This window comes from Paraglaciecola arctica BSs20135 (assembly GCF_000314995.1).
GTDB lineage: Bacteria > Pseudomonadota > Gammaproteobacteria > Enterobacterales > Alteromonadaceae > Paraglaciecola > Paraglaciecola arctica.
This window is the reverse complement of record NZ_BAEO01000065.1, coordinates 173015-230685: the sequence shown is the minus strand read 5'-3', so window position 1 is coordinate 230685 and position 57671 is coordinate 173015. Positions and strand designations below refer to the sequence as shown.

At 40.5% G+C, this 57671-nt stretch carries 44 protein-coding genes and 1 tRNA gene (2 of these 45 running past the window's edge); 21 read left to right on the top strand and 24 right to left on the bottom strand.

The genetic code is table 11. The features are described 5' to 3' along the window. Positions 1–743 carry the final stretch of a glutathionylspermidine synthase family protein gene (locus tag GARC_RS23510; RefSeq protein WP_007625288.1) on the top strand. Its footprint begins 1117 nt before the window's first position, so only the last 743 of its 1860 coding nucleotides appear in the window; its start codon lies off the left edge, out of view; it ends in the stop codon at positions 741–743. A gap of 16 nt (positions 744–759) precedes the next feature. On the opposite strand, the gene GARC_RS23505 is transcribed toward GARC_RS23510, so the two are convergent. From GARC_RS23505 to trxA, 7 genes are all read right to left on the bottom strand, one after another. Further along, complete coding sequence (locus tag GARC_RS23505) at positions 760–2364, bottom strand: GGDEF domain-containing protein (RefSeq protein WP_007625287.1); 1605 nt, start codon at positions 2362–2364, stop codon at positions 760–762. 749 nt (positions 2365–3113) lie between these two features. Further along, a tRNA-Thr gene (locus GARC_RS23500) sits at positions 3114–3189 on the bottom strand. Positions 3190–3330: 141 nt separating this feature from the next. Then, the gene (locus tag GARC_RS23495) at positions 3331–4470 is read right to left on the bottom strand and encodes a 5-(carboxyamino)imidazole ribonucleotide synthase (protein ID WP_039990389.1); all 1140 of its coding nucleotides are present in this window, start codon (positions 4468–4470) and stop codon (positions 3331–3333) included. Between the two features lie 25 nt (positions 4471–4495). Next, a complete protein-coding gene (purE, locus tag GARC_RS23490; protein ID WP_007625285.1) occupies positions 4496–4990 on the bottom strand; it encodes a 5-(carboxyamino)imidazole ribonucleotide mutase in 495 nt (164 codons plus the stop codon). A gap of 118 nt (positions 4991–5108) precedes the next feature. Next, positions 5109–6401: an amidohydrolase gene (locus GARC_RS23485; RefSeq protein ID WP_007625283.1), complete on the bottom strand. Its 1293-nt coding sequence runs from the start codon at positions 6399–6401 to the stop codon at positions 5109–5111. Positions 6402–6558: 157 nt separating this feature from the next. After that, positions 6559–7824, bottom strand: a complete 1266-nt coding sequence (rho, locus tag GARC_RS23480; protein ID WP_007625281.1) for a transcription termination factor Rho — start codon at positions 7822–7824, stop codon at positions 6559–6561. Positions 7825–8172: 348 nt separating this feature from the next. Then, entirely contained in the window at positions 8173–8499 is a 327-nt protein-coding gene (trxA, locus tag GARC_RS23470; protein ID WP_007625278.1) for a thioredoxin TrxA, read from the bottom strand. Positions 8500–8600: 101 nt separating this feature from the next. On the opposite strand from trxA, the gene rhlB reads away from it, so the two are divergent. Together rhlB and GARC_RS23460 are read left to right on the top strand one after the other, a co-directional pair. Then, a complete protein-coding gene (rhlB, locus tag GARC_RS23465) occupies positions 8601–9863 on the top strand; it encodes an ATP-dependent RNA helicase RhlB (RefSeq protein WP_007625276.1) in 1263 nt (420 codons plus the stop codon). Beyond that, positions 9860–11377 (top strand): Ppx/GppA phosphatase family protein, encoded by a 1518-nt coding sequence (locus GARC_RS23460; protein ID WP_007625273.1) that lies wholly within the window; start codon positions 9860–9862, stop codon positions 11375–11377. Before rhlB ends, GARC_RS23460 begins: the two co-directional genes overlap by 4 nt. An 88-nt stretch (positions 11378–11465) precedes the next feature. Here GARC_RS23460 and hemB read toward each other — a convergent pair whose 3' ends face one another. From hemB to tatA, 6 genes are all read right to left on the bottom strand, one after another. Then, a complete protein-coding gene (gene hemB, locus GARC_RS23455) occupies positions 11466–12464 on the bottom strand; it encodes a porphobilinogen synthase (protein ID WP_007625272.1) in 999 nt (332 codons plus the stop codon). A gap of 8 nt (positions 12465–12472) precedes the next feature. Continuing rightward, on the bottom strand, positions 12473–14368 hold the full coding sequence (locus GARC_RS23450) for a sensor domain-containing diguanylate cyclase (RefSeq protein WP_007625271.1): 1896 nt from the start codon (positions 14366–14368) through the stop codon (positions 12473–12475). Further along, entirely contained in the window at positions 14358–15170 is an 813-nt protein-coding gene (locus GARC_RS23445) for a TatD family hydrolase (RefSeq protein WP_007625270.1), read from the bottom strand. Before GARC_RS23445 ends, GARC_RS23450 begins: the two co-directional genes overlap by 11 nt. A gap of 128 nt (positions 15171–15298) precedes the next feature. Further along, positions 15299–16042: a twin-arginine translocase subunit TatC gene (tatC, locus tag GARC_RS23440; protein WP_039990431.1), complete on the bottom strand. Its 744-nt coding sequence runs from the start codon at positions 16040–16042 to the stop codon at positions 15299–15301. 5 nt (positions 16043–16047) lie between these two features. After that, positions 16048–16347 (bottom strand): Sec-independent protein translocase protein TatB, encoded by a 300-nt coding sequence (gene tatB, locus GARC_RS23435; RefSeq protein ID WP_007625267.1) that lies wholly within the window; start codon positions 16345–16347, stop codon positions 16048–16050. Then, on the bottom strand, positions 16347–16616 hold the full coding sequence (tatA, locus tag GARC_RS23430) for a twin-arginine translocase TatA/TatE family subunit (RefSeq protein WP_007625257.1): 270 nt from the start codon (positions 16614–16616) through the stop codon (positions 16347–16349). Before tatA ends, tatB begins: the two co-directional genes overlap by 1 nt. Before the next feature lie 369 nt (positions 16617–16985). Between tatA and GARC_RS23425 the strand changes: the two genes are divergently transcribed. Next, on the top strand, positions 16986–17810 hold the full coding sequence (locus GARC_RS23425) for a hypothetical protein (protein WP_039990430.1): 825 nt from the start codon (positions 16986–16988) through the stop codon (positions 17808–17810). Between the two features lie 13 nt (positions 17811–17823). On the opposite strand, the gene ubiB is transcribed toward GARC_RS23425, so the two are convergent. From ubiB to GARC_RS23395, 5 genes are all read right to left on the bottom strand, one after another. Beyond that, positions 17824–19449 (bottom strand): ubiquinone biosynthesis regulatory protein kinase UbiB, encoded by a 1626-nt coding sequence (gene ubiB, locus GARC_RS23420; protein WP_039990386.1) that lies wholly within the window; start codon positions 19447–19449, stop codon positions 17824–17826. A gap of 1 nt (position 19450) precedes the next feature. Further along, positions 19451–20107, bottom strand: coding sequence for a ubiquinone biosynthesis accessory factor UbiJ (locus GARC_RS23415; RefSeq protein ID WP_007625252.1), 657 nt, complete (start codon positions 20105–20107; stop codon positions 19451–19453). Position 20108: 1 nt separating this feature from the next. Then, the gene (gene ubiE, locus GARC_RS23410) at positions 20109–20888 is read right to left on the bottom strand and encodes a bifunctional demethylmenaquinone methyltransferase/2-methoxy-6-polyprenyl-1,4-benzoquinol methylase UbiE (RefSeq protein WP_007625249.1); all 780 of its coding nucleotides are present in this window, start codon (positions 20886–20888) and stop codon (positions 20109–20111) included. A 175-nt stretch (positions 20889–21063) separates the two neighbouring features. Then, the gene (locus GARC_RS23405; protein ID WP_007625247.1) at positions 21064–21942 is read right to left on the bottom strand and encodes a sugar phosphate isomerase/epimerase family protein; all 879 of its coding nucleotides are present in this window, start codon (positions 21940–21942) and stop codon (positions 21064–21066) included. Between the two features lie 468 nt (positions 21943–22410). Then, complete coding sequence (locus GARC_RS23395; RefSeq protein ID WP_007625242.1) at positions 22411–23100, bottom strand: DNA-3-methyladenine glycosylase I; 690 nt, start codon at positions 23098–23100, stop codon at positions 22411–22413. A gap of 258 nt (positions 23101–23358) precedes the next feature. Here GARC_RS23395 and GARC_RS23390 point away from each other — a divergent pair, with 258 nt between their 5' ends. Next, positions 23359–25710 carry a TonB-dependent receptor gene (locus tag GARC_RS23390; RefSeq protein ID WP_007625240.1) on the top strand — a complete coding sequence of 784 codons (2352 nt, stop codon included), beginning with the start codon at positions 23359–23361 and terminating at the stop codon, positions 25708–25710. A gap of 63 nt (positions 25711–25773) precedes the next feature. Here the strand turns inward: GARC_RS23390 and prlC are convergent, their stop codons facing one another. After that, complete coding sequence (prlC, locus tag GARC_RS23385) at positions 25774–27810, bottom strand: oligopeptidase A (protein ID WP_007625238.1); 2037 nt, start codon at positions 27808–27810, stop codon at positions 25774–25776. A gap of 263 nt (positions 27811–28073) precedes the next feature. On the opposite strand from prlC, the gene gorA reads away from it, so the two are divergent. After that, positions 28074–29423, top strand: coding sequence for a glutathione-disulfide reductase (gene gorA / locus GARC_RS23380; RefSeq protein WP_007625236.1), 1350 nt, complete (start codon positions 28074–28076; stop codon positions 29421–29423). A 95-nt stretch (positions 29424–29518) separates the two neighbouring features. Here the strand turns inward: gorA and GARC_RS23375 are convergent, their stop codons facing one another. The 3 genes from GARC_RS23375 to GARC_RS23365 form a co-directional block, all read right to left on the bottom strand. Beyond that, positions 29519–30919: a sugar porter family MFS transporter gene (locus GARC_RS23375; RefSeq protein ID WP_007625234.1), complete on the bottom strand. Its 1401-nt coding sequence runs from the start codon at positions 30917–30919 to the stop codon at positions 29519–29521. Positions 30920–31000: 81 nt separating this feature from the next. Beyond that, complete coding sequence (locus GARC_RS23370; protein WP_007625232.1) at positions 31001–32050, bottom strand: FecR family protein; 1050 nt, start codon at positions 32048–32050, stop codon at positions 31001–31003. After that, positions 32047–32565, bottom strand: a complete 519-nt coding sequence (locus GARC_RS23365) for an RNA polymerase sigma factor (protein WP_007625226.1) — start codon at positions 32563–32565, stop codon at positions 32047–32049. The genes GARC_RS23370 and GARC_RS23365 overlap by 4 nt, the downstream gene beginning before the upstream one ends. Positions 32566–32938: 373 nt before the next feature. Between GARC_RS23365 and GARC_RS23360 the strand changes: the two genes are divergently transcribed. The 12 genes from GARC_RS23360 (at position 32939) to GARC_RS23305 (ending at position 51107) form a co-directional block, all read left to right on the top strand. Next, a complete protein-coding gene (locus GARC_RS23360; protein ID WP_007625222.1) occupies positions 32939–35962 on the top strand; it encodes a TonB-dependent receptor in 3024 nt (1007 codons plus the stop codon). A 349-nt stretch (positions 35963–36311) separates the two neighbouring features. Further along, the gene (locus tag GARC_RS23355; RefSeq protein WP_007625220.1) at positions 36312–39410 is read left to right on the top strand and encodes a TonB-dependent receptor; all 3099 of its coding nucleotides are present in this window, start codon (positions 36312–36314) and stop codon (positions 39408–39410) included. A gap of 179 nt (positions 39411–39589) precedes the next feature. Continuing rightward, the gene (locus GARC_RS23350; protein ID WP_007625218.1) at positions 39590–40321 is read left to right on the top strand and encodes a SapC family protein; all 732 of its coding nucleotides are present in this window, start codon (positions 39590–39592) and stop codon (positions 40319–40321) included. Positions 40322–40348: 27 nt separating this feature from the next. Further along, positions 40349–41380 (top strand): cupin-like domain-containing protein, encoded by a 1032-nt coding sequence (locus GARC_RS23345; protein ID WP_007625216.1) that lies wholly within the window; start codon positions 40349–40351, stop codon positions 41378–41380. 22 nt (positions 41381–41402) lie between these two features. Continuing rightward, entirely contained in the window at positions 41403–42890 is a 1488-nt protein-coding gene (locus GARC_RS23340) for a tryptophan halogenase family protein (RefSeq protein ID WP_007625214.1), read from the top strand. A gap of 3 nt (positions 42891–42893) precedes the next feature. After that, positions 42894–44441, top strand: coding sequence for a tryptophan halogenase family protein (locus tag GARC_RS23335; RefSeq protein ID WP_007625212.1), 1548 nt, complete (start codon positions 42894–42896; stop codon positions 44439–44441). Between the two features lie 21 nt (positions 44442–44462). Beyond that, positions 44463–45794: a GntT/GntP/DsdX family permease gene (locus GARC_RS23330; protein WP_226989299.1), complete on the top strand. Its 1332-nt coding sequence runs from the start codon at positions 44463–44465 to the stop codon at positions 45792–45794. Positions 45795–45916: 122 nt separating this feature from the next. Then, positions 45917–47485, top strand: a complete 1569-nt coding sequence (locus GARC_RS27500) for a DUF418 domain-containing protein (RefSeq protein WP_226989297.1) — start codon at positions 45917–45919, stop codon at positions 47483–47485. Between the two features lie 210 nt (positions 47486–47695). Continuing rightward, a complete protein-coding gene (locus GARC_RS23320) occupies positions 47696–48388 on the top strand; it encodes a pirin family protein (protein ID WP_007625206.1) in 693 nt (230 codons plus the stop codon). Positions 48389–48510: 122 nt separating this feature from the next. Next, positions 48511–49284 (top strand): hypothetical protein, encoded by a 774-nt coding sequence (locus GARC_RS26120; protein ID WP_007625203.1) that lies wholly within the window; start codon positions 48511–48513, stop codon positions 49282–49284. Positions 49285–49520: 236 nt separating this feature from the next. Beyond that, positions 49521–50312: a substrate-binding periplasmic protein gene (locus tag GARC_RS23310; RefSeq protein WP_007625195.1), complete on the top strand. Its 792-nt coding sequence runs from the start codon at positions 49521–49523 to the stop codon at positions 50310–50312. A 48-nt stretch (positions 50313–50360) separates the two neighbouring features. Continuing rightward, positions 50361–51107, top strand: coding sequence for a substrate-binding periplasmic protein (locus GARC_RS23305; RefSeq protein ID WP_007625194.1), 747 nt, complete (start codon positions 50361–50363; stop codon positions 51105–51107). A gap of 41 nt (positions 51108–51148) precedes the next feature. Here GARC_RS23305 and GARC_RS23300 read toward each other — a convergent pair whose 3' ends face one another. Further along, positions 51149–51823, bottom strand: a complete 675-nt coding sequence (locus GARC_RS23300) for a nitroreductase family protein (RefSeq protein WP_007625193.1) — start codon at positions 51821–51823, stop codon at positions 51149–51151. Between the two features lie 63 nt (positions 51824–51886). Next, positions 51887–53491, bottom strand: coding sequence for an ABC-F family ATPase (locus GARC_RS23295; protein ID WP_007625192.1), 1605 nt, complete (start codon positions 53489–53491; stop codon positions 51887–51889). Positions 53492–53687: 196 nt separating this feature from the next. On the opposite strand from GARC_RS23295, the gene GARC_RS23290 reads away from it, so the two are divergent. The 3 genes from GARC_RS23290 to GARC_RS23280 form a co-directional block, all read left to right on the top strand. Beyond that, on the top strand, positions 53688–55865 hold the full coding sequence (locus GARC_RS23290) for an acylase (protein ID WP_007625191.1): 2178 nt from the start codon (positions 53688–53690) through the stop codon (positions 55863–55865). Positions 55866–56030: 165 nt separating this feature from the next. Further along, the gene (locus GARC_RS23285; protein WP_007625190.1) at positions 56031–56408 is read left to right on the top strand and encodes a BlaI/MecI/CopY family transcriptional regulator; all 378 of its coding nucleotides are present in this window, start codon (positions 56031–56033) and stop codon (positions 56406–56408) included. A 2-nt stretch (positions 56409–56410) separates the two neighbouring features. Further along, positions 56411–57671 carry the 5' portion of a M56 family metallopeptidase gene (locus tag GARC_RS23280; RefSeq protein ID WP_007625189.1) on the top strand. The gene runs 434 nt beyond the window's last position, so the window shows 1261 of its 1695 coding nt (coding positions 1–1261); it begins with the start codon at positions 56411–56413; its stop codon lies beyond the right edge, outside the window.

Here is a 57671-nt window from a genome sequence, read left to right as displayed (position 1 = left end):
AATTGGTCAAAGCATGGAAAAGTTGTGAAATTGACTCTGTTATCCATGTTCTACAGGATGATGACCCTGAAGAAACCTACCACGCACTATTTATGAAAGACGCAATTGAAGCTGCAGGGTACGAATGTGTGCTTGTTAAGGGGCTTGCGTCTTTACGCAGTACTGAAAATGGGCTTGTTGAAGATAGTTACGGTAATACCATTAAATGGGTCTGGAAAACCTGGGCTTGGGAAACCGCTTTAGATGAATTACGTTTTGATGGCAAAACCCAGCAAAAAAACCTGACTGGCAGTATTCCAACCTTATCTGAGGTACTTCTAAATGATGACATTATGGTTTTTGAACCTTTGTGGACCTTGATCCCAAGTAATAAGGCAATCTTGCCTATTCTTTGGACTTTATTCCCCAATCACCCCAATTTATTAAACGCTAGTTTTGAGCTTACACCTGAGCTGATTGAATCAGGGCATGTGGTGAAGCCTATTGTAGGTAGGTGTGGTGCCAATATTCAGCTTATCGACCATAACCAAAATACCTTAGCCCATAAACCTGGGGAATTCGAAGATCGAGCGCAAATTTACCAGCAATTATTTCCTTTACCCCTAATTGATAACCTTTATGTTCAAATCTGCACATTTACTGCAAAAGGAAATTATGCTGGTAGTGGAACACGGGTTGATCCAACCATGATTATTGGTAAAGACAGCGATTGTTTAGCTTTGCAAATAGGTTATGAACAGTAGAATAGCGAATTCTAAGTTAGGAATTCGCATAATTCTTTTGTTGATTTTGCACCTGTTTATTTGATCTCTTAATCTGATACATAGATTCATCAGCCTGACTTAACATATGGTCGACGCCTTTGGGCGGTTCGTCATAAATGACATGACCTACGCTGGCGCTCACTTCTATTTTTGTCTGTTTATCAATATACAGATTAACGGCTTGTAACCTTTCTCGCACCCTTATAGCTAAATTTTCGGCTTCGCTACGTTGGTGAAAAATGCTTAAAGTGACAAATTCATCACCCCCAATTCGTCCTATGCTATCGATAGAATGTAACTGGTGGCGGATAATATCAGCAACTACTTTGAGGACTTTGTCACCCGCATCATGCCCCCATTTATCATTTATTTGTTTGAAGTCATTTAAATCTATGTACAACAAACAGATAAAGCCCCCATTTGTTTTTTGTTCACTTAACACTTCATTGGTTTTTTTATTCCAGCCGCGTCGATTTAACACGTTACAAAGCTCATCGGTATTCGCTTGTGATTCTGCTAACATTTTATCTGCTTTAATATTTTTAATTCTCGCGGACACAGCTATAGCCAAAATAAAGGCTTCAAAGGCAAACGCTATGATGAGGGCGTAACGTTGTAGAAAAGGGTTAACGTCATTTAATACAATTCGAAATATCATAGCCACTACCATTAAAGCTAAGCTTAGGAATACTAATGTAGCACCTTGGACATTTCGATAAGCTTGTATCGATACTAGGATTAAAATGCCCAACATCAGTAATAAGGTCATTCTAGCCATTGTGTTTCCTATCAAGCCTGATAGGTTGTTATGGTCTAGGAATAGCATCAAAACAGACATCAATAATACGCCACTTGCACCCAATTCCAGCCCATAACGAGTTATCTTGGGCCATGCTGATTGTAACTCCGTTAAACGAACAATAAATACCGTGGCAGTGAAAACGGTCAAACCGGCAAATAGTAGGTAAAATTGATGACTCAATAAGAAGTTTTGTTGTGGTAAGAAGATATTTAATTGCCCTTCTTGCAGCAAAAAGAAGGTGGCGGCACAGAATACATACAGACTGTAAAATTGAAATCTAGTATCCCCAACGACTTGACCCATAAAATAGACGTATAGGATCAGAGTTAAGCACAACCCGTAAAAGACCCCCATAATAATATTATTGAACAAACTGTAATCGAGGAAGGCAGCAACTGGCTTCCAAACAAAATTTTGTTTGAAGTTATGATGAGTTAAAAATATAAAGTCGACTGAAAACGTACCTGTCGGCAGTAAAAATGAAGGGCTACTAGCGGCTAAAGGAATGAGCTTAACTTGTTGAGCTTCCCAAGACACATCCATTATTTCGTCTTTACCAAAAGTAAAAACGGCTTGCTCATCTAAGCGACAACTTAGGCGCAAACGACTTTTTCCTGCAGGAATGGATAATAACGCCCCCTTTTCTTTAACAAGGTTCTCAACCCGAGGGCTAGCTGAGCGAGCTTGTTCAGTGTTTATCAGTTGAATTTGGCAATATTCATTATTAGGAATGATTTCTTGTGCGTATGAAAATAAACTGAAAAACAACGGGAATAGCAGTGAAAATAATTTGGTCATTATTGCCTTACGCATAAACTAAAAAGTATAAAAATTACTCCGATCACTGACCTTAAACTTCAAAACAAGTATATCGAGCCAATATTATAAAGTATTCCTTTAATATTGAATAACGCTTGTTGGTAAATAGGCTTATAAAAGTAAACAGGCGATTGCTCAAGCTAGTCCTAGTAGCTGCAACGGCCGACAAGCGACCGCCATGGATGGCGGAAGGTAGAACAATGCAGGAGCAATTGTCGAGAAGTCGAGATTGAATGCATATCATCAAGGATGTGTATTTGATTACTAAAAAAGTATAAACAGATGATCCAGATTAGTAACCGATTAAAGCTACTGTTTGAAAAGAAAGAATGGTGCCGACTACCGGAGTCGAACTGCTATGAAGCTTAGCTACTGATTACGATGTCGTTTGAAAATATTAGAAAGAAGAATGGTGCCGACTACCGGAGTCGAACTGCTATGAGACTTAGCTACTGATTACAATTTCAGCTTGGATAAAACTAAGAAAGAATGGTGCCGACTACCGGAGTCGAACTGCTATGAGGCTTAGCTACTGATTACAAGTCAGTTTGAAAATTCTGAAAGAAAAGTGGTGCCGACTACCGGAATCGAACTGCTATGAGACTTAGCTACTGATTACAAGTCAGTTTGGAAATTCTGAAAGAAAAGTGGTGCCGACTACCGGAGTCGAACTGCTATGAGGCTTAGCTACTGATTACAATTTGCGTTTGGACAAAACTAGGAAAGAATGGTGCCGACTACCGGAGTCGAACTGGTGACCTACTGATTACAAGTCAGTTGCTCTACCAACTGAGCTAAGTCGGCACACAGGGTAAATCTTTCTGGGTGACGCTACTTTTGGGTTGTTGGTAAACTGCTTAGTAGCAGCTAATCCCTAAAGCGAGCGCCATTGTATTCATAATTTAAATGTTGTCAATCAAATAACAATATTTTCTAAACGAACGCTTAAAGTTTAATCAATCTGGCGGCTTCGTCTTTCAACATAGGGAAATTTTCAACAGGTAGGTATTCGGCTAAAGCCTGCATTGTTTTACCTAATTCTGAATAATTATCTGCACATAAATTAAAGTGGCCCATCTTGCGCTTTTTCCGTGGGGTTTTACCATACCAGTGTAAATGGCAACCAGGAATGCTGAGCATATCGCGGGAGAAGGCTTTGCAACCTATGATGTTGATCATGGCAGTAGGTGATGTGACTTTAGTTGAACCTAAAGGCAACCCTCTTACCGCTCTAAGATGATTTTCAAATTGACAAGTATCTGCGCCTTGCATGGTCCAGTGTCCTGAATTATGCACCCGTGGCGCTATTTCATTAACCAGTAATTGTTGTCCAATTTGGAAAAACTCAACTGACAATACACCTACATAATCTAGTGATTCTGCTAGTTTATTAAAGATGGTTTTTGCTTGTTGGTTAAGAGCTTCGTCAACTTGTGGTGCAGGAGCAATAGATACATGTAATTGACCTTGGTAGTGTAAGTTTTCGGCAAGAGGGTAATAAGCAATATCACCATTGCTACTGCGCACTGCAACCAATGAAAGCTCGCGATCAAAATTGAGCATCTTCTCTACCACTAAAGGGATCTTGTGCAAGTCTAATTGCGACAATTTTTCCTTTAACTCAGGCAATTGGCTTTTGTTTTGTAAACGCCATTGTCCGTAGCCGTCGTAACCATCTCTGCTGGCTTTAATAATCAACTTTTCGCCAAGTTTTTCAACTGCTGCATCTAGTTGTTCTACTTCGGTAATAATTTCAAACGGGCAGTTGTCTATAGCCAGTTTTTCAAGCAATTTTTTCTCACGAACTCTATCGGCACCGGTCAGAATGGCCTCGACACTAGGTTTAAGTTTGCCACTTCCATGGACTAACTCGAGCAGATCTTCAGGAATATGTTCAAACTCAACAGTGATCGTATCGACTTCTTCTATCAGTCTATTGAGGGAGTTGTTGATAACCTGCTTAGTAACGGGATCGACAATTTTGTTATCTGCCACATCTACTGCCTGAACACTTATTCCAAGTGGGTAGCCAGCTAAAGCCATCATTCTAGCCAATTGGCCAGATCCAAGAACTAATATGCTCATTTATACGATCTCACGTTAGCTTTTATCATAGAGAGGGAAGGATTAGTTCATCTTGCGCCAGTACAGTGGCAGTTTGCTCGGCTCGAAAATCTTTAATGGCTTGCTGTACATCTGGGTTTTGCAGGCCGATGACTTGAGCGGCGAGCAACCCCGCATTTGCTGCACCTGCTTCGCCAATCGCTAAAGTGCCTACTGCAACTCCTTTGGGCATTTGCACTATAGAAAGTAGTGAATCAATACCGTTCAGTTGGCTTGAGCGAACTGGTACACCAAACACTGGTAAATGAGTATGTGCAGCTATCATACCTGGTAAATGCGCCGCACCACCTGCACCACCAATAATGACTTGGTAACCCTGACTAGCAGCTTGTTCGGAGAAGTCTGTGAGTAGATTTGGTGTACGATGAGCAGAGATAACTTTGGCCGTATAACTTACGCCAAGCTTCTCTAACATGAGTGCTGCGTTTTGCATGGTAGGCCAATCAGACTTTGAGCCCATTACTATCACCACATTTGGCATATCTTTCTCTCTTAAATCACATTTTATGATTTAGGGGAAACCAATCCCCCTAAAATTTTGGACGCGTATTGTAGCCTATCGTAATCAGCATAGAAACCACCTGTATCAGTGGTTTAATTTAATGCAATTTCATGTAATCCAAGGTTAAGTCTGTGAGCAGTTTTACACCGGTTTTCATGCCTGAATCGTCAACATAAAACTCTGGAGTATGGTGAGCTGGGGCTTGGTCTGCTGGGACATCCAAAGGTTTACCACCCACCCACAGGTATAGTCCAGGTACTTTTTCTTGGAAAAACGAAAAGTCTTCGGCGCCCGTTACCGGTTTGCTATAAATGACATTGTCGCGGCCGGCACTTCTAATCAGTGTAGGTACCATTTTTTCAGTGAGTGCAGGATCGTTGTAGGTGATGGGATAGTAATAATCTAAAGGTAAAGTCACTTCAACTTCAGCGCGCATACTGTCAGCAATACCTTTAACTTTTCTTGGCAGTGCTTCATACATGTGTTCACGTGCCGCTTTGGTTAAGGTGCGAATGGTGCCGACTAATTCAACTTCATTAGGTATAATATTCGAGCGGTTACCACCATGAATGGAGCCAATTGTTACCACGGCTGCTTCATCAATGAGTTTAATTTCTCGGCTTACAATAGTTTGCAAACTCATAATGATTTGTGCTGCTGTGGTGATAGGATCAACACTCAACCAAGGGTAAGCACCATGGGCTTGTTTGCCTTTTATCACTATTTTAAAAGGATCAACCGCAGCCATAGCGCCACCTTCTTTGTAACGTAATTTGCCCACGTCTATCTCAGCACTGATATGTAAACCAAAGATCACGTCTACATTAGGGTTTTGGAGTACACCTTCTTCAACCATCAACTGGGCGCCTCCTTTTTCACCTCTAGGCGCGCCTTCTTCTGCGGGTTGAAAAATAAACTTCACTTTGCCCCGTAGTTGGCTTTTTATATTTACTAAAATTTCAGCAGCACCCATCAGCATAGCAACATGAGTATCATGTCCACAGGCGTGCATCACTGGCACATCGTTACCTTCAAGCTCGCCACGTTGAAGCGATTTCCAAGGTAAATTGCCTTGTTCAAGCACTGGTAGCCCATCCATATCTGCTCGAAGTGCAATGACTGGCCCTGGTTTGCCACTATCGAGTATTGCTACTACACCTGTTATTGCTACTCCAGTTTGTACTTCTAAACCAAGGCTTTTAAGGTGTTTAGCTATATATTTTGCGGTTTCGAATTCTCGGTTGGATAGTTCAGGGTTTTGGTGTAAATGATGACGCCACTTAATAACTTGCGGTTCGATATCCTTAACCATTTGCTCGACGTTCGGGGCTGCGAATATTCTAGGCGTGAAAGTTAAGAGTAACAATACGGCGGGTATTAGCTGTTTCATTGATGATCGACTCTAAGTGAACGAATGTCTAATATGTTAAAAGCCCATCAGCTTGTCAAATGTTAAGGAAGGAGCAGACTATGGATAAGCCCTAAAAAGCATAAAAAAAATCCGCTTGCAGTTTCCTGAAGCGGATTTTTAACGGTATACAAAAATATTAGCTTCTTTGTTTGCGCATAGCAGTAAAGAATTCATTGTTGGTTTTAGTCATAGACAACTTACCGATAAGAAATTCCATCGCATCTATCTCAGACATTTCATGGACTATTTTGCGCAATATCCACATTTTTTGTAATTCGTCTGGTGTCGTTAACAACTCTTCACGACGGGTACCAGAACGATTGTAATCAATGGCTGGGAATACACGTTTCTCAGCAATTTTACGGTTCAGGTGTAATTCCATATTACCTGTACCTTTAAATTCTTCATAAATAACTTCATCCATTTTAGAGCCAGTATCAATCAATGCTGTGGCAATAATGGTTAAGCTGCCGCCTTCTTCGATGTTACGTGCGGCACCAAAGAAACGTTTAGGTTTGTGCAATGCGTTGGCATCAACACCACCAGTTAATACTTTACCTGATGAAGGTATCACTGTGTTGTAAGCTCGTGCTAAACGGGTAATAGAGTCGAGCAAAATAACTACGTCTTTTTTGTGTTCGACTAAACGTTTGGCTTTTTCGATAACCATTTCCGCTACTTGTACGTGGCGGCTGGCTGGTTCATCAAAAGTAGAGGCTATTACTTCACCGCGTACCAAGCGCTGCATTTCTGTTACTTCTTCTGGGCGCTCATCAATCAACAACACCATTAATAAACATTCTGGATGATTAGCGGCAATCGATTGGGCGATGTTTTGTAAAAGTAATGTTTTACCTGCTTTGGGCGGTGCGACTATCAAACCACGTTGACCGCGGCCAATTGGAGCCGCTAAATCTAAAACTCGAGCAGTGATATCTTCGCTACTACCATTACCACGTTCCATAATTAAACGTTCGTTGGCATGCAGGGGAGTTAAGTTTTCGAATAAGATTTTATTACGTGCATTTTCAGGGCGGTCATAATTGACCTCGCTGATTTTTAATAATGCGAAGTAACGTTCGGTATCTTTTGGTGGGCGTATTTTCCCAGCAATAGTATCGCCAGTGCGCAGGTTGAAGCGTCTGATCTGACTAGGCGAAACATAAATGTCGTCTGGCCCTGCTAAGTATGAAGAGTCGTTGGAACGCAAGAATCCAAAACCATCTTGAAGAATTTCCAGTACGCCATTACCAAAAATGTCTTCACCGCTTTTAGCGTGAGATTTAAGGATAGAAAAAATAATGTCTTGTTTACGAGCGCGAGCCATGTTTTCTAGCTTCATTTCTTCGGCTAGGCTAACCAGTTCGCTGATCGGTTTGTTCTTGAGTTCCGTTAGGTTCATAATTGGTGGGTCTTTATGCTAGAAGCTTGTCTTTAAAGCCAGTTTGATTGAGTGATTCAAAGGTTTTTACTTATTTATCTCTGATTTGAGCGAAGTATAGGGGTGTTCAGGTGTGAACAACATAAAAGTTAGCACCAAATAATTGCTGCGTCCAGTGAATTGTCTGCTTGTTAGTTGATTTAACGCCACTATAAATCCCTTGTTTAAAATATCGGTCAATTGTAAAAAAACTTAATAACAATTTATTTACAATAAGAATGGGGGCTGCGGGCATGTTGTTGGTATTTTTATCTAAAAAAAAGCTCAGCAACTGCTGAGCTTTTTTATTTCATTTTGTAATAACAAAGACTAGATGTTTTCGTTCAAAAACTCTAAAAGTTGCGCTTTTGACAATGCGCCTACTTTAGTTGCCGCTACATTACCGCCTTTAAATAACAATAATGTAGGGATACCTCTTATGCCATACTTAGGTGGCGTTTCGTTATTTTCATCGACATTCAGCTTGCCAACTGTTACTTTGCCGTCGAATTCGTCAGCCACTTCATGCAGTATTGGTGCGATCATTTTACATGGACCACACCATTCTGCCCAAAAATCAACTAACACAGGACCAGCAGCATTGATAACATCGGCCTCGAAACTATCATCAGATAACTGGATAATTTTGTCGCTCATTCTTTTCTCCGTAATTTTTTCTCTGGCTGAGATGACTCAGCGCGGTTATGATTGTTATATAGAAACTGGTTTTTAATGCAAGCAATGATAAGCTATAAGCTATGCCAACTACACATTTAACTGATACAAAATTTTCAGACTTACCCATTAATCCAAAGGTTGTAGAGGCGCTAACTGCGGCTAATTTCAGCCTTTGTACACCCATTCAAGCTTTGAGTTTACCGCCCTTACTTGAAGGCCATGATCTTGCCGGTCAAGCGCAAACAGGAACAGGTAAAACCATCGCATTTTTGGTTGCCACTTTCCATTATTTGTTGACTAACCCTCAAGACTCAAAACGTCAGCCTAGGGCAATCATCATGGCACCTACCCGTGAGTTAGCGGTGCAAATCTTTAATGATGCAGAACTACTTAGCCAACACACAGGTTTGACCCTTGGTTTGATTTATGGGGGCGAGGGATATCAAAGTCAACGGGAGAAGTTGCAAGGTGGAGTAGATATTATTATCGGCACCACTGGTCGTATTATCGATTACTACAAACAAAATATCTTTTCATTAGCCGCTATTCAGGTTGCGGTATTAGATGAAGCTGACCGTATGTTTGATTTAGGCTTTATCAAAGACATACGTTATTTGTTTAATAGAATGCCAAAACCCACCGAGCGCCTAAGTATGCTGTTTTCTGCTACTTTGTCTTATCGCGTTCAGGAGTTGGCATATGATCACATGGACAATCCTACTCATGTACAGATTGAGCCAGAAAGAAAAACGGCAGAACGCGTAAAAGAAGAACTGTTTTATCCATCAGATGAAGATAAACCATACCTACTTCTTACTTTGATGGAAGAAGAATGGCCAGATAAAGCCATAGTTTTTGCAAACACTAAACACGGTTGTGAAAGAATTTCTGATTGGTTAGAAGCTGATAACCACAGAGTCGGTTTGTTAAGTGGCGATGTACCTCAAAATAAGCGCCTAAAAATACTAGAAAACTTCACCAGTGGAGTACTTGATGTTTTAGTGGCAACAGATGTTGCAGCTCGTGGTTTACATATTCCTATGGTAAGTCATGTCTTTAACTACGACTTACCTGATGATGCAGAGGATTATGTGCATCGTATTGGTAGAACAGGTCGTGCTGGAGAAAGCGGAAGTTCAATTAGTTTTGCTTGTGAGAAATACGCACTGAACTTACCGGCGATTGAGGAATATGTTCAACACTCAATTCCCGTTACTGAATATAACCCAAATGATTTGATGCGTGATGTCACCCCACCTAAACCTCGTTTTAAAAAGCGCATGCAAAGTGGTAAAAGTCACCAAAAACGTCCTTCAGGTCCACGTCCAAATCGAAATAGATGAATAACAATACCGAAATCATTGCACCCTTTTCTCAACCCGAGCAATTGTATGCCGCTGTAGATTTAGGCTCCAACAGCTTTCATATGGTGATTGTGCGGGTTGTGGCTGGTAGTGTGCATATTATTGGTAAGGTGAAACAAAAAGTGCGTCTTGCCGCTGGGCTAGATAAAAACATGGTGCTCGATCAACCCAGCCTGGAAAGAGGTTGGAGCTGCTTAGAAACTTTCGCCGAACGCTTGCAGGATATCCCCCTTTCAAATATCAAAATTGTTGGCACTGCCACTCTACGCTTGGCAGCCAACGCTGACGTATTCATCAAAAAAGCTGAAAAAATTCTCAAGCACAAATTAAATGTAATTGATGGTGAAGAAGAAGCCAGACAAATTTACTTAGGCGTGGCCTATACCTCGGCAAATCAGGGCAATTCTTTGGTGATCGATATTGGAGGGGCAAGTACAGAAGTCATAGTCGGAAATGACATGACCCCTATCCATTTAGTCAGCATGAACATGGGTTGTGTTACCTTCAAAGAGCGATTTTTCGCCGATGGTAATATAACCAAACGGAATTTTGATCGTGCCATTAAAGAAGCTAAATCCTTATTAGAGTCTGTTATAGATGATTTTATCAGTTTTGACTGGCAGCAATGTTTAGGCGCATCAGGTACGCCGCAAGCCATTACTGAAATTTTGATGACACAAGGTATCAGTGACTCTATCCGCAAAGACTATCTGTATAATCTAAAACAGCAATGTATTGATTGTGTGACAATCGACCAGTTGCAAATAGATGGATTGACGGAATCTAGACGGGCAATTTTCCCTAGTGGATTGGCCATATTGATTGCCCTGTTTGAGCAATTAAATATTCAGGAAATGCAGATATCAGGTGGTGCACTTCGCGAAGGACTTATTTATGGCATGTTAGATAACATGCAACAAAATGACCGCAGGTTACAAACACTTGAGCAATGTATTGAACGTTTCCATATGGAGTACGAACACGCTAATCGGGTTAAAGGCATTGCCCTTGGTCTGTTTAAACAAGTGCAAAACCAAATTGTCTTAGGCAAGGTGGACTGCGAAGCGATATTGATAGCTGCGGCCATGTTGCATGAAATTGGGCTGCACATTGAATACAAATTACACCATCAACATGGCGCATACATACTTAGCCACTTGCCTTTAGTGGGGTATACTCAACAGCAACAAGCTGGCATTAAAACCTTAGTGCAATGTCACAGACAAGAAATAGTGCTTGGATTGTTTGACTCATTCCACCCAGAAGTGCGTCAAGCGCTTCTGGTATTAATCAGAGTATTACGTATATCTTGCTTACTCTCCATCCGTCGCAAAGACAATTTGCTAGCTGATTTTAGTTTAGTTATATCAGATGAAAAGTGGACGCTCACTTTCCCTAAAGGTTGGCTAAAATCACACCCTTTGATAGATGCTGAGCTCGCTAACGAAAAGTGGCAACAGCATAGAGTGGGCTGGGTATTGGAGTGTTTTTAAATTTCTTATCGGATTAATCTATACCAAGCAAGCATCCAAATAATTAAAGCAATTAAAACTTTATTGTCTATTTGTTAAACGAAGTTCCTTAGCTTTGTCTCAAAAGTATTGCAGCCTGTTTAGCAAAATAAGTCAAAATACCATCTGCCCCAGCACGTTTAAATGCCATTAATGATTCGAGAATGACTTCATCTTCATTTAGCCAACCATTGGCAAACGCGGCTTTGTGCATGGCATATTCACCGCTGACTTGATAAGCAAAAGTGGGCACTTTGAATTCGTGTTTGCAGCGTCTGACTATATCTAGGTAGGGCATGCCGGGTTTGACCATGACCATGTCTGCACCCTCTTGTAAATCCAATGCGATTTCGCGCATCGCTTCGTCTGAGTTGGCTGGATCCATTTGGTAGGTCTTTTTATTGCCGCCCTTAATGTTACCCGCTGAACCGACCGCATCTCTAAAAGGTCCGTAGTAACTGGAAGCATATTTAGCCGAATAAGCCATGATACAGGTATTGATAAAGCCATTGCTTTCCAGTGCTTGGCGCAGTGCTCCGACGCGACCATCCATCATGTCCGATGGTGCGACAATGTCAGCTCCAGCTTCTGCGTGAGACAGGGCTTGTTTAACTAAAACCTCAATAGTTTCATCGTTTAACACATAACCCTGTTCATCAATCAGACCATCTTGGCCATGAGAGGTAAAAGGGTCTAGGGCGACGTCTGTAATAACGGCAATGTCAGGTACTGCTTGTTTGATAGCGCGCACCGCTTTTTGCGCCAAACCATCGGGGTTAAATGCTTCGCTGGCACACAATGACTTGGCTTGCATCGGTGTCACAGGAAAAAGTGCTATGGCAGGAATACCCAGTTCTACAAGTTCATGTGCTTCTTTGACTAACAGATCAATCGATAATCGATCTACACCCGGCATCGAAGGTATCGCTTCTTTTTGATTGACGCCCTCTAATACAAACATGGGATAGATTAAGTCACTACTAGTGAGTTGGTTTTCGGCTACTAACCTACGGGTAAAATCTTGTTTACGTAATCTGCGCATACGATTATTGGGGAATTGTTCTATCATGATTTATCCTACTGTTGAATGGCGTCTAAATAACTGCCTTGCACATTATTTCGACCTGCATTTTTGGCTGCATAAAGTTGTCTATCTGCCAAGGCTAGAATAATGTCTTCTGCTTGGTTTAAATCAGCTATTGCGGTACCTATACCGGCACTAATAGTAATATTTACCGATACATTTTCGGCTTGTATGGTAGTTTTTTCTATTTCATTTCTAAGCTGTTCTACTAGGGTCAAAGCACCTTCTAAATTAGTACTAGGTAGAATTAGAGCGAATTCCTCACCTCCGTAACGACAGACATCATCACTGGGCCTTTTTAACGCCTTTTCCAGAGTGTGGGCTACTGCTCTAATACATTCATCGCCCACTAAATGGCCATACTGGTCATTCACGTTTTTGAAATGATCAATATCCATCATTACTACAGACAATTGGGTTTGTTCACGTCGACTTCTGCGTACTTCGGCTTGATATTTTTTATCAAAATAACTGCGATTACGGATCCCTGTCAATGCATCTAAGGTGTTTTTTTGTTGTAGCTCGCGGTTAGTTTCTGATAACTCACGAAGAGCAATTTCTAGCTCTAAGGTTCGTTCTTGTACTTTGTATTCGAGATCTTCGGTGGCATTTTCTTGTAATGCCAACATATCTTTTTGTGCATGTTGAACTTGGCGTTCTTGGTTCAGCAGCTCTGCTTGCGTGTCCAGCAATGTTTGACGTTGTTGATCGTGGCTAATAGCCAAAATAAGGGCTAGCAGCACCGTTTCTATTGCTGCCCCTATCATTAATAGGTAGTAAGAAGGCATGTTAAAATTAACGATGTTGAGTGCATCCAAGCTTAAGACAAAGCCACTGACGATCAGTATTGCCCACGCCAATGTATAATATCCCGCTATAGCTAAACCTTTTACCCACAACCAAATTGCTACGGCTAAAAGAAGTACTCCACTGGCGCAGAACATCAGTAAAAAAACTTTGATAAAAACCTGTAGTGAAATAAACAAACTAATAACTAAGCCTAATAGAAAAGCAAAAGCTGACATTTTAAGAATTTTGCTAAGCCTTGTACTGTAGGCTCTGACATTGAGCAACAGATCACAAAATATAATCGATAAGCACACAGTTAAGTTGGCAAAAATTCCTATTGCATGTTGCTGAAACCAAGGAGAGTTAGACCAAATGTAGCGATAACCAATACCTTGTAGCGTTGACAAGGTTAACGCCAAAAAAATAACATAACCGGCATACACCAAAAAAGTAGGGGATCGGGTAGTAATGAAAAATAGTAGGTTACTTAACCCCATTGCCAGCATCAGTCCCAAAAATCCACCCATGATCAAGCCATTTTTGCTGGCAAATCCTAAGTAGTCTTGTTGCTGCCAGATATTTAACGGTAAACGCATCATGCCTTTAGAGTAAGCGTTGAGATATACTTCTACAGGTTGCACATTTGTAGGCAGCGGGAATAGAAAATTCTCATGGTCAACAGCACGTTGTGCGAAAATCAGAGAATCGCCTACCATGTACTCGGCCAGTACTTTGTTATCTTGCACAAACCAAAGGTTAATGCTGTCCAGCAAGGCATAGTCAATTTCTAATAGCCAGCTTTGTGATGGGTCGAGGTTATTTAGGGTAAATTTAAACCAATGTAATTCATTGGACATGTCGAGTGAAGTTAAGTCCTGGTTTTGCTGCTGCCAAACATTGTCGGAGATGCTCAGAATATTAGAAATCGAATATTGTTTTTTTGTATCAACTAAGTGTTCAATGTCCTGCACCACTGTATGGTTTGGACGCATAGGGCTGAAAAAACTTGTTGCCGCTATAATAACTGCAGCGCAAAAAATACTGATGATTAACAACAGCCAGTTTTTATTTAGTTTCACATTAAGTGGATTATTTGGCATGACTAACGTTGCTGCTTGAAATATTAAACAATGCCTGTGTATTAGCTTGGCTCGCTAGCTGTAACGTTTTGATATCAGTTGCCATTAAATTCGCAACTTCGGTTGCCACAAAAGGTAGATAAGCCGGTTCGTTATTGCCATTGTCTACTTTACGGTTGTTGGCCAGACCCTTGGGGCGTAAGTAAGGTGCGTCGGTTTCTAATAAAATACGATTTAATGGTAGCGATTTAACAGCTTCCCGAAGGGAGTGACCACGTTTAAGATCACATACCCAACCGGTTATCCCAATATACAGATCCAAATCTAAATAACGATTCATCTGTTCAGTATTTCCAGTGAAACAATGAACTACGCCTCCTTTTAATTCTTTTCGATATTTTGACAGTAATTCAATCTGTGCATCAAAAGCATCTCGCTCATGCAAAAAAACTGGTAAACCTAATTCACAGGCTAACTTTAGTTGTTGCTCAAAGGCAAAGAGTTGTTCTTTGGGGGTGGAAAAGTTTCGATTAAAATCCAAACCACATTCGCCAATTGCCGCAACACGATCAGACTTGGCTAAGATTTTTAATTCATTGATTGTTTGCACGTTAAATTGACTAGCATCGTGGGGATGGACACCAACGGTAGCCGATAAGTGGTTGGGGTATTTTTCTGCTAACTGAATCGCCTTCTGGCTCTTGTCTAAACTAGTACCGGTAATAATAATATGGCTAACATCTGCGGCCAACGCGCGTTCAAATACTGGCTCAAATAACAAACGTTTGTCAGTAAAGTTAACCCCAATATCACACCAGGACATTCATCTACCTCATTCGCTTAGTACAACAAAGGGGGACTCGATTGTGAGCGTTTGATTTTTTGACTTGGTTACAGGCGAGTGTGAATTTAGGCACATCAAAATCGCCACAATAGATTTTGTAATATAGATCAAGAGTTTTCCTGCTGCTCTTGATCTGCTTTTTTACGAGAATAAAAACTGCCTACAACTATACCAAACTCATATAAAATCCACATAGGTATGGCAAGCAAAGTCTGAGAGATGATATCCGGAGGCGTAAGCAACATGCCCACCACAAAAACCCCCACAATGACATATGGACGCTTTGCTCTTAGTGCATCTGGGGTGGTGATGCCTGTCCAGCACATCAAAACTACTGCCACTGGAATTTCAAAGGCCAAACCAAATGCGAAAAATATCTTAAGCACAAAATTAAGGTAACTACTGATATCGGTATTGATCACCACGCCTTCGGGCGCCACGCTGGAAAAGAACGCAAAAGCTAAAGGGAAAACCACATAGTAGGCAAACGCCATGCCTAAGTAAAACAACAGAGTACTGGAAAATAATAAGGGAGCGACCATGCGTTTTTCGTTTTTATATAACCCAGGTGCCACAAACCCCCAAATTTGGTAAAGCACCACAGGGATAGCAATAAAAAACGACAACACCATAGTTAGTTTAAAAGGTGCAAAGAAAGGAGACGCCACGTCTGTGGCAATCATTTGTGCGTTTTCAGGCAGAGTATCTAGTAAGGGCGTTGCTAACCAGTGATATAAATCCTGGGCGAAATAAACCAAGCATAAAAATACCACAAACACACTGACAACAGCCTTTAATACACGGCCTCTGAGCTCAATTAAATGAGCAATTAAGCTATTTGGTTCAGCTATCACAATTACTCTTTAGAATAAGGTTTTTGAACGGATTTGGCTGCATCGCGAAGTTCATCAACAGACTTTTGCAATTCAGGAGAAAGATTTTCTAAGTTTTGTTGTTCGGCTTTTTTCAAATTCTCATGCAATTCATGAATTTTGAATTGCTGCTCGACTTCCTGTCGAAAGCCGTTGGCCATGCCTTTAATACTGCGCACTGTTTTCATGGTTGAGCGAATAGCGCCGGGTAACCTTTCTGGTCCCAACACCACTAAACCTACTACAGCAATAATTAACAGTTCGAAAAAGCCGATATCAAACATTAATTATGCTCTTTTTGTTCGCTCTTAGTTTTCTGAGCTGTATTTTCTGCATTTCCTACATCATTAGTCGATTTGTCTTCAACTTTCTCTTCAGCAACAAAATCAGCATCCTTTCCTTTATCATCTTTATCATCATCGCTCATGGCTTTCTTAAAACCTTTCATCGCTGAACCTAAATCACCACCTAAACTGCGTAGTTTTTTAGTGCCAAAAAGCAATACTACGATAACCAAAATAATCACTAACTGCATGGGACTAATGCCAAACATAAAATACTCCTAGAGACTGTAAGATTTTCATTATACTTAGCTTATTTAAAAGGTCACTGGATTTGATTGGCTAATCTAGATTGTTTGACATTAAATACCAATTCTTATTAACAAATTGCACGCTGTGATTGAGTAATTGTTTGGATCAATAGGTATGAACCACTAATTGAGTTAATCTTAAACCTGTTAACGCCCATTGCTTGCCTATCAACATTAAGGATAAGTGTGAAAAGAGTTTTTTTATTATTCGTTGCCGGCATAACACTTATGTCAAGACTCAACGCACAAGAGACTGAACAAGTAGCCCAACTAAAGGCGGAACAAACGGCTGAACAAAAGACTGAACAAGAATACCAATGGTTAGATACCATGCACCAGAATATAGCCTCTTCAGTTAACTCGAGCGCGTTATGGTTTGATGATTTCTTTGCACTAAAAGATTTTGATAATCGAGAAGAAGCTTATGGTGAAGCGCGAATTCGTTTGGGCTGGGAACCAAGAAGTCGTCAATTAAATGAATTTGAAACACGCATTAAAATTAGTGTTAAATTACCAAACTTAAAAAATCGCGCTGATCTGGTTTTATCTGATTATGACGACGATAGACCAAACAATGATATCCAAGCATCTGGTAATAATGAATCCGTAGATAAAAATCGTTTTAGTTTAGCGATACGCTGGCGTAGTAGTCCTGATAGTGGATTATCTCACCGTTTAGGTTTGGGTCGTCGATTGCAGGCCTTTGTCAAAAGCCGTTATCGCAATTCGCATTTGTTGTCTGAAAAAACCAACTTACGTTGGGAAACATCAGCATATCTTTATAGTAATGACGGCTTAGGTGCCAATTTCTCATGGCAGTTAGATTACAACGCTAGTACCCATTCAATATTTAGATGGAATAATAATTATTATTTCAGGGACCGCACTAATGATTGGTTATGGCAACATAGCTGGCAAAAGTTGACTCAATTTAATGAAAAAAATGCCTTGATAGCAGGGATTTATATTGAGGGGTTAAGTCGACCTAATTATCATTTAGATGAGTATTTGATCAGTTTAAGATGGCGTAAAAACACCCTGCGTAAGTGGTTGTTTTATGAGATAGAGCCTTTTGTTTTGTGGAGACGTGATGAGCAATTTTCGGCCTCTTATGGTATCGCGTTAAGACTTGAGGGGTATTTTGGTGACATATAGACTTGTTGCTGGTCTATTTTATGCGCCACGCTCCAATCCAACTGATAATACCTAGAGTTATGCAACCAACACTCGGCCACCAGTGTGTTTGGTATATCGGTAATATTACAGCTGCAATACAAAAAGTTGCGCCAATTATGAGTAACTGTGAACTGTGATGTTGTTGTCTTAGTTGCTGCTGCTGCAATTCAAATTGGATTTTTTGTTGTTCGGGCAACTTTTTGACTTGTTTTAAAGTGTCATAAACCAAGTCAGGTATTTCAGGTAATTTCTCAGACCAATAAGGTATGTTGGTCGAAATCTTTTGATACATGGCTTTAAGCCCAATTTGTTCTTTCATCCAATTCTCTAAAAATGGTTTGGCGGTTTTCCACAAATCAAGTTGTGGGTATAACTGACGACCTAAGCCTTCAATGTAAAGTAGCGTTTTTTGTAGTAATACCAATTGTGGTTGTATCACCATATTAAAACGTCTGGCGGTATTAAACAGTTGCAGCAACACGTTACTAAATTCAATTTCGGCTAAAGGCTTTTGGAAAATGGGTTCGCAAACTTTGCGAATGGATGCTTCAAAATCATCGATGTCGGTATCCGATGGCACCCAACCCGAGTCCACATGTAGTTGAGCCACTTTACGATAATTACGATTAAAGAAGGCAATAAAGTTTTCGGCCAAATAACGTTTGTCTTCGCTATTTAGCGTGCCGACTATGCCAAAATCAATGGTGATATATTGTGGATCGTTTGGGTTTGCAGTTGATACAAAGATGTTGCCAGGATGCATATCCGCATGGAAAAAACTATCGCGAAACACCTGAGTGAAAAATACTTCTACACCGCGCTCTGCCAATCTTTTCATATTGGTATTACGGGCTACTAGCTGTTCTACATCAGCTATAGGTGTGCCGTAAATTCGCTCCATTACCATCACGTTTTTATGGCTATACTCACTATAGATAGTGGGCACATACAGCGCCGTTGAGCTTTCAAAATTACGTTTAAATTGAATGCCATTTTCAGCTTCGTGGGTTAAATCTAATTCATCAATAATAGTGCGTTCATATTCTTTGACTACTTCAACTGGGCGTAAACGTTTGCCATCGGGTAATAATTTTTGTAGGGCATTGGCGGCGGTGCGCATCAGTTCAATATCAGATTCGATGGTATGTTTAATATTCGGACGAATGACTTTAACAATGACATCTTGATTGCCGTTTTTTAACTTTGCGGCATGCACTTGAGCAATGGACGCTGAGGCTAATGGTTTAGTTTCAAATTCACTAAATACCTCACTGAGGTCTGTTAAACCTAAGGCTTGGCGAATAATTTGTTTGGCCAACTCAGAGTCAAATGGTTCGACTTGATCTTGCAAAATTGATAGTTCAGTTGCCACATCTGGTGGTAGCAAATCTTTGCGGGTAGACAACATTTGTCCAAATTTGATAAATACAGGACCTAATGTTTGTAAAGCTAACCTGATGCGTGTGCCTTGGGATTTATCGGGGTGTTTGTTACGCAGCCAAAAAAATCCAAATCGGCCTAATTTTGCATACCAAGGTAGCCACTTACTGGGAATAAGTTCATCTAGTCCGTGTTGCAACATCACCTTGTTAATTTGGTAAAAGCGTAGAATTCTCACGTTAGTTATTTGATCCCGTATCGACTTTCTTTTTTTGCTCGATTAACGCGACTCTGGCAGATAAACGTTCTGTAGCGCCACGTAGCTCACTTACACCTCGGCTAAATTCAAACATTTCACTAGGTTTGACTGCAATTGAGTCACTTTGGGTTAAACGTTCCCCAAGCTCTATCGCACCTTGTTCTATTTGTGTTTTAGCCGTATCGAACAAGGCTCTCATGCTGCTGAACGTTTGATGAGCCACGACATCGCCAGTGTATCCAGATAGCTGTTCTTCCCAGTCAATATCCAAATCTTTTAGCAATGCACTAAAAGTTTGTGCCACATAAATATCACCGATCAGATTGAGTTGTTTTTGTTGAATAAGTTGGGTGAGCTGGCTGCTATCTCTGAGTTTTGGTAATGTTTCCAAATTTAACTCGATCAAACAATCTACTGATAAAGAAGTTGGCTCTAAATCCTGGTCTGAAGTGATAACAGTGCGTACATCGATTTGCTCTGAAAACGTAAATAATAACGGCCAAGGCAATTCCTTAATGGATACCTGTAGAGATTTTCCAGACAATTTTTTCAAACCTTGTTGGCTATCATCATCGAGCTTAAGCAATTGGTTCATCGCCAGCTCGATCCCCGAGGTTACTAATTGGGCAAAGGGCATACTAAAATTTAAAGCCTCTGTGAAGAGCGACTATACCGCCGGTTAAATTTTTAAAAGTGGTTTGTTCAAACCCGGCTGTTTCCATCATAGCTTTGAGTACTTCTTGCTCAGGGTGCATACGAATAGACTCGGCCAAATATTGATAGCTGGCTGCGTCATTAGCCACAAGCTGGCCAATTTTAGGCAACAAATGGAATGAATACATATCGTAAGCTTTGTTCAACATCTCGTTGCTAGGTTTAGAAAATTCTAATACTAACAAACGGCCACCAGGTTTTAATACGCGGTACATAGACGCTAAAGCTTTGTCTTTATCAGTTACGTTGCGAAGTCCGAACGCAATAGTAATAATGTCAAAACTGTTATCAGGAAAAGGCAATGCTTCGGCATTAGCTTGCACATATTCCACATTGCCAACTATGCCTTTATCACGTAATTTATCGCGGCCTACTTTTAGCATGGCATCATTGATATCAGCCAACACCACCTGACCTGACTCACCTACAATACGGGAGAACTTAGCGGTTAAATCACCTGTGCCTCCGGCTAAATCCAATACTTTGTGCCCAGCGCGTACCCCACTGCAATCTATGGTGTAACGTTTCCATAAACGATGCACACCCAAAGACATTAAGTCATTCATAATGTCGTACTTTGCGGCCACCGACTGAAACACTTCTTTAACCATATTCACTTTTTGGCTGGACTCTACCTGTTTAAAGCCAAAGTGTGTGGTTTGTTCATGTTGTGTAGTGGTTTCTGGTGTTTCAGGCGCGCTCATGAGTGTTCCTTGGATAGCAATTGCCATTAGTTTACCCAATTAAGGCGTGGGCCAACAGTGATGTTTGTAGCTTTTTGAATGTAGTGGTTTGGTTAACAAGGGAATTGAGAGGAAATTAATAGAATAACCTCAGCCGAAAATATTGTAATCGACTGAGGAGAGGAGGTTCTAAAAGTTAAAGTGTGCTAATTATTTTATCCAAACCTAGTTTGGATTTTTTCACCGCTTGCATCGAAGATAGCCCATCTGGATATTCTTCTTGTTCTAAGACTAACCAACGCGTACCTCCTACTTTAGCTTGGGTTTTAATCAACCTTGCCCAGTCGTATTGGTCTTCTCCTAGAATAGGGCTTGCACCTTGAGGAGTTCTATTTTTACCATGATAGTTACGTATTTTTAGGTGAGTAGTTAATGTGCGTCCAGCGTAACGTTCAACGAATTCAACGGCATCTTTGTCAGCATAGTTTACCCAACCTACATCTAGCTGAAGTAATACATTTTGTGGGGTGTTTTTGGCAATGTAATCCCAATAAGTCAATTCCTGATATGCGTCAAATTCTTTGTCGTGATTATGGTAACCAATCAACATGTTTTTTTTGGCAAGTTTGTTTGATAATTCAGTTAACTCTGTGGTTAAACTCGCCACGCCATCAGCACTCCAAGCTCGACTATCCATAGGAATAATAACTAAATCAATGCCTAGTATTTTTAAGAAGTTGAGTGTCGGTTCTAATTTGTCGCCTCTCAGGCTATCAAAACCAACGTGGGCTCCACTGGCTTTTAAACCCAAAGAGGTTAAATACTCTTTTAAACCTTCTGGGTTATTTGAAAATTCACCAAAATTGCCAGCAAACTCTACGCCTTGAAATCCCATATCTGCGATCTGTTGTAAGGTGCCTTTAAAATCTTTTTCAAGTACATCTTTGACTGACCATAATTGAACACTCACAGGCGGGACTTTAATTTTTTCCGCTTGGTTGCTTTGTGAACCAGAACAAGCCGTTAGTCCAATTAAAGTCAGAGCTAAGTAGCAAGAAAGTATAATTTTATTCATGTTTTCACCTTTGGTTAACGTAATTATATGTTGAGCATTTGTTTGATTAAAAATTAATGTGACATTTCTGTTTTGTTGTTTTTGCCTTTGAGCGTGCCCAAAAATACAACTGCATCCCGTATCTACGCTTGGTCAGCATGTAGTTCATTACAGGCATTCCTGAGGCGGGTCTTTGAATAGTTTTTAGTGCAGACTTATTGAAAACTTGGAGTTTTTTACCTTGTTCTCTTAGGGTAATGTTTGTATCAGTTTCAGCTTTAAACAAGCCACATAACACTCTGCCGTCGCGCATTGTTAAATTTCTGTAAATATAACTATAACAAGATGGTAACTAAAAACTCACATATTGAGTAGTTAGTATTCAGTTGCCAATGCAACAAATTCGGCGTTGTTTAGGTGGTGATATATTTCAAATTTTAGCCAATAGAGAAATTACACCACGGCTGATTCAAATAACCAGAACTCGGGTTAAATATAATTATCTCCCACACTTTTAGAGATGATCATACTTAATTCTTGTAATGAGCGACCGCTCTGTTGTTGTAGTTCGTTAAAGCTTTGTTGAATGGCTGTGAGACTACGCTTTGACTGAGCTGAGCCAGAAATAATATTACGTTTGGTAAAATAACCCACTACATCATTGGTAAGTAAAAAGGTATCTTTGCCCATTGCTCGCAAACCATAAGGGCCAGTGTTACCACCGAGTCGTGCACCATGCTTTTTTAGGTAAGCCCAAAGGCCGATAATATCTTCACTTGGCCAATCAGCTACAAATTTAGCAAAACTGCCGTGCTCGCGAGCCACAGCATCAATCATTATGGCGTTGTCACGGATTGTCTTAACCTTAGTGTAATTACGGATAATACTAGGGTCTGCCGCTTTTTGTTCGAGCATTTCATCAGGTATTAATAGTATTTTTTCGATATTAAAATCAAAAAACATCCTTTCAAAATCAGGCCATTTGTTTCTAACTACGCGCCAAACAAAACCCGATTGGAATACTTTTTTACTGAATTCGGCTAAAAATCTATCATCACCAATTTGACTCAGTTTGTGGTTAGTCAAAGGTTTGTCAATTATGGTCAACAAGGCTTGCGGGCCTCCTTTTCGCTCGCAAGCTCTTTGGTAAATATGTTTAAAGGTTTCTAAGTTTTCCATTTTGATAGGTTATACCTTGATACTAAAATCGAACTTTGCTGGTTCCTCGATGCCAATTTGATTAATTCCAATAGTATTGTAGTGGTATCAATATGGCTAAATCGAGCGTCCGGTTCTGTTTATGAATGTGGAGAGAAAGAGTTGATTATATCAGAAACGTTTATGCAAAATCCTTAACTGTGTTTAGTTAGTACTCCTGTGCAATAAAACTAGCCGTTATTAGGTCTTTAAGCACAGTTAATTATTTAAAGGAAAAACATGTCCATTTTGCAGCACAGTCTTATTATCAGCGCGAGTTTACTCATGGCAAACAATGTTGTCGCCCAAGAGCAAGACAATAGTGTAGAGCGCATTGTTGTGACGGGGTCGGCGCAATCGGCAGTTATTATGTCGCCTAAAAACACTTTGGTTGATGGGCCATTTGGTAATAATAAAGTGGTGACAGACATTGCCCGTTCACTTACTTCAATTTCTAGCGATATGCTTGAGCAGTTATCCATTGATGACTTGCAGGATGTGCTTACCTTAGTGCCAAACACCTACGCAGCTAGCGGATTTGGCAATCCCAGTTTACCAACTATCCGTGGTCAATTGGGTGAAGTCTTCCAACAGGGATTGCGTCGTCAAGGTGGTAACAATGGTTTTGGTATTCCACTGTCGTTTAACAGTATCGGACAAATTGATGTGGTAAAAGGCGCACCATCGGTATTGCTAGGAACCTCTCAGCGTAATGGTGGCTTTGTTAATTTAAACAATAAGGTAGCCACATTAACCGGAACAGACATAAAATTTCAAGCCAGTGCCGGTAGCTGGGAACATTATCGCGCACAGCTCGATTTAAACACTGAGATTGAAAAGGGCAAAAGTGGTATTAGAATTAGCGCAGAATATATCGATAACGATAGTTATTATGATTTTAGCGGATATCACAGCGAAGACTTGTATGTCGCTTATCGCTTATTACCGGATGATAAATCTAGCTGGGATATCAGTTTTGAGTATTATGATGTTGATTTTACCGATAACGCAGGTATCAATCGCCCAACACAAAATCTAATTGATCATGGCTTATATATTACCGGTCAAGGTGTGCAACCAAACGGTTCACTCGTGCCTGGAGCGTTTGCGGTGGTGTCACCTACCTCTGAAGTGCCAATTCCTCGTAGTACAGTGCTGACAGATCCGGACAATATTAATAATGCGCAGACCTATTTAGTACACAGCACTTACCAGCGTCAACTTAGTGGGGTGCATAACTTAACCAATCGTAGTTATTTTCAATATTTAGCCCGAGAAGAAATCGCGCAAAACAGTTTTGTGGAAATTATTGATGGTGCTAAAACTGCGCAAAATAGAGTTGAAATCAATTCTATTTGGAACCCCAAACAACAAACAACTTGGGGCGTGGACATTCGCTATAACGATGTTGTTGGTTATAGTCAATTTACCACTGAAGCTGATCTGCCAATTGATTTACTTGGATCCATTGAACAGCGCCGTATCCCATTAACCGATGATCAAAAAAAGCGTTTAGTAGAATTACGCCCAGATGTTTACGTATCACCAGGGGCTAATTATGATTTAGATGGTGATGGTATAAATGATTTTTCGTTGTCTGATACTACCGATTCAACCACTTGGCAAACTGGCTTATTTGTTGATCAAGAAAGCGATTGGAGTGAGCGTTTTAGTACTAATCTGGGCGCCCGAGCTGATTATTATGATGTTAGCGCCCGAGACGCTCTAGCGCCCCAAGGCCAAATTGCGGCGCAGGATAATTTTAATACTTGGTTGTATTCTGGCTCAGCTAGCGCTCGTTTTAAACTTAGCAGCGAACTTGTGACCTATGGCACTTATACATACAGCGAAGCCACTTCTAACAGCATGGCTGGCGGTACTGTATTAGGTGCAGGTAACAAAATTAACCCTCTTAATTTTGCTATTGAAAACGAGTTATCGGAAATTGGGATCAAGTACGCGCCGGCCAATACACCCTGGTACGCAGATGCGTCGATATTTGAACAAACCCGCAGTTTGCGCAACCGAAATGGCAGTAATTCGGGGATAGTCGCAAAAGGTCTTGAAGCGCAGATATTTTATCAGGAGCAAGATGTATGGGCGAGTTTAGGTTACAGCTACTTAGATGCACGTTACGACGGTTCGGCTAGTTTTCAAGACTCTCAACAAGTGGCGGACACCTTCGATAACTCGCGGCCTGATATTATTCAAGGAACGGGGATTGGCGCACCAAATTTTGCGGGTTTCGCTGCTTCGGATCAACCAGTACAAGGTATCCCGCAACAAACCGTTTCTGTTAATTTAGGTTGGCAAATTATGGATAATTGGGATGTTTCAACTTCAGCGATATATAGCAAAAGTTACCCTCTGGATTATTTAGCCACGGTTTTAATTCGTGACCAAGTCACCTTTAATTTGAACACTAGGTTGGTTTTATCTGAGCAATCAAGTTTGCGTTTAGAAGTGCGCAATCTAACAGATGAAAAGAATTGGAGACCCTTGTTTGAGGGGGGCTACTTCGGTTCGACCTTGGTTTTCCCTGAATTACCAAGAAATGTACAACTAACCTATACCCACAGTTTTGGGGTATAGGCTAAATAAATTAACAAACTAACTAGAGCTTGATAATAGAAGTTAAGTTTTCTATTGGCAAGATTAAGCTGTAATGCCTGAATGACGCAATAATGCGTCAACTTCAGGTTCACGGCCTCTAAAGGCCACAAACAATTGCATAGGGTCTTTGCTGCCGCCCATTTCTAAGATGTTAGTCAAAAAGTCATGTCCAGTTTGTCGATTAAAAATACCTTCTTCTTCAAAACGGCTAAAGGCGTCAGATGACAACACCTCTGCCCATTTGTAACTGTAATAGCCTGCTGCATAACCACCGGCAAAAATATGTCCAAAGCTATTTTGAAAACGGTTAAAACTAGGAGGGATAAGCACCGCAACTTCCTCACGAACTTGATCTAACCATTGCTGTACATTGGTTTGCCCAGTCACAAAATGTTCATGTAAGCTAAAATCAAACAAGCTGAACTCTAACTGCCTGAGCATCTGCATAGCGGATTGGAAGTTTCGTGCGGCTAACATATTGTCGAGCAATACTTTAGGAAGCGGCTCGCCTGTTTCAAAGTGCCCAGAAATAAAACTTAAGGCTTCTGGTTGCCAGCACCAGTTTTCTAAAAACTGACTAGGTAATTCTACTGCATCCCATGGCACACCATTGATACCTGATACACCTCCGACGTTTATTTTAGTCAGCATGTGGTGAATGCCGTGACCAAATTCATGGAATAAAGTAACTACTTCATCATGTGTAAATAGCGCAGGTTTGTCGCCAACTGGGCCATTGAAATTACAGGTTAAATAAGCAACGGGATATTGCTGCGAACCGTCTAGTTTTTCGCGACGCACTTGGCATTCGTCCATCCAAGCACCACCACGTTTTTTCTCACGGGCAAATAAATCAAAATAGAAACTGCCACGTAATTCGCCAGTATCATCGTGAATATCATAAAAACGCACATCTTTATGCCAAGTGTCTATGTTGTCACGAGCAGTAATAGTTAAGTTGTATAAACGTGATATCACCTCAAACAAACCTTTCACAACAGTGTTTTCGGGGAAGTAGGGGCGTAATTGTTCATCGGAAATTTTATAGGTTTGTTCTTTTAACTTTTCGCTGTAATAAGCATAATCCCAAGCCTGCAACTTATCTGTTTGATAATGTTCTTTGGCATAAGCGGTGAGGGTTTGAATATCTTGTTGTGCTTGTGGTTTAGAGCGTTTGGCTAAATCTTGCAAAAATCCATTCACTTGTTCACTTGAATTGGCCATTTTACTTGCCAATGAATATTCAGAAAAATGTTTGAAACCCAGCAGTTGCGCTAATTCCTGACGTAAACTTAAAGTTTCGTTGATGATCTCGGTGTTATCCCATTTACCTGCATTGGGCCCTTGATCGGATGCCCTAGACGTATACGCACGATACATTTCTTCACGTAACTCAGCACTATCTGCATGGGTCATAATGGGTAAATAACTAGGAATGTCTAAGGTAAATAACCAGCCTTTTAAATTTTTACTTTCGGCAAGTTGTTTGGCTGCACCTAGAGCTGATTCTGGTAATCCCGCCAACTCACTTTCATCAGTAATTTGTTTTTGCCAGCCCAAAGTAGCATCCATCACATTATTGCTAAAGGTTGAACCTAAGTCAGACAAGCGGCTTTGTATCTCTGCATAACGAGCTTTTTTAGTAGCATCTAAAGCCACACCCGATAGTTTAAAATCACGGATAGCATGAGTAATGACTTTTTGCTGCGCTTCTGACAAGTCTGCATATTCATCGCTAGCTTCAATTTGGCAATAAGCCTTGTACAAGTCAGCATTTTGACCTACCCAAGTGCCATATTCTGATAAAGCAGGCAAACAAGCGTCATGTGCTTCGCGCAATTCATCATTACTTACTACGGAATTCATGTGGGAAATCGGTGACCATTTGCGGCTAAGAACATCGTCTATTTCTTCAATAGGTGCCACTAGATCAACCCAACTGAAACGACCTAAACTCAGTACTTCGGTAATTTTAGTTTTGCAGGCTTTAATCGCTTTTTCTATAGCAGGCTGAATATGTTCTGGTTTTATGGCGGAAAATTCTGGTAGGCCGGATAAATCATTAAGTGGGTTGCTCATAAAGTACTCTTGTCTTCTCAGTTACTTAAAGAAATTGGGTTGGTTTGACTAGATCTCAATAGCTGACCGGTAGTTCCCATAGATAATTTTGTCCGTGGTGTAATTAAACTGTGCCAAAGAGGTTCTTTTACGTACTTAAGGCTCATAAAAGATCAACAGCGCCGAAGTATCGATTTGCTAGATTGCATCAATTGATTAATTCCGGTGTTATTTTTGTAAGATAGATACTATCTTCAACTAAATATTTTTAACTAGGTAGGCTCATGGCAGATTTTGATTATATATGTATTGGTGGTGGCAGTGGCGGTATTGCATCGGCGAATCGCGCGGCTAAACACGGTAAAAAAGTAGCATTGGTAGAAGCAAATGCCATTGGCGGAACATGTGTGAATGTGGGCTGTGTGCCGAAAAAAGTGATGTGGTTTGGCGCACATGTTGCTGAAGCGATTAACTTGTATGCACCCGATTACGGTTTTGATGTCACAGTGAATAACTTTAACTGGCAAACCCTAGTGGATAGCCGCGAAGCTTACATCAAGCGTATTCACGGCAGTTACGGTAGTGGTTTTGAAAAAAATGGTGTAACACTTATCAATGGGTTTGCCACTTTTGTGAATAAAAACACCATAGAAGTAAACGGCAAACAGTACACTGCTGAACATATATTGATTGCCACAGGTGGTCGTCCTACTCAGCCTAAAATTCCAGGTGCTGAATTGGGTATCGATTCAAATGGCTTCTTCGACCTAACAGAGCAACCTAAACGCGCTGTTGTAGTTGGCGCAGGTTATATTGCTGTAGAGCTTGCTGGTGTCATGCACGCATTAGGTACAAAAACTGACTTAGTGGTACGTAAACATGCGCCACTGCGTACTTTTGACACTATGTTATCTGAGACCTTGGTAGAGCTTATGGCTCAAGACGGTCCTACATTACATACCCACGCCACACCTACTCAGGTGATAAAAAATTCTGATGGCTCTTTAACTATTGAATTTGAAAACGGCGAGTCAATCGAGACCGATTGTGTGGTTTGGGCAATAGGCCGTGAACCAGCCAACGATAAAATAGGCTTGGAGAATACTGGCGTGGAGCTAAACGAACGAGGCTACATTAAAGTTGATAAATTCCAAAATACTAACGTCGATGGCATATATGCAGTAGGTGATAACATTGGTTATGTTGAACTTACTCCTGTAGCCGTAAAATCGGGGCGTTTGTTATCTGAGCGTTTATTTAATGGCCAAACCAACGCTCATATGGATTACACCCTAATTCCAACAGTCGTTTTTAGTCATCCACCTATTGGCACAATCGGCTTGAGTGAAGCAGAAGCCAAAGAGGAATATGGAGAAGACAATATTACTGTGTATAACTCAGGTTTTGCAGCTATGTACACGGCTGTCACTAAACATCGCCAAATGACCCGTATGAAGTTAATTTGTGCAGGCGAAAACCAAAAAGTAGTCGGTTTGCACGGAATAGGTGCAGGAATGGATGAAATACTCCAAGGTTTTGGCGTAGCCATGAAAATGGGCGCAACTAAGGCTGATTTTGATTCTTGTGTGGCGATCCATCCAACCAGTGGCGAAGAGTTCGTTACCCTCAATTAACGATAGAACTTTCTGCCGTAATAGCTTAAATATGAGTTAATACCAAAGAACCTGAAAATATCCCTAGCGGTATTTTCAGGTTTTCTAGGTTTTACTTAACCTTGCATGCTTTCTAAGGTTTTACCCTTTGTCTCTTTGACCATTTTAATTACGAAGATCACTGACAAAAATGCGCAAACTGCATAAAACCCATAAGCACTCGCCAAACCAATAGTGGTTAACATAATTGGGAATGTCATGGTGATTGCAAAATTAGCTATCCACTGGGCAAACCCAGCCACAGCTAACCCTGAGCCGCGGATTTGATTAGGGAACATTTCACCCAGCAAGACCCACATAACTGGTCCCCATGATAGGTTAAAGAAAAACACATAAGCATTGGCTGCAACTAAGGCGAGCGTTCCATTTTCGCCTAACACTAAATTGCCATTTTCTGCCACGTCGGCATTGGCGAATACCCAAACAAGTGTGAGTAAAGTAATACTCATGCCAATTGAACCGATGATCAAAAATGGTCGTCTTCCCAGCTTATCGATAAGACTAATAGTTATCACGCAGGCAATAATACTGACTGCGCCAACAATTACATTAATCATCAGTGAATCTGATTCAGAGAAACCTACGGCTTGCCATAATACCGCGCCATAATAAAACACCACATTAATGCCAACTAATTGTTGAAACATGGCTAAGCCAATCCCCACCCAAACAATGGTTCTGACTTTCCCACCTGTTGCTAAATCTGATAGTTTTGGTTGGTGATTTTCTGTTGCAATTGATTGTTCAATTTCGCCCAATGTGAGCTTAGCTTGGTTAGCTCCATATAGTTTTGTGAGTGTGGCTAAGGCTTTTTCGCGTTTACCTTTGATCACTAAAAAACGAGGGCTTTCTGGAATGGCAAGCAAAGACAAAAAGAATATGGCTGCTGGCAATAGTTCTATCCAAAACATCCAGCGCCATGTTTGATAACCAAGCCAAAAAGGTTCTGTAGACCCGCCAGCTGTTTTGGCGAGCAAATAGTTGCTGATAAAGGCACAAAATAACCCGAATATTATGGCTATTTGTTGAATGGTGGCCAGCCTGCCTCGCATTCTTGCGGGAGCAATTTCGCTAATGTAAGCCGGAGCCATTACAGACGCAGCGCCAACAGCAAGGCCACCAATGATACGATAGAAAATAAACTCCGCTGAGCTTAGCGCGATCCCTGAGCCCCAAGCGCTTAAAACAAAGAATATGGCAGCAATAATAAGTAACCCCTTTCGGCCCAACCAATCTGCTAATGTGCCAGCCGCAAATGCACCCACAGCACAGCCCAACAGCATACTGGCGACATTAAAGCCTTGGCCAATGGATTCAGATTTAAATGCCATGGTCAGTCCATCAACCGTGCCGTTTATGACGCCACTATCAAAGCCAAATAAAAATCCGCCAATGGTAGCGACAGTGCTAATGATAATAATAAAAAGTAGATTTTCTTTTTGAGAATGGTTGTTCATCTTTGAGTTTCACTTTTTTAAGGTTGCCAAAAATCCACTGACATCGACACAATGCAGTGGCTATTTGTATGAAATTTGGGATTAGTTAGACTGTGGTTTTTTATTGAGTCTGATTTTGTTATCACTCAATTTCTCGAAAATAACATCAAAGTTACTTTCCAATGCGGCTAAAAAACCACTAATATCAGACGTCTTGAAAAGCCCTGCAATTTGCAGGTGTTTAATCTCTTCATCTCCAAAATCAAATTGATAGTTGGTGTAGCGGGCGACTTCTTGCATTGCTTCAAACAGGCTTTCTCCTCTAAAAACCAGATTGCCTTGTTGCCAAGCCAAGTCAGACGCTAGTTTTACCTCGTCACTACCGATAATGTTGGTATTGCTCGCTTTAAGCTGAGCTTTTTGCCCTTTGCTTACAGCAAAAGATTTGGGAGGTAAATATACATTTTTTAATTTCAAGGGTGCTACGTTTTGACTATTGATGTCAGTAACTAAAACCTTGCCATCAGTCACAATCAATTCCACTTCATCTGCTGCAAGTTCAACATTAAAAGCAGTACCAACGGCTTGGATGATATTTGAGCCAGCATAAACACTTAAAGGTTTTTGTTTGTTGTGGGCAACCACCACATGCATTTCACCTCGTATTAACTCGAATACACGTTGCTTATCTGTATAAGTCACTTTAACTAAACTATTTGTATTCAATTTTATTTGCGTTTTATCCTGCAAGGATATGGTGGATTGTTCTCCAATTTTAGTTTCGTATTCGTTATTAAACTGGACTATTTGTGTTGCGTTTGACCCTAAAAAAAGGTCTGCGTTGAACCATAAACCCAATGAAATAAGCGATGCGAAAATGAAACTCGCAGCCCAAGCTAAAACAGGTGCTTTTTTACTGGATACATTTTGAAGTTTGCGAGGAAACAACTCACTAAGCTGAGAGAGAGATTCCATTTTGTCCCATAACTCTACCAACTGCATAAAGGTTTCAGTATTCGTAGGTGAATCTTGTAGCCAAGTTTTAAGCTCTCTTAGCTCTTGGTTTGATAACCCTCTGTCTAGCCGAGTGATCCATACACTCGCTTCATCGATAGGGTCTTTATTGATGTTAATCCCAACCACCTTACTCATCTTTTTGCCTCTTGAGCATTTACTGCAGATACGCTTGCCGACTCGGACTGACGAATTCCAACATTTGATTGATTGATGCCCAACATGTGGCTGGCGCATCGTTTAAACCCCACGGCTATATGTTTTTCCACCGTGCTCTCACTTAAGTTCATCTCTTTGGCTATTTCTTTTTGAGTATAACCATAGACTTTTTTTAATACAAAAACCCGCCTACACTGCACCGGCAATTGACGAACTGCCTCGCAAAAATGGGCAAATTCTTCTTTACTCGCTGCGGTTTCAAACACCTCATCGTGAATGGCAGCTTCGATATCAAAATCACATTCAGTTTCCACACCATCGGCTAATCGCGTCTCGGCCTTTTTTAAATGGTCAAACGCCAAATTCCGTGCCGTTTTCATTAAAAAAGACTTGTGTTGTTCAACTGGCTCACGTTTATCCATTTGACAAATTCGCACGTAAGTTTCTTGAACTATATCTTCAATCTCTTTAGGCGGTACTATGCGTGATACCATCCGTAACATACTATCCCTAGCAGCCAAAAATACTGGATGCCAAGATGTATTTGTTGTTATCTTTTTTTGCATTTTTAGGTGCTAACTCTTATCGACATTTGGTAGCCTCGAGATGTAAGACGATTACCAATCAAAATTCCGCTAGTTAAATGTTGATTGACTGCAAACAGTGTTTTGATCTTAGTGCCATTCATGGAAATTAAGTGTAACTTTTTTGTTAATACATGTTAACGTTTTAGGACTCTATGTATCCTGTTTGCACATGAAAATACGACTATAACGTATTGTTTGATTTATGAAATTTAAGAAGATACTGCAAATTTTTATAAAAAAACTTAGACCCAAAAAAGGCGTTTTCTGGATAGTTCTATGTTTGTTTAGTGAATTATTATGGGCGCTTCCTAAGCAAAACCTGCAGAATTTTAATATTGACTCCGGCTCTGCCGACGTTTCGTTAATTGAATTTGCCAAACAAGCCAACTTCACCATCATCTTTCCTTATGAAAAAGTGCAATCCCGTCGTTCAAATTCTTTAAAAGGTAGTTTTACCATTGAACAAGGTATTGCTAAGTTACTTGAAGGTACAGGACTGGTTGCTTCTTTTGAAACAGATGGTGTGGTGACTATCAAGCGTATTTCTATTCGCGATACAGTGATTGAAGATAAATCATTATTTCAAGAACTAGTGGACTTGTTTGCAGGCAAAGGGGATGACCTTGTCATTTTTCCTGAAGAACCACTACTTATGGAACTTATCGAAGTGCGTGGGATCCGAAGCAGCATGGATTGGGCCTTAGATATCAAACAAGAATCAATAGGCGTGTCAGAATCTATCCAGTCGGAAGAAATTGGTAAGTTTCCAGATCTCAATTTGGCCGAGTCTTTGCAAAGAATAACGGGTGTTTCAATTGATCGTTCCGAGGGAGAAGGGCAATTTGTCACTGTGCGAGGCTTAGGTCCACAATTTAATACTGTATTGAGTAATGGACGCAGATTGGCGACGGATAACCAAGGGCGTGAATTTAGTTTTGATACTATAGCTTCAGAATTAGTGACATCAGTGAGTGTCGATAAAACTTTTTCTGCGTCACAACCTTCCGGAGGAATTGGTGCCATCATTAACATCAAGACGGCAAGGCCAATGGCAACACGAGAATTTAAAGTCGCCGGCAGTGTACAAGCAACCTTTGATACAAACAGTCAAAAAACCGCTCCCCAGGGCACTGTGTTTTTTAGTAACAGTAATGACAAATTGGGATGGCTGGTGTCACTATCACACCAAATTCGAGATGCTCGTGTTAATGAAGTGCAAACAGATGGTTGGTTATTAAATACCGACGTTCCTGTGGAGCAAATTACTAGTACAGCGGATAATATTTTTGTACCCAGAAACTATGATCAAAGAGTACGCTTTGATCAACGAACTCGAAGTGGTGGTACATTGGTTTTGCAATACAAAGTAACACCAGATTTAGAAATCAGCCTAGACTATTTGCAGTCAAATTTTAATGTAAAAACTAATTCCACATCTCTAGGTCACTGGTTTACATCGAGTAATTTGGAAGATGTCGTCACCGATGATAATGGTACTGCAATTGAGTTTTCACAAAATGTTGGTCACGCTACTGATTTCCATGCCCGCACGTTTGATAGGCCTTCTAGTTTAAGTGCTCTAGGATTGAACAGTAGTTTGCACGTTTCTCCAAAAGTGTTAATGGAATTTGATGTCTCTACTTCTAAAGCCAGTACCAAGGATAGAATAGGCGCGGGTAACGCTTTGACCTTAATTGGTTACCTAAATCGATCTTCATTTTCCATTTCAGAAGATAATATCCTGCCTCTGATATCCAACTTTGAGTCTGCTGATCCAACTATAATCGATGCGTCAGGAGAAGCCGCAGGAGTGTCAAATTATTTAGACCCGGTTAACGGTAAAGCACATGTAATGTTACGTCGCGGTTGGAACATTGAAGACAAATTTGACCAGTTAAAAACCGATGTTACCCTTTTTGAGGGGCTTAATTCTAACGTAGATATTAAATTAGGATTGATGTATTCGAAACAATCAAAACGTAACGAACGTTGGGATAATGAAAAAAATGCGGTGCATTGTTCTTTTTGTGGTTATTTCCCAGAGCCTGACCTTCCAGATAGTTTTCAAACAATATTTGATGTCGGCAATGACTTTCTAGGAAGTGTAAGTGGAAGTGAAAATTTGCCAAAACTTTGGTTAAGACATGATGGTGAAACTTTATTTAGTTTTCTTGAATCAGTTAGCGATGTGAATTTCGATGCCGTAATACGAAATAACTCTTTCACAGTGGATGAAAAAGTCACCTCGGCCTATATTCAAGGGCATCAGCGAGCAGAATGGCAGGATATTGAATTTTCTACAATTTATGGTGTTCGTTATGAAAATACTGACATTGTGGTTACTGGTTTTGAATCAGATTTATTAGCCCTTACTATCCTTGATCAAACAGAATTAGGACAACTTAACTCCCCGGGGCGCATTATTTCACGTTCGGCCACTTACAATAATTGGTTACCCAGTTTATCGATAAAAGCCCAATGGCAAGACAATATAGTGGCCAGATTTGGTCTGTCGCGCTCGCTAACACGGCCAACTATGAGTCAGTTATCACCAAGTCTAGTATTAACTACTACTCGTCAAGGTGGAGATTTACGAGCTAGCTCAGGGAACCCAGAACTAAAGCCATTTGAATCTACCAACTTCGATTTAACCCTTGAATGGTACTACCAACCATTAAGCTACATATCAGCAAGTTATTTCAAAAAGAAAGTCAGCAATTTCATCGTTAGTACAGTGACAAAAATGACCATAAATGATGTTACTGATCCAAGTACAGGGACCGATTCTCGTGCTCCAGATAGTGAAGATACACTCGCAGAATTTGATTTAACTACACCTACCAATGGCCAAACGGCAACAGTAAGTGGCTTTGAGTTTGCGATACAGCATGACTTTGAAAGTGGTTGGGGCGTAGTGGCAAACATGACTTTGGTAGACAGTAACGCCAAACTCAATCCAACTGATATTTCACAAAAATTTGCTTTAACGGGGTTAAGTAACTCACAAAACTTGATCCTTTATTACGAGAAAGGTCCAAGCCAAATTAGGTTGGCTTGGAATCATCGTGATGGATTTTTGCAATCTTTGGTGCAAATACAAGGGCCAGAACCTACTTACGTGCGTAGTTATCAACAACTTGATTTAAGTGCTAGTTATGCACTTAATGACAATTTTTCAATGTTTATTGAGGGAGTCAATATTACTGAGGAAAATGTACTTAAGCATGGTCGTTTTAGTAACCAATTACTTTTGGCACAGCAACCAGGTGCCCGTTATTCTGTTGGTTTACGGGGTAGTTTTTAATATCGACTACAATTGAATGATATAAGCCTTTAAATTAATGGTCATAATTTACTCATAAAACAAGCTACACGCCTTGTCTAAAATTGCTAACTCTCAGATCTAAATCTCTAATTCATAACTCACTCAGTGGTCACTTATTTATACGGATAGATAGTGGTTTTAGCGCAGATACCAGGCTAAAAAATAATTATTTATCGCAAAATCTCCAAATCAACTAGCGGAAAATTGATTCTAGATCGTCTGGAAAGTTGCTCCATGTAAAAAAAATGTAAATAAAGTTGGCGGCAATTTAACAATGATTAGGTGTTATTGCCTGCCTTACTAACAAAGCACACACAGGCACATAAATATGATTAATAAAGCACAAAAAACATTTCATAAATCAATACTCGCCAAAAGCATAGGTTTGATGTTGGGTACGGTCGTTCTTACTCCAGCTATAGCACAAGAAGTTGATAACACTGAAGTTATCCAAGTGAGTGGCGTACGAGGCAGTTTGTCTCAGTCAATGGATATTAAACGTCAATCTTCAGGTGTTGTTGACGCTATTTCTGCGGTAGATATGGGCAAATTCCCCGATACTAACCTCGCAGAATCTTTGCAGCGTATTACCGGTGTTTCTATTAACCGTGTAAATGGTGAAGGGTCTGAAGTCACAGTTCGTGGATTTGGCGGTAACTTTAACTTAGTGACCTTAAACGGTCGTCAAATGCCAGCCGCTAACGTAGGCAGTATCACTGGTAACCCACAAGATAAAGGTGCAGCAGGTACGAGTCGCTCATTCGATTTTTCCAATCTTGCATCAGAAGGTGTTAGTGGAATCGAAGTATATAAAACAGGCCAGGCGGGGATCAGTTCTGGTGGCCTTGGTGCAACAATTAATATCAATACTCTTAAACCTTTAGCCGCAGGGAAAAATATTGGATCTGTTGGTGTTAAAGCGGTTAAAGATGAAAGTGGTGATGGTATTACGCCGGAGCTAAGTGGTGTAGCTAATTGGGTAAATGATGATGCAACTTTTGGTGTGTCATTGTTTGGTTCATTCCAAGAACGTGACTCTGGTAGTCGCCACATGAGTACTGAAGTCTATGAATTGCGTACATATAATGGTGCGGCGGATTTAGACTCTCTTACCATCCCCGGTGCAACAGTGGTAAATGAACCTACTATTGGTCAAATTGTATCTATACCTAGTAATATTGGTCTAGGTACTAACCAAGATAATCGTGAACGTACTAATGCTATGTTAACGGTGCAATTTGCACCTATGGAAAATTTAACATTAACCGCTGATGCTACTTACGCAAAAAATGAAAAAAACTCAACATCACTTATTGATGGTATTTGGTTTGCAAGGCAGTTCAGTTCGGTTGAATTTGATGGCAACCCGGTTGTGTCTACACCAGTTAAATTTTCTGAGACAGGTGGCGCAAATAACCAAGTAATAGGTAAAGATTTCTTTTTTCAAAACTTAGCACTAGCAACCAAGGATGAACTCAAATCTTTTGGTTTTAATGCTGAGTATGACGTGACAGATAACTTACGCTTAAATTTTGATGTTGCTACATCAGAAGCAACTAGTGGTGGTGCAGGCCCAGATGGACTGAACGTTATTCGCTTTAATATGGCAGGTGCTACAGCGGGTTGGCAAACGGTCGATTTTACTCAAGCAATACCTGCAGCAAGCATTTTAGTTGAAGATAGTATTAAAGGTGGTAACGGCAACGGGATTTTTGACAAGGCTGATGTTGGTTCTCAGGTAACACAAACAGATAAGTCGAATCAAAAAACCAACGTAGACCAAATTCGTTTTGAAGGTCAATGGATAGGTGATGAAATTACCGTTGATTTTGGTGTGGGGTATCTTTCAACAGAAATGAGACAAACACGTCAAGCCTCGACAGACGCCTTGGGTGATTGGGGCGTAACCGCACCTGGTGATATTCCAGAGGGTTTGTTTGATATAAGCTGTACCGCTTGTGCATTTGAAGATCATGATCTATCAGGTGTTGAAGGTGCTGATGCTAATTCACCAGGTGGTACCACAATACCCTTAGGCAGTGTTTCATTTGGGGGCGATCCTCTTGCTCTTCTAAATGCTGTGGGTCCCACGTATGGCGTATCCTTAGCTGATCGCTCTATCAATACTGATGATGATAATACAGTTGAAGAAGAAATTATTTCTGTCTATGTTCAAGCGTCTATGGATTATGAAATTGGTGATATGCCTTTAAACGTTGTTGCGGGTTTGCGTTATGAGCAAACGGATGTGACCTCATCGTCGAATCAATTTTTGCCTACACAAATAATTTGGGAAGCAGATAACGACTTTTTACCCGTATTAGGTACAACGATAGAAACTATCCGGGACACAAACGACTACTCTAACTTTTTACCCAATCTTGATTTAACTCTTGATGTGAATGATGACATTAAGGCTCGTGCTTCTTTCAGTAAAACATTGGCTCGACCTTCTTATGAGCAATTGTTCCAATCGACTTCAATTTCACCTCCGCCACGTATAACTTCATTAGGTGGTGTGGCAACAGGTACATCAGGTAACGCACAATTAGCGCCACTTGAGTCCACTAACATCGACTTGTCTGCTGAGTATTACTACAGCGACTCTAGTATGATTTCTATAGGTTATTATAGAAAAGACGTGAAAAATTTTGTGGGTATAGCGCAGTCTGAAAAATCATTGTTTGGCTTGTTAGATGCTACTTCAGGTGCTGCTGGTACAACTTCAGGTGATGCCATTGCAGCATTGAATGCCGGAGGTTATGACATTACCGAAGTTAACATGTTTACCATGTCGGCAGTTTTGCAAAACCCTGCGAATTTTCCTAATGGCGCTGCAGATTTCCAAGATCCGGTAGCCAATCCAAACTTTGAAGGTCAAGTGTTTGCTGCTTATGATGTTTTCCCAGAAGCGGGTGATCCATTATTACAATTCCAGGTAACGGGTCCTGTTAATGACAAAAGTGCTGTGATAGATGGTTTTGAGTTTGCATGGCAACATTTCTTTGGTGAGTCAGGTTTTGGCTATCAATTAAACTACACCACAGTAGACGGTGATATTGGTTTTGATAACGGCGGCGCTATCAATGTGGACCAATTTGCATTGGAAGGTTTAAGTGATACGGCTAACGTAGTGTTAATCTACGAAAAAGAAGGGTTTTCAACGCGTATTGCCTATAACTGGCGAGATGAGTTTTTAAGTCAAACTAACCGTGGTAAAGGCCCGCGTAACCCAGTTTACGTATCTGAAACTGAGCAAATTGATATTAATGTTGGTTATCAGGTGAGCGAGGATTTATCACTAAGTTTAGATATTATTAACTTATTGGAAGAAGGTCAGCGTAAATTTGGTCGTAGCAAGAATAATATTTTCTTTGTTCAAGAAGCAGATAGACGCATGGTATTAAGTGCAAGTTATAGCTTCTAAGCATTTAATATTATCCCTCGGTCAGGGTCTCTGACTGAGGTGTTTATTAAAAGTGTAAGAACAACATTACCGAGGGTGAAACAATTTTGTTTCACCCCTATTCGTTGCGTCGACATTTCTGGCAATGCTAGTATGAATAAAGCGCATTTAATAAAACAACCAGTAAAGCGAAACACGCTATGAGTAAGGCTACTGTCTTAAATAATGTCGATCATAAAAATATAAAGGTTGATACTCGACCTGGATCCAATAATACCCAGCAAGTTAACCGTTCTTTGGTACATGCGACCGAAATAAGCGAATTACATAAAGAATTTCCTTTAGTATTTTACAAACATTCTGAAACAAAACAGCTGCAATTACATGCCATTCTTGGTCTTGAAAAAGACGAAAACTTATTTATGGGAGAAAACGGCTGGATCACCCGATTTGTGCCGGCATTGCTAGCCAGAGGCCCGTTTAGTTTAGGTTATAAAAAGGCTCAAGAAGAAGGTGAACCGCCAGCAGATCCCGTTATCTGCATTGACATGGACGATCCCCGTGTTAACCAAACCCAGGGTGAAGATGTTTTTCTGCAATTTGGTGGAGAAGCGCCTTACCTTGAATATGTCAAAAAAGCATTACAAACCATAGATAGCGGCATACAGTTTGATAAAACTCTGTTTAGTCTGGTTGAGTCAATGGACTTGTTGGAGCCTGTGTCGATTCAAATCAAACTAAGTAATGTCGAAGAAATCAATTTTAGTGATTATTATACGATTAACCAACAGAAATTGGCGAGTTTGGATGGCGAAAGCCTAAGCAAGCTAAATCAATATGGAGTGCTGAGTCTGCTGTATTTTGTGCTCTCTTCAATGGGCAATTTCCAACAGTTAATTGCACTCAAAAATGCAAAATCAGCGATGTTTTAATACTCTTCGCAATGAGGAAGAGCCTGCGTGAAAAATAAACAAAATACAGTAACCGTACTGGAAGGCATAACAGCAGATTCCATCCCGTTTGATGAGTTATTTGAACAGGATCAACCTGTCATTTTAAAAGGCCTGGTGAAAGACTGGCCTTTGGTTAAAGCGGGGCAACAATCAGCTGACAAAGTCATGGAACAACTGGAGTTGAATTATAGTCAACGTCCGATGTTAGTTTATAAAGGATCTCCTGAAATAAAAGCACGGTTCGGCTATGACAAGTCTTGTACCGGTTTTAACTATTCCAGTGAGCGAACTACCATTCCTGAAGTGTTTAAAACCATCCGCAGTCAATTGACTCAGCAGCAGCATGATTATCTGTATATTAACTCCCTTAGGTTTGACGAAGGTTTTCCCAATTTGTATCAAAGCAATAGCCTAGCTTTTGAACATCCTGAATTTACAGATAATCAGCCAGTTGCCAAAATCTGGCTAGGCACAGAATCTGTTGCGGCCGCACATTTTGATCAGCCCAAAAATATCGCCTGTTGTGTATTAGGCAAAAGACGTTTTACTCTGTTTGCACCTGATCAAGTGGACAATTTGTATCCCGGGCCATTGTCTCCTACACCTGGTGGGCAAGTGGTCACTTTGGCAGATCTCAGCAAGCCTGATTTCACCCGTTTTCCTCGATTAAAAACCGCCCTTGAAAATGCCTATATTGCTGATTTAGAACCAGGAGACGGCCTATATTACCCCAATATGTGGTGGCACGAAGTTGAGGCCTTTGATCGTTTTAACGCCATGGTGAATTTTTGGTGGATGACTGCCCCACCTTATTTGGGCAATCCTATGGATGTGGTAATGCACGCCATGATGAGCGTAAGAGATCGCCCAGCCAAGGAAAAAGAAGCGTGGAAAGCGTTATTCGACTACTACATTTTTGCTGATCCTGAACAAGTTCGCGCACATTTACCGCCTGAGAGTCATGGGGAATTTGCTTCAATGGACGATAATCTAAGCCGTCGCTTGCGCGCAATGTTACGCAACAACCTAAATCGCTGAAGATAAGAGACAAAATATTAACATGAATGCAAAAACCAAAGTTGTAGTAGCAGGAGGCGGAACGGCCGGTTGGCTAACGGCATTTAGCCTAGTTACTCGCCTTGGTACGCTACTGGACATCACCCTAGTCGAATCCGACCAAATTGGCACTGTGGGAGTGGGAGAAGCAACCATTCCTACTATGCGTGCTTTTCATAGCTTAATCGGTATTGATGAAAAGGAGTTTATGGCCGCCACTCAGGCAACCTTCAAATTGGGTATTCAGTTTGATAATTGGGGCCAACAGGGTGACAGTTATTTCCATTCTTTCGGTGAAATTGGTCAACGTTCGTGGATGGCCGAATTTCACGAATTCTGGATGGAAGCAAAAGCCCAAGGATTTGGCGGTAATCTACAAGATTATTGTCTTGAACTCAAAGCCGCTAAAGCCAATAAATTTTCCACTTTTGTAGGTAAAAAACCGGTTAACTTTGCTTATCATATGAATGCCACAGACTACGCGGCCTATTTACGTAAAAAAAGCGAAAGTGCTGGTGTTAAAAGAGTAGAAGGGCGCATAGAGCAAATACAAAATGATGAAACGGGTAATATCTCGTCACTAACATTGAAAGGCGGTGAACAAGTATTTGGTGATGTGTTTATCGACTGTACTGGGTTTAGAGGGTTACTCATTGGTGATAATTTAGATGTTGAATATGAAGACTGGAGTCATTGGCTTGCAGCAGATAGTGCCATAGCAGTGCAAACTCAAGCAGTAGAAGCGCCTCGACCTTACACCCAGTCCATTGCTCATTCAGCCGGTTGGCAATGGCGGATCCCTCTGCAAAATCGCGTTGGTAATGGCATTGTTTACAGCAGTCAGTTTTTATCTGAAGATGAAGCCCGCCAAACATTGTTAGCTAATCTAACGGGTCAAACAATCACTGAGCCAAGGACACTTCGTTTTAAAACAGGTAGGCGTAAAAAGGCATGGCATAAGAATTGTATTGCCATTGGGCTTGCCAGTGGATTTTTAGAACCCTTAGAATCAACCAGCATTCACCTTGTCACCACCGCCATACTTAGGCTGATGAAGTTGTTTCCTTTTGGCGGTAATACCACCATGTTAGCAGAACAATTTAATCGCGAGACTCAGTTAGAACTAGAAACCATTCGCGATTTTGTTATTTTGCACTATCACCAGACACAACGAAACGACAGTCCATTTTGGGATCATTACCGCACTATGCAAGTGCCTGATTCTCTTGTGCATCGAATGGCCATGTTTCGTGAAAATGGTTATGCGTGGCCTGATGATGTCTCGTTGTTCCGAGTAGATTCCTGGGTGCAGGTTATGATGGGGCAGGGACTAATGCCTAAACAGCATCATGGGGCGGGTCGTGTTTTACCCGTTGAAGGATTAAAACAGCAAATGATGGCTCTAAGAAACATGATAGATAAATCTGTAGCGCAAATGTCCGAACATGGCGACTTTATTCAAACTTATTGTCCCGCTCAGAATGGGCGATAAACAATGAAAACCACAGTCGTGATTGTAGGAGGTGGTACAGCAGGTTGGTTAACGGCAGGTATTATTGCTGCCAAACATTGCTCGGTAGACAACTCAGCCTCCCCCTCAACACAGCAAACTGAAGTAATTTTGGTTGAATCCCCCGATGTTAAAAATTTAGGGGTAGGTGAGGGAACTTGGCCCACTATGCGCGATACTTTGCGTCAGATTGGCATATCTGAACGTGTTTTCCTTTCCTGTTGTGATGCTAGTTTTAAGCAGGGGTCGAAATTTGTCGGTTGGTTAGATGAAGGAGATGAATATTATTATCACCCGTTTATGGCACCAGCAGGTTATGGCTCTGTTAGCTTGGCTGAACACTGGTCAGCAACGCCGAAAGACATTGATTTTGAAAGTTGGGTTAGTGCCCAAGGCACTATCTGTGAGCAAAATTTAGCGCCCAAAACCCCACAAATGTCTGAATACGCTTTTGCTTTGAACTACGGCTACCATTTGAATGCCGGTAAATTTGTGAAAATGTTGCACACTCACTGTGTTGAAAAGCTGGGTGTACAGTATATTCAAGGACACGTAGAACATGTGCTTGAAGATAAAAATGGTGATATTTCTGAAATTGTCTTGGCCAGTGGCCAGCATGTTGCTGGTAATCTATTTATAGATTGCAGTGGTTTTGCCGCCATATTGATTGGCAAACATTATCAGATCCCTTTTCAATCAAAGCAGCATGTTTTGTTTAACGATACTGCCTTGGCGTTGCAAGTCGATCATGGGTCCGAAGACGTGCCGATCGCCTCATGCACAGTGGCAACTGCGCAAAAAAATGGCTGGATTTGGGACATTTCATTGCAAAGCCGACGTGGAATTGGCCATGTGTTTTCTAGCGACTTTAGCGATGTAGGGCAAGCAGAAGATGCTTTGTTTAACTATGTGAAAAATGATCCTTTTCTTGCTGCACAGGACATAACTCCTCGCAAAATTAAATTTACACCGGGTCATAGAGACACTTTCTGGCATAAAAACTGTGTTGCTATTGGTGTCTCCGCGGGGTTTGTCGAGCCATTAGAGGCAACCGCTTTAGTTTTGATTGAAAAGTCAGCCGAATGGATCAGTGAGCAGCTTCCTAGAGATCGCAGTGCAATGACGGTTTTGGCAAATAGATTTAATCTGCTCACGTTACAAAGGTGGCAGGAAATCATTGATTTTCTGAAGTTGCATTACGTACTTACAAATCGCACCGACAGTGAATATTGGCGAGCACATCAACAAGCGGATTCCATTCCTGAAAGTTTACAGGACGCCTTGGCCTTATGGCGTAGTCAAGCGCCTGGGGTGTATGAAACGAACCAACGTTTTGAGTTGTTTTCCTCTGCCAGCAAACAATATGTTCTATATGGAATGGGCTTTCACACAACCCGAGAACAATGTGGTCTTGCACATCAAGAAATATCAATGGCAAAACGATTTCGCAATGAAACCATACATGCCACTGAAAAATTACTCAGTGTTTTACCCTCTAACCGACACTTTTTAAGTAGATTAAAGAAAGTTTAAAAACAAGGTATTACCATGGATATGAGTTTGTTTTTTGTGGCTGGAGCGGGGATAGCACTATTACTGTTTCTTGTTATCACCTTGCGAGTACCGGCTTTTTTAGCCCTTTTAATCACCAGCTTGTTAGTTGGACTCGGATCGGGTTTAGAGCCAGAACAAGTTATCAACTCCATAAAAAATGGCATGGGTGGCACGCTGGGTTTTGTGGCCATTGTAGTCGGGTTAGGGGCCATTCTTGGTCAGATATTAGAAAGTTCCGGTGGCATTGAACGTATTGCGGGTAGTTTAGTGCGGTCTTTTGGTCCTGAAAAAGTGCAATGGAGTTTAGGATTAACTGGGTTCATTGTGGCTATCCCGGTATTTTTTGATGTCGCATTTATCATACTTGCACCTTTATTATATGGCCTTGCCAACCGTTCTGGGCGTTCACTTTTATATTATGCGATCCCACTGTTAGCAGGGTTAGCTATTACCCATAGTTTTATTCCCCCAACACCGGGTCCTATTGCCGTAGCTGAATTGATCAATGCTGATTTGGGTTGGGTTATCTTATTTGGAGCATTAACAGGGATCCCAGCAATGATTATCGCTGGCCCATTGTTTGGGAAATTCATAGGCAAAAGAATTTTTATTGCGGTACCTGATGCGCACAAAACACAAGGTAAACCATCTGATGTGCCATCACCAAGTTTTGCTTGGGTGGCTTCAATCATATTGTTGCCACTTCTGCTTATAATGTTGGCTACTACCGCTCCTTTCGTACTGCCACAAGATAGTGCTTTATTAGAAACACTTAGCTTTTTAGGACATCCGTTTGTGGCCTTAACTATTGCCACAATATTGGCTATGTTGATTGCCCATACAAAATGCGATTTAAGTAGCCAATCGCTACTGAAAATTGCTAATAAAGGTTTGGAGCCTGCTGGCGTGGTCATTTTGATTACTGGCGCTGGTGGCGCTTTTAAACAAGTATTGATTGATTCAGGGGTCGGACAAATGTTGGCTTCGGTTTTTATTGAAGCGCAATTTTCGGTGTTAGTTTTAGGGTTCTTAATTGCAGCAATCACTCGCATTGCTCAAGGTTCAGCAACAGTCGCAATGATTACTGGTGCTGGTCTCATTGCTCCGGTTTTAGCATTACAACCCATGTCTGCAGCGATGTTAGGTTTATTGGTAATAGCAATTTCATCTGGCGCAACCATTTTGTCACACGTAAATGACTCTGGTTTTTGGTTGGTCAGTCGTTATCTTGGCATGAGCGAAAAAGACACTTTAAAGTCGTGGACGGTAATGACCACCCTTATCTCGTTCACGGGATTAGCCAGTTGCCTGCTGATATCTATGTTTCTATAAGTGACTATGGGCAAAACATAAAAACTGCATGCTCACATGGGCCTACACAGTCTGTAACATTGTTATCTAGACAAAATTTTAACCTCGGCTTACCCTTATTCAACATTTATAGATAAGGAACAATGATGTCTGATAAGGATTTTTCTGAACATCAAAACGCTGTTGCAAATGCAGCATTAACAACTACACCCGCCCCACTTACTCCTGTTGCATCCGATCAAAGGATAAATGCCTTAGATATTTTGCGTGGTTTTGCATTGATTGGCATTTTAATGATGAATATCGAGTGGTTTGGCCGCCCTATTGCTGATATCGGTGGTTTTAATACTGAACTCACTGGTCTTGACCATGCAGTTGGCTGGCTCGTTCGGTGTTTTGTCGAGGGTAAATTTTATAAACTTTTTTCCTTGTTGTTTGGCATGGGTTTTGCGGTGATGTTGACTCAGGCAATGCGCAAGGATAGGCCTTTTGGAGCATGGTTTTCTCGCAGAATGTTAGTGTTGTTTGTGTTTGGTCTGTTACATATGGTTTTTATTTGGCAGGGCGATATTTTGCATGACTATGCTTTTGCTGGTTTGCTTATGTTGGGTTTGATTTATTTATTACGCAAAAAACGTTTTGAGAAGTTCAACAACCCCAGCTCAATATTAAAGTTAGCTTTGTGGTGGTTAAGCATTCCCATGCTGCTCGCTAGTTTAGTTGGTGTAGGTTTTGGGGCGTTTTATGACCGCGCATCACTTTCAGAGCAATGGCAAGAAAGCCAAGAAATGAGCGTTTTAGTTTCGCAACTTGAAACTGAAGCTGCTCAAACTAAAGAGTTATCAGACACAGAGTCAGGTGAACCTTCCGCAGATACTTCAGAGGTGTTGCCAGATGACGAAGCAAATACTGAGCTGCTGCAAGCTGAATCAGACAAAGTTGAAGAAGCTGTTGAATCGGAAGATATTGAGTTAACACCTTTAGAGCAAGCTCAAGAAATTTTTGAATATGAACAAGAACACGCAAAAGATTTGGCTGAAGAAATAGTGGCACTTAGAGATGGCAGTTATTGGCAGGCTACAGTGTTTAGAACGAATGCATCGTTACAGTGGTTGATGTTTACGCCATTATTTGCGCTCACTATGTTATTGCCGATATTTTTGCTTGGATATTGGTTAGTAGTATCAGGGGCGATCAAAGATCACGCAAAACATCCTAAACTATTTGGTTATATGGCCCGTATTGGTCTTGGTGTAGGTTTAATTGTAACTGTGGGTAGCCTAGTGATATTGGCGCACCCAGGGGTTGAAGATATTATGCCTATTCAAGGTGCCGCTAATGTTTTGTTTAATGGCGGGCAATTTTTTATGGCCGCCGGTTATCTAGGGCTTTTGATCAGGCTGTTAGACAGGCCTAAGTGGTATAAAATGTTAGCAAAATTAGCTCCAATGGGACGCATGGCTTTAACTAATTACATAATGCATTCTTTAATTTTGAGTAGCCTATTTTTTGGTTATGGAGGTGGTTTATACGGCGAAATTTCCCGTGCACCACAAATGTTGATTGTGCTTGCGATAGTAATGATACAAATTCCATTATCTAGCTGGTGGTTAAAGCATTACCAGTTTGGCCCCTTGGAATGGTTATGGCGTTCTTTAACTTATAAAAAGTGGCAGGCTTTTAGGGTCGTACCTAAGCCAATTTCTGGATAAACAACGCCTGTCAGCATCGCTATCTCTGCCTCTCGCTGGGTTCCTGGTTATTAGTTTAGATGACTAAACCATATATCTCGAACCCAGGCTAACCGTTTTCTTTAATATTAAATGTTCTAAAAAATAGAACAGACTAAGCTAAATATTGCGTTATTTTTTATTAGAGAACAGACATATACTTTCCGCATCAACACAACCGAGGAATGTATCATGTTAGTTTTAAGACCATCTTTACAGCGCGGAAGCTCAGACCATGGCTGGTTAAACAGCCACTTTTCCTTTTCTTTTTCTGAGTATTATGACCCTGAGCATATGGGCTTTTCAAAGCTACGTGTGATCAATGACGATATTATTCAACCCAGTACGGGGTTTGGTACTCACGGGCACCGTGATATGGAAATTATCAGTTATGTACTCGAAGGTAATATCTCTCATAAAGATAGCCAAGGAAATGTTAGAACCTTGCCAGCAGGTGAATTTCAATTGATGTCGGCAGGTAGTGGTATTTCACACAGTGAGCATAACCATTCGAACAATGAAATCCTGAAATTATTGCAGATTTGGATTGAGCCTAATGTAAAAGGGCAAGCTCCGGGATATCAGCAAAAAGACTTTGGTCAAAGGGAAGGCTTAACTCACGTTATTAGTCCTGATGGGATAAATGGCACATTGCAGATCAAACAAGATATGCATCTTCATCAATTGCTCCTAAATGCTGGACAGCAAAGCAATCTGACAAGCGTACTACCTAATCAGTATGTGCACTTAGTGAGTGGAAGATTGCAGGTTAATGGCGTTGAAATGGCGCCGGGAGATGGATTAAAAATTACTGATGAAGAAAAGTTGGATTTCAAATCAGTAAGCGAAGAGGCGATTAAAGCTTTAGTGTTTGAATTGCCTTAAGCCGAGTTTAGGTTAAATTATAAAAAATTGGCGAAAACCCTGTTAGTTCATGTATTGAATACAACTGCCAAGTAGTTTAGGATTTTTATAAGTTAAACAGCAAATGGAAAGGCGTAAACTCAATGATCCTTCGCCGCATTACAAAACACGTCAGGGAGCAGAATTGGTTCGCAATTTGGCTGGACTTTTTTATTGTTGTTATTGGCGTTTTTATCGGAATTCAGGTCTCAAAGTGGAACGCCAGCCTTAGCCAAAAAGAACGCGCCCATAGCTATTTAGAACGGCTTGAATCTGATTTGGCAAGTGATTTAGAAACCATCAACAATCGACAAAAATTCTATAGCAATGTAATTCTGTACGGTAATCAGGCGTTAGCTTATGCAGAAGCAGAAGAGCAAAACCGTGAAGCAAATTGGCCGATGGTTTTAGATTTTTTTCAGGCTAGTCAAATTTTTCAGTATTACCCTAACGATGCGACTTATTCCGAATTAAAAAGTGTCGGAGACTTTAATTTAATCGAAAATGCGGATATCCGTTCTATTCTAACAAAATATTATTTAACGGGAACCGAGCAATACGACTTCGCGTTTCGAGATGACCCCAAATATAGAGAAACTATTCGAGGACTCACGCCCTCTAAAGTTACCAACTTCATATGGAAAAATTGTCATGAAAACACACAAATAAATGAACAGCGCTTTTTAGAATGTGACTCCCCCATTGAAGCCGCTGAAATAAAGCGAGTCCTTAATAATTATGTTAGTAGACCTAAGGTTGTAGAGGAGTTGCGTTTTTGGATGTCGTCCTTACAAACAAGCCAGAACATACTTAAAACAGTGAGTATTAGCGCTCAATCACTAAAAAATATTATTAGCACCGAATTGGCTAAAAGCTAATAACGTCCTTTGTAAGCGAAGCGCCTTGTGAGCCCTACGGTAAAATGTGTTTGCCATAGGTTGACCCATTTATTACGTCTGTCCCAACCAATTTCATCATAATTGAAGGTCAAGTAAAGCCTGTTGTTGTCCATTGCTTAGATTAGAGAACGCGTTTATTCTACTTATCCCGAGTTAAGGTTACCTATACTCACATTGCATTTTTCAAAAAATTCAAGTCGAAGGACTATTTTTAGATGTTTTACAAAAGTAAGTTAATCAAAGGTTTTAGAGGATGGTTACTGCTATTCAGCACCTCTTTATTAATATTTAGCCATAGTATTTGTGCTAACACGTTAAATATAGTGACTGAACATCTAGCACCTTTTCAGATTGTAAATGCCGAAGGAATAGGTGGCCTATCAACTGAAATTGTTGAAACAGTATTAAAAGCTTCGGGTTATCAATACGTTATCGAAGCACACCCTTGGTCCATGTCTTTTAATAGAGCTAAACAAGAAGAAAATACCTGCATTTATTCATTAGCTTATATTCCAGCTCGAAAATCGATGTTTAAATGGGTTGGGCATATCATTAAAAGCTCTATCTCATTTTACAGTTTGGCCAATAATCCAATAAAAATCAGTCGCTTAAGTGATGCTGAAAAATATAATACGGCGGTTATTAGGGACGACGTGACGCACCACTATTTATTAAATAATGGTTTCGTAGAGAATGAAAATATCTATGTCATGGATAGTTATGACTCATTATTAAAATTGCTTGATACGCCAAGTCGTAATATCGATTTAGTTGTGATTAATAATGACTTAATCCGCAATAGATTAGAAAACATTCAAGAGACTGCAAAGTACAAAGCTGTTTATTTACTTGAGGATTTGACCCTTGATTTTTATTTTGCCTGTAGTCTTCAAACAAAACAAAGCGTTGTAGATGACATTAAGGAAACAATGGCAAGTTTGGAGCAGCAAGGAGTACTTTTAAAAATTAGAGAGAAGTGGCAAAAAAGCATGAGTGATCTATTGTGATTTTTCTTGAAACCCTTGTATGTACTAGTGCTAATAGGAAAGATTGAAGTGAACTGGCTAAAAAAGTATTGGTTATTTTTATTTGTATCGTTTGCCCAGGGCGTAAAGTCTGAAGAATTAGTCTTGGTTGTAGGCCTAACAAAACCTCCTTACGTTATCCAATATGAGAATTCAGGGTTCGAAATCGAGTTGATGCGAAGTGTGTTAGCTACTTTAGATTATGAGATTTCAATATTGTACGTTCCATATGGGCGCACCTACGAAACAATGCAAAAAATGCAGGCAGATATAGGACTCACTCTATCTGATAAAATGGGCGTAGACAGTGATATATTGAGTCTGCCCTATGTTAGCTATCAAAACGTGGCTGTAAGTCTGTTGAAGAAATCGATTAAGTTGCATAGGTTGGAAGACCTTCAAGGCTTTACTGTGGTTGCTTTTCAGAACGCCAGAAAAGTTTTAGGCACCGCATTTGCGACAGCAGTCAAAACAGGCCCATTGTACATCGAGTTACCAGAACAGCGTAGACAAGTAGAATTATTACTTGCTGGCAAGGTTGAAGTGATTGTTCTGGATATCAACATTTTTAAGTACTTTTCAAAGTCGATAACAGGGGCTAGCCAGATGGAGAAAGTGCAGGTACATAGTCTTTTTCCATCAATTCAATATAGAGCCGCTATTAGCGATCCTGTTTTGCGAAAAGCATTCAATCGAGCCCTTTCAGAGTACCTCAACACCGCCGAATACAGTAAATTAATGGCAAAATATGACATGACCTTTACACCTCAAAATTAGACTGTAAAGCTACAGTTAAGTTATCCTGAGTTCGGCTTAATTTATATAAAAGTGGCTATTTCACTTAGTGTTTTTTTGTTTAGTGCATGCTGTGGCACAGTGGCATCTTCTGCGGGATAACCCACAATCAACAACATATATGGTCGTTCGTTATCAGGGCGATCACATATTTTGGACAAAAAACTCATAGGTTTAGGTGTATGGGTCAAAGTTACCAAGCCGCTGTGATGCAATGCATTGATGAGAAAACCTGTGGCAATACCCACAGACTCATGTACGTAGTAGTTAGTTTGTTTATTGCCGTCTTTTTGCTGAGTATTTTTTTGGCTAAAAATAGCAATTAGCCAAGGGGCATGTTCTAGATAAGGTTTATCGGCATCGGTGCCTAAGGGTTTCAGAGCGCCTAACCATTCATCTCCACCACGACCATCGTAAAAGCCTTTTTCGTGGGCTTCAGCCTGCTCGCGGACTTGTGTTTTGACTTCCTTTGAATGAATAGCTACAAAATGCCAAGGTTGGTGGTTGGCACCATTTGGCGCAGTGCCAGCAGCTTTAATACAGTTTTCGATGATGGATTTAGAGACCGGATGGTCACTAAACTTGCGAATACTATGGCGACGTTTGATCTCTGCGTAAAATTGTTCGGAGCGCACCAGCATTTCTGCTGGTGGATATTCTATAAAATCCTTTAGTGGTAAAGCATCATGTTCTTGCATGGGCGTCTCTTTTATTTTTTGCCCACTGTATTTTATCGAGACGGATTTTGCCAGAAATTAACGCTATGCCACTTTTAATGCAGCCTCACGGCTGGATAAGTATTCATTGTAAGTACCTTGGAAATTGATGACTTCTTGCTCAGAAATTTCAATTACTCGGGTGGCCAAAGAGGATACAAATTGTCTGTCGTGGCTAACAAATATGAGCGTACCATCGAATTTTTTGAGGGCATTATTTAATGCTTCAATCGCTTCCATATCCATGTGGTTGGTGGGTTCGTCCATAATCAGCACATTGATATCCGACATCATTAATTTACCAAACAACAAACGGTTTTTTTCTCCGCCCGAACAAACCTTAGCTTTTTTATTAAAATCGTCAGCGGTAAATAACAAACTACCCAACAAAGCGCGTACGGCTAGATCATCGTGTTTTGGTGTACGCCACTGTGACATCCAATCAAACAAGGTTAGATCAGTGTCGAAGTCAGCTGTGCTGTCTTGTGGGCAATAACCAATAGTAGCGTTTTCAGACCATTTGATGACGCCAGAACTGGCTTGTAAGTCATCTATCAAACAACGTAAAAAGGTCGTTTTGCCTACGCCGTTTTCGCCGATTATTGCTAGTTTTGCACCGGCTTCTAAGATTAAGTCTGCATTATTAAACAGTGGTGTGTTATCAAAGCCATGACCCACTTGCTCGAGGATCAAAGCCTGACGATGTAACTTTTTATGCTGTTTAAGTATGATCTTAGGTGTGCGACGGCTGGAAGACTTCACTTCATCTAAAGTGATTTTGTCCATTTTTTTAGCGCGAGATGAGGCTTGTTTCGCTTTTGATGCATTGGCTGAAAAGCGGTCAACAAAGGCTTGCAGTTCGTTTATTTCGGCACTTTTCTTGGCATTTTCTGTGATCAATTGTTCTTGAATTAACGAAGATGCTGCTTGATAAGCTTCATAGTTACCTGGGTATATACGTAGCTCGCCGTAATCTATGTCTGCCATATGCGTACATACTGAATTTAAGAAATGACGATCATGAGAAATAATGATCATGGTGCATTTACGTTCATTCAATACTTCAGCCAACCAATTTATGGTGTAAATATCCAAGTTGTTGGTTGGTTCATCTAGTAATAATATATCTGGATTGGCAAATAAGGCCTGTGCCAATAATACCCGTAATTTTTTACCGGGAGCAATTTGCGCCATTAGACCAAAATGAGAATCTTCTGCAATGCCAGCTTCTAATAGAATATCGCCTGCACGGGACTCGGCAGTGTAACCATCCATTTCAGCGAATTGAGTTTCAAGTTCAGCTACATGCATACCGTCTGCTTCGCTCATTTCTGGCTTAGAATAAATTTCGTCTCTTTCTTGTTTGATTTTCCAGAGTTTTGCGTCACCCATTATAACGGTGTCGACTACTGTGTATTTTTCAAAAGCGAACTGGTCTTGGCTTAGTGTGCCGACCTTATCCCCAGGAGTAATAGACACATTGCCAGCGCTTGGCACCAATTCTCCACTAAGAATTTTCATAAATGTGGATTTACCACAGCCGTTAGCACCAATAAGTCCGTAGCGGTTGCCGTGGCCAAATTTGGCCGAGATGTTTTCAAACAAAGGCTCAGCGCCAAATTGCATGGTGATATTTGCAGTAGAAATCAAAAGTAGGTCGTCCAGAAAAAAGAAAATTAATCGATATGCCTAACAAGTGGAGTACCACTCGAGAAACAAAGGCCGCGCATCATACGGAAATATGCTGCTAAAGTCGAGCCGGATTGACGATTATTTATACAGTGGTTGTACTTCTCATAAACTGCTTGGTAGCATTATCTAGCCCGCTAATTTTAATGGATTATTTATGTCTATTCCCTTTGCTTCAAAATCCTTTGTTGTATTGTTAATACTTTTTGTATCTGCATGTGCTTCACCTCCACCCATTAGCGAAATTGACCGCTTAACGGCTAGAGCACAGAAAGTTGAAATTATTCGCGACGATTTTGGGGTGCCACATATTTACGGCAAGACAGATGCAGACGCGGTATTTGGTTTGTTGTATGCCCAAGCAGAGGATGATTTTAAACGGGTTGAGCGCAATTACATTTGGGCCATCGGTAGACTGGCTGAGGTTGATGGCGAAACAGCTATATACAGTGATTTACGGGCTCGTTTGTTTATGACCATTGAACAAGCAAAATTAGCTTATGAAAGCTCCCCTGCATCACTTAAAGCTTTATGTGATGCCTTTGCTGATGGACTCAATTATTACCTGGCCACACATCCAGAAGTTAAGCCTGCTTTATTAACAAAATTTGAACCGTGGATGCCGATGTTTTTTTCTGAAGGGTCGATAGGTGGCGATATTGAACAAATTTCAGTAAAAGGTATAAAGGCTTTTTATGGCAGCAGAATTGATAATCCAGATACACCAGACTTAGCTATGGCAGAGCCTAGTGGTTCCAATGGTTTTGCTATTTCCGGCAAGTTGACTAAATCTGGGCATGCGATGTTATTGATCAATCCCCACACTTCTTTTTACTTTCGACCGGAAGTGCATGTTGTCAGTGAAGAAGGTCTAAACGCTTACGGAGCTGTGACTTGGGGGCAGTTTTTTGTTTATCAGGGGTTTAACGAAAAAAATGGCTGGATGCACACTTCGACTCATGTGGATTTTATGGATGAATATCTTGAAACCATTATCGAACGTGGTGAGGATGTATATTATCTATATGATGGTGATGAATTAAAGTTTGATGTTTCAACTGTATCCTTGAAGTATCGCGATGGAGACAGCTATAAACTTAAAACGTTTGCTACTTATCGTACTCATCATGGGCCAGTGACACATATGATTAACGGGCAATGGGTAACGACGCGTATTAATTGGGATCCGGTTCAGGCTTTACAACAATCATTTATTCGCAGTAAAACCTCAAGCCACGATGAATTTCGCAATATGATGGACATGCGTACCAACTCGTCAAACAACACAGTTTATGCCGATGCAGATGGCAATATCGCCTATTATCACGGTAATTTTATCCCTAAGCGTGATCCCCGTTTTGATTATTCTAAGCCGGTTAATGGTTCCATTAAAAACACAGACTGGAATGGTCTGCACACAGTAGATGAAACTATTAGTATTCTTAATCCTGCTAATGGTTGGATCCAAAATGCTAACTCTACACCTTTCACTGCTGCCGGTGAATTTAGTCCTAAAGCAAAAGATTATCCAACATATATGGCCCCGGACTCTGAAAATTATCGTGGAATACACGCAGTTCAAGTCTTAACCGATCAATCTGATTTTACTTTAGACAAGTTAATTGAGGTAGCTTATGACCCCTATTTACCCGGTTTTAAAACCCTTATATCAGGCCTTATAAAGGCTTATGACGGATCCAGCAAGCCTCTAATAAATTTAGCTGAACCCATTAATGCACTTCGTCAGTGGGATTATCGGGTATCAGTGGATTCTACCGCGATGTCTCTGGCCCATTTTTACGGTATGCAATATTTAGCTAAAGGCTCTCGTGCAAAGGGTCAAAGTTTCATGCAAAGAATAGAACATTATGGCAGTGGCTCGCTGCGCTCAGAAAGGTTAAGCATCTTTGAACAGGCAGTAGAAAAGCTGATCGCTGATTTTGGTCAGTGGAATACTCCTTGGGGCGATATTAATCGACTACAAAGACTCACAGGCGATATTGATTTGCCTGTGGACGACACACAACCAAGTATTCCAATTGGTTTGGCATCGGGTCGATGGGGCGCTTTAGCGGCTTTTGGCGCTCGTAGTGTAAATGGTAGTAAAAAACTTTATGGTTATAGAGGTAATAGTTTTGTAGCTGTGGTGGAATTTGGCGAAAAAGTAAAAGCAAAATCGTTACTGGCCGGCGGGCAAAGTGGTGACCCAGCCTCTCCTAATTTTTATGACCAAGCTCAGCGTTATGCCCAAGGTCAGTTTAAAGATGTCGCCTATTATAAAGAAGACGTGCTTAAACGAGCTGTTGAGAGGTATCGACCTGGTTATCGCGAATAGTTTACAAAAAGGGGACAGATAAGACTTTCCGTAGATAGATTTAAGCAACTGGTCGCCTGTCATGCTCATTTCCAGCTGCGACTTTAATAAAGTTATTGACATAGTGCGCCTCCATAAACTACATTTGTAGTAGTTTCTACTACAAATGTAGTTTATGGAGGGTGTATGAAATTAAGTGATTTTGAATTAGATGTAATGCAGCGCTTTTGGGATGAGGGATCATGTTCTGCATCCGCAATACATAAATCTATCTCTGCAAATAAAAAAGTGGCCTATACAACAGTTAAGACCATTGTGGATCGCCTTGAAGAAAAGGGAGCTATTAAGCGTGAACGACTTGATGGACGTTCGATTGTTTATGCGGCCGTTATCAAAAAAGAAGAAATCTCTAAAAAATTATTACCTGATTTAGTGCGACGTTTTTTCCATGGCAACACTAGCCATTTAATCACACATTTAATCAGCAATGATAAGTTGAATGAAGAAGATATTACCTATTTAGAAACGTTTCTAGCGGATAGAAAAAAGAACAAGGATAAATAGTTATGTGGGATTATTTGATAACCAATACCTTAATATGTTTGCTGGCTTTCTGTATGTTGTTTTTGCTGAAAGATTCACCTGCTCGATTAGGTTTTTATGTTGTGATTACTGCGTTAGTCGCTTGGTTTATACCTTGGCATTTAGTATCAGAGATCCCGGCTTTATCTGAGTCGGTAAACCCATTTACAGAAAACATCTTTAGTTCTTTGTTGTGGTTGCAAACTGAACAAGCAAGTTATGTCAAAGGAGCTGTCGACTCAGCGGTAAATATAAATAATGCCACCATAAAGGGTAGCGAAAACTTCCTTTTTGACTTAATAACTTGGGAGACTGTATTCGGGGTATTTTGTGTGTTTGGTTTGATTTTATTTATAAAGGATATAGTCAATTATCATTTCGACCTTAAACACTGGTATGACTTTTCGATAGAAGACAATAGCCTTTGGGAAGATCATAATTTCAAAAAACATCGCATTTCTATTCGTATTCTCGATGGTTGCGCTCCGGGTATGGCGACTGGTTTGTTTAAACCAATAATCTGGCTTAATAGAAAAAATCGAAGATCTAAAGAAACTGAAACTATTTTGACTCACGAGCTTACTCACATATTACAAAATGACCCTGCTTGGATGTGGTTTATTAATTTTATACAGCGTTTATTTTGGTGGAACCCTTTGGTAAGACTATTAGCTAAGTCGGCTCGGCAGCAAATTGAACTCAGTTGCGACGAAAAGTGTTATCAGCAATTACATGAACGGTACTCAGATGATTTGGTGAATATATTACTCGAAGAAGCTAAGGCGCCTACTCAGTATATTGCAACCATTTCGATGGCCAGTGGTTCAAATTTTAATGTTAAACGAGTAATAAAATTAACTAAGGAAATTAAAATGAAATTTAAACATATAGTGGTCGTAATGTTCGGCTTTAGCCTGTTTAGTTTTGTAGGTGTGGCGGTTAGCCAGCAAGATGAAAGTTTGACTAAAAATTTGACCGAAATTGAAAATAAACAACAACGTTCTGCAAGAATTAATCTTTATCGTGACAATGAGTTACATAACGAATTAGTTGATGAGTTACTGCAAATAACAAGGCTTGCTAAAAGTAATTCAGAAGAGACACTAAAACAAATTCTAGTTGATTTAGCTAAATGGAATACCACTAGAAGAACTGGCCCAGAGCAACGTTCTGAAAGCGCATTAAAAACGATGAGTTTTACTATAAGTTGTTATTTATTAGATAAACTAAATCGTTATGATGAAA

What these genes read in the sequence shown, in the direction of transcription:
- GARC_RS23365 (WP_007625226.1), bottom strand. Translation starts at nt 32,565, where the DNA reads ATGGTATCACGCATAGTACCGCCTAAAGAGATTGAAGATATAGTTCAA.
- purE (WP_007625285.1), bottom strand. Translation starts at nt 4,990, where the DNA reads ATGCCAAATGTGGTGATAGTAATGGGCTCAAAGTCTGATTGGCCTACC.
- gorA (WP_007625236.1), top strand. Translation starts at nt 28,074, where the DNA reads ATGGCAGATTTTGATTATATATGTATTGGTGGTGGCAGTGGCGGTATT.
- tatB (WP_007625267.1), bottom strand. Translation starts at nt 16,347, where the DNA reads ATGTTTGATATCGGCTTTTTCGAACTGTTAATTATTGCTGTAGTAGGT.
- GARC_RS27500 (WP_226989297.1), top strand. Translation starts at nt 45,917, where the DNA reads ATGATGTCTGATAAGGATTTTTCTGAACATCAAAACGCTGTTGCAAAT.
- ubiE (WP_007625249.1), bottom strand. Translation starts at nt 20,888, where the DNA reads ATGAGCGCGCCTGAAACACCAGAAACCACTACACAACATGAACAAACC.
- GARC_RS23415 (WP_007625252.1), bottom strand. Translation starts at nt 20,107, where the DNA reads ATGCCCTTTGCCCAATTAGTAACCTCGGGGATCGAGCTGGCGATGAAC.
- GARC_RS23285 (WP_007625190.1), top strand. Translation starts at nt 56,031, where the DNA reads ATGAAATTAAGTGATTTTGAATTAGATGTAATGCAGCGCTTTTGGGAT.
- GARC_RS23390 (WP_007625240.1), top strand. Translation starts at nt 23,359, where the DNA reads ATGTCCATTTTGCAGCACAGTCTTATTATCAGCGCGAGTTTACTCATG.
- GARC_RS23310 (WP_007625195.1), top strand. Translation starts at nt 49,521, where the DNA reads ATGTTTTACAAAAGTAAGTTAATCAAAGGTTTTAGAGGATGGTTACTG.
- hemB (WP_007625272.1), bottom strand. Translation starts at nt 12,464, where the DNA reads ATGATAGAACAATTCCCCAATAATCGTATGCGCAGATTACGTAAACAA.
- GARC_RS23320 (WP_007625206.1), top strand. Translation starts at nt 47,696, where the DNA reads ATGTTAGTTTTAAGACCATCTTTACAGCGCGGAAGCTCAGACCATGGC.
- GARC_RS23450 (WP_007625271.1), bottom strand. Translation starts at nt 14,368, where the DNA reads ATGCCAAATAATCCACTTAATGTGAAACTAAATAAAAACTGGCTGTTG.
- GARC_RS23395 (WP_007625242.1), bottom strand. Translation starts at nt 23,100, where the DNA reads ATGGAAAACTTAGAAACCTTTAAACATATTTACCAAAGAGCTTGCGAG.
- GARC_RS23340 (WP_007625214.1), top strand. Translation starts at nt 41,403, where the DNA reads ATGAATGCAAAAACCAAAGTTGTAGTAGCAGGAGGCGGAACGGCCGGT.
- GARC_RS23330 (WP_226989299.1), top strand. Translation starts at nt 44,463, where the DNA reads ATGAGTTTGTTTTTTGTGGCTGGAGCGGGGATAGCACTATTACTGTTT.
- GARC_RS23355 (WP_007625220.1), top strand. Translation starts at nt 36,312, where the DNA reads ATGATTAATAAAGCACAAAAAACATTTCATAAATCAATACTCGCCAAA.
- GARC_RS23445 (WP_007625270.1), bottom strand. Translation starts at nt 15,170, where the DNA reads ATGTCCTGGTGTGATATTGGGGTTAACTTTACTGACAAACGTTTGTTA.
- trxA (WP_007625278.1), bottom strand. Translation starts at nt 8,499, where the DNA reads ATGAGCGACAAAATTATCCAGTTATCTGATGATAGTTTCGAGGCCGAT.
- GARC_RS23370 (WP_007625232.1), bottom strand. Translation starts at nt 32,050, where the DNA reads ATGAGTAAGGTGGTTGGGATTAACATCAATAAAGACCCTATCGATGAA.
- rhlB (WP_007625276.1), top strand. Translation starts at nt 8,601, where the DNA reads ATGCCAACTACACATTTAACTGATACAAAATTTTCAGACTTACCCATT.
- GARC_RS23495 (WP_039990389.1), bottom strand. Translation starts at nt 4,470, where the DNA reads ATGAGCATATTAGTTCTTGGATCTGGCCAATTGGCTAGAATGATGGCT.
- GARC_RS23375 (WP_007625234.1), bottom strand. Translation starts at nt 30,919, where the DNA reads ATGAACAACCATTCTCAAAAAGAAAATCTACTTTTTATTATTATCATT.
- GARC_RS23290 (WP_007625191.1), top strand. Translation starts at nt 53,688, where the DNA reads ATGTCTATTCCCTTTGCTTCAAAATCCTTTGTTGTATTGTTAATACTT.
- GARC_RS23335 (WP_007625212.1), top strand. Translation starts at nt 42,894, where the DNA reads ATGAAAACCACAGTCGTGATTGTAGGAGGTGGTACAGCAGGTTGGTTA.
- GARC_RS23505 (WP_007625287.1), bottom strand. Translation starts at nt 2,364, where the DNA reads ATGACCAAATTATTTTCACTGCTATTCCCGTTGTTTTTCAGTTTATTT.
- GARC_RS23300 (WP_007625193.1), bottom strand. Translation starts at nt 51,823, where the DNA reads ATGCAAGAACATGATGCTTTACCACTAAAGGATTTTATAGAATATCCA.
- GARC_RS23460 (WP_007625273.1), top strand. Translation starts at nt 9,860, where the DNA reads ATGAATAACAATACCGAAATCATTGCACCCTTTTCTCAACCCGAGCAA.
- GARC_RS26120 (WP_007625203.1), top strand. Translation starts at nt 48,511, where the DNA reads ATGATCCTTCGCCGCATTACAAAACACGTCAGGGAGCAGAATTGGTTC.
- GARC_RS23485 (WP_007625283.1), bottom strand. Translation starts at nt 6,401, where the DNA reads ATGAAACAGCTAATACCCGCCGTATTGTTACTCTTAACTTTCACGCCT.
- prlC (WP_007625238.1), bottom strand. Translation starts at nt 27,810, where the DNA reads ATGAGCAACCCACTTAATGATTTATCCGGCCTACCAGAATTTTCCGCC.
- GARC_RS23425 (WP_039990430.1), top strand. Translation starts at nt 16,986, where the DNA reads ATGCACCAGAATATAGCCTCTTCAGTTAACTCGAGCGCGTTATGGTTT.
- GARC_RS23350 (WP_007625218.1), top strand. Translation starts at nt 39,590, where the DNA reads ATGAGTAAGGCTACTGTCTTAAATAATGTCGATCATAAAAATATAAAG.
- tatA (WP_007625257.1), bottom strand. Translation starts at nt 16,616, where the DNA reads ATGTTTGGCATTAGTCCCATGCAGTTAGTGATTATTTTGGTTATCGTA.
- rho (WP_007625281.1), bottom strand. Translation starts at nt 7,824, where the DNA reads ATGAACCTAACGGAACTCAAGAACAAACCGATCAGCGAACTGGTTAGC.
- GARC_RS23405 (WP_007625247.1), bottom strand. Translation starts at nt 21,942, where the DNA reads ATGAATAAAATTATACTTTCTTGCTACTTAGCTCTGACTTTAATTGGA.